Consider the following 40,627-nt stretch of genomic DNA (forward strand, 5'->3'; position numbering starts at 1 on the left):
TTGAATAATTGTTGTTACAGCAGGATTATTTGCAATAGTACTAAAGTTTGTTGTTACATCACCAACAACATCTATGTTTACAGGCGTTCCTGCCTCGTTATTATACGTATAAGAACCTCCTCCATTATTTACAAGCGTGGTTAATGTTTCGTTTGCTGCAATAATGTTTGTTAACTCTGTTGTGAAAGTAGGATCGTTAAGAATCGTAGAAGCATTACTAATTACATCACCTACAACATCTATTGTTGTGGCTGTAGTATTCTCACTTGTGTAAACATATTTACCATCATTAGCAGCATCTTTTGTTAATGTGGTTAATGTTTCGTTTGCTTTTACAATTGTACTAATGTCTACTACTTGCGGATTACCTGCGGCATCGGTATAACTAAATTGATTTGTTGTAGAATCAAAAGTTACTGCGCCTTCGGTTTTTGTTGAAATTTCCTGAATAATAGTTGTTACAGCAGGATTATTTGCAATGGTACTAAAGTTTGTTGTTACATCACCAACAACATCAATATTTACAGGCGTTCCTGCTTCGTTATTATAAGTATAAGAACCTCCTCCATTATTTACAAGCGTGGTTAATGTTTCGTTTGCTGCAATAATATTGGTTAGTTCTGTTGTAAAAGTAGGATCACTAAGAATCGTAGAAGCATTTGTAATTACATCGCCTACAACATCTATTGTCGTTCCTGTAGCATTCTCACTCGTATAGAGATATTTACCATTGTTAGCAGGATCTTTATCAAGTGTGGTTAATGTTTCGTTCGCTTTTACAATAGTACTTATATCTACTACTTGAGGATTACCTGCGGCATCGGTATAACTAAACTGATTTGTTGTAGAATCAAAAGTTACTGCACCTACTGTTTTTGTTGCAATATTTTCTATAATCGTAGTTACTGCAGGATTATTTGCAATCGTACTAAAGTTTGTTGTTACATCACCAACAACATCAATATTTACAGGCGTTCCTGCTTCGTTATTATAGGTATAAGAACCTCCTCCGTTATTAACAAGCGTGGTAATTGTTTCCTCGTCTTTAATAACATTGGTTATTTCGGTTTTAAAAGCAGGGTTGTTTAAAATTGTTGAAGAATTTGTAATTACATCACCTACAACATCTATTGTAGTTCCTGTAGCATTTTCACTCGTATAAAGGTATTTACCATCATTAGCAGCATCTTTTGTTAATGTGGTTAATGTTTCATCTGTCTTGATAACATTTGCGAGTTCGGTCGTAAAAATTGGATTGTTTACAATACTTGAAGCATTATTAATTACATCACCTACAACATCTATTGTAGTGGTTGTAGCGTCTTCACTCTTATAAACATATTTACCATCATTAGCAGCATCTTTTGTAAGTGTGGTTAATGTTTCACTTGATTTTACTACTTGAGTAAAGTCAACTGTTTGTGTTACTCCAGACGCATCAACATAAGTAAATTGCTGAGTTGTTGGGTTATAAATAACAGTTCCTGTACTTGGCGCAACTTCATTAGAAATAACTATTCTATTCCATTTATTATCATACCAATAGTAGTATCCGGCTTTAATGTCTGCAACATTCGCTGTATTAAATACTAATAAACTGTTTTGATTACCATTTGTAATTGTGGTAGCATCCGTAGAACTTGTTAAATTAATTCTTGGGATTAAAATACCTTTGTCACTAGCAACAACTTCTAACTGTGAAGAAGCATTTGGCAATGGTGTTCCGATACCTACCTGTGAGTAAGCCGAATAACTACCTAAGACAAAAAGCAAGGGGAGTAATTTATTCTTCATAAGATTCATTATTGGGGGTTAATAATCTATTTTGAATTTAAACTAGAAATAGAGAGACTATCTCTAAAAATATAAGAACTTGAAATTTTAGATAAAGTAATAGGTGGTATTCTTCAAAAAAATATAATATTCAGAATATGTAGGTTCTCTAAATTCTAAATACAGATTGTCTACAGATATCCCATAGGGAATCCATTTTGGCGTTTAATTAATCTAAGTATTAATTTTGGGTGATGACTAAAGACAATATAAATTACAACACTTTACTTGTCTGAGTATCAACTTTGAGTGATGATTAAAGACAATGTAAATTACAACACTTTACTTGTCTAAATATTAATCAACAATATATATTTTAGGCTTTTATGTTTTTTCAATATATTTTATAAAATCATTATAAATTGGTGAAGTGATGTTTAAACCATTTATACTACTTTAATACTATTGATAAACAAAAGCTTTTTTAATGTTAAAGAACCTTAAAGTGGTATTTTAGTTTTCTTTAACGAAATCTTATTAAAGTTTCTTTTTAACAACAACTCACGCTAAAAATGTAAGTTATTGAAAATAAGAATATTAAAAGTAATAAAAAAATTATACAAAATAAAATAATGCTTGAATTTTTTTTCACCTTAATGTTTTCTTAATATTATAATTGACTCTATATCTATAAAAAATTCTCAAAAAAAAGCTAAAGCCCCGAATACACTGGGTATTCGGGGCTTTTAAGTTTTTAATTTTTGATTTGAAAACAATTAAAAAAAAAACAATTACAACACATTTACAATCAGACAATTGTGTTTTTATAGTATTTTTTAAGCTAATTAAATCGGATAAACGGCTAAAAACATCGCCAAAGCGTTTTATGAAATACATTTTACAAATAAAAATCTTATAAAAAAAAATAAAACGCTATTCATTAATAATCAAAAAAAAATGCTGCTATAATTAATCTTTTTCTGTTACCTCAAGAAATCCTCCTTTTTTATCAAATACTAAATCAAGGAATTTTCTATCTTTTACAATTCCTACTTCATAAGTTATAACATTATTGCCATCGATAAGTCTTGCTGCTTCTCTAATGGTTTGGCCTGGGTAGTTTTTTTGTATGTAGCTTAAAGCTGCTTTAGGAAGTTCTGTTCTGGCAATTGCCAGTTCATATGCTTTTAACATCCCATTATTATCATAAACTGCTAATCCTACAGATGTACCTGTATTAAATTTAGCCAGATAACGAATGTGATCTGAATCTTCGCCTTCATAATCCTTTGTCCAGGTAGGAACTTTGCCTGTAAACTCTTTTTGAAAAGCAATTGTTACTGCCACAGGAGGAACAACTTCTTTATCTGATTTAACTTCTGTTTGACCAATCATACTTGCTCCATATAAAATGGTTAACGCTAGAAATAGTTTTTTCATAATCTCTAATATTTAAGAATTAATAATGGGGGTTAATTTGAATTTAAAATTACTACTGCTAAATGAAAAACAGATTAACTTTTAATAATTTAACACGTATATTTATCATAATTAAAAACTATATCATATTCAAAAAATATTATAATACATTTATACTAAGATAATTAATTAAAACAACATTGAAAACATCATCTAAAATTGATTATTGCATAAATTTTTTCAAAGAAAGAAGTGTGCCATTATTATCCCGAAACGGGAAAGTGGTTACGCAATTTATTATAACTCTTTTCTTTCTTGGCGTTGCGATTTGGTTTCTCAAACAGGAACAAACAGAATTGCTTCAGGTAAGGAATAGTTTTACAACTGCAAAACCGCAATGGATTATTGTTGGGATTTGTACAACTGTGCTTTACATCTTACTTCAGGGAGCAATGTATATAAAAGCATTTTCGGCAATTGGGGTTAGAATTAAATTAAAACAAGCTCTTCCTTTATTCTTAAAACGAAATTTTGTTAGTGTATTTATTCCTGCTGGCGGGGTTACTTCGCTATACTTTTTTACAGAATCTCTAACTAAAAAGGGGATTGAAAAAGTACAAATTCATTTAGCGTCTGCCATATATGGTTTTATAGGGATCTTATCTGTTATAATTATCGGAATCCCATTATTTATTTACGCTTTATTAAAAGGGTCAATAGCATCGGGTGAATGGATTGGAATGCTGGTAATTATTCTCTTAATTCTTGGATTGTTCTTATTATTTAATTCGATATTAAACAAAGGAACTGCTCATAAATTGCTCCTTAAATGGTTTCCTAAAACTGAGATTTTCTTAACTGATTTACAAAACCATACTATAAATCGAAGCAAATTTTTTTATACAATTCTAATTTCTATTTTTATCGACTTAGTGGGAATTACTCATTTATATATTGCAATGATGGCTTTACAATTTGAACCTTCATTAATTGCAGCATCAATGGGATATACAATCTCTGTTATTTTTCTTATCATATCACCTTTTCTTCGTGGTCTTGGCCCTGTAGAAGTCTCAATGAGTTTTATATTAATACGTTATGGATTTACCAATCCCGAAGCAATTTCGATTACGTTACTATATCGGGTGTTCGAATTTTGGATTCCGTTATTTGCAGGAATACTTACTTTTTTATCCAAAATAAATAAACTCTTAATGAGAATCGTTCCGGCATTATTATTATTTTGTCTCGGAATAATTAATATAATTTCAGTTTTAACACCTGCAATTAGTGGCCGATTAATGCGTTTAAAAAACTTCTTACCTCTAGAAGCAATTCATTTATCTAATTATCTGGTTTTTACCTCGGGATTGTTCCTATTAGTCACCTCATCATTTATGCTAAAGGGTTTAAAAATGGCTTGGTGGTTTGGCTTAGGATTATCTGTAATTTCGATTATAGGAAATCTTACCAAAGCAATAGATTTTGAAGAATCTATAATTGCATTAATAGTATCTATAAGTTTAATTGCAACTCGCAAAGAATACTATATTAAAACCAATCCCAGGCTTCGTCTTTTGGGTTTACAAACCGCAATTTTAAGCGTAATAGCTGTATTAATTTACGGGGTAATTGGCTTTTATTTTTTAGATAAAAAACATTTCAATATTGATTTTAGTATTGGTCAGTCAATTCGATATACTTTGCAAAATTATTTTCTGCTTGGCAGTTATGATTTAAATCCTCTGGATAATTTTTCGAGACACTTTCTAGCATCAATTAAAATTAGCGGATTTGTTTCTTTTACCTTTTTAATTTATACGTTGATAAAACCTTATATTTTTAAAGATCCTGTAACTACTGCTGAAAAAGAAATTGCGAATGGACTTTTAGAAAAATACGGAAATTCGCCTTTGGATTATTTCAAAACTTACTTTGATAAACTGCTTTATATTTCACAAAACAATGAGGCTTTCCTAGCTTATCGCGTTTCGGGTAATTTTGCAGTAGTACTCGAAAATCCTGTTGCTAAAAACAATGATGAAAGAAAACAATGCATCATCGAGTTTGATAATTTTTGCTATGAAGCAGGTTTAAAAAGTATCTATTATCGTATTCCCGAAGAAAATCTGGAGTTGTATAAATCTCTTGGTAAAAAATATTTTTTTATAGGGCAAGAAGGTGTTGTAGACTTAACGACTTTTAGCCTCGAAGGCGGAAGTAGAAAATCGTTGCGCAATGGATTAAAAAAGATTAGCGATTTAGGATTAAAAGCAACCATAAATTTACCTCCTATAAAAGATGGTTTATTACAAAAAATACAATCAGTTAGTGACGAATGGCTGGAGGAAACGGGACGGAATGAAATCCTTTTTTCTCAAGGTATTTTTTTATGGGACGAATTAAAAAAACAAACTATAATTACAGTCGAAAATAGCGAAGAAAAAATTATTGCTTTCCTTAATATAATTCCAGATTATACTAAAGGCGAAGGAACGTATGATCTAATCAGGAAAACTACCGATGCTCCAAACGGAATTATTGATTTTATTATGATTGCACTTTTTGACTACTTAAAATCTCAAAATCTTACTGCTGTAAATATCGGTCTTGCGCCAATGAGCGGTATCGAAAACCCAAATACGATTCAGGAAAAGTCGATGAAATATGTGTATGAAAAAGTAAAATCATTTTCTCATTACAAAGGCCTAAGGGATTATAAAGAGAAATTTTCGCCTTCATGGCATAATCAATATATTGTCTTTTCTGATGATTATGATTTAATACAAATCCCACAAATACTATCCAAAGTAATTAAACCGTAACTTTCTTTAGCTTTTCACTAAGATTCACTAAACAAGAGCACTGATGATACGGATTTACTAAAGCAAAGATTCGGATAAATAAAGATTTTTTATATCATTATCTTTTTTAAACAATAGACTGTTCAGGTTTGGTTATGCTACCTGTATGATTCAGAATACATCAGAATAAATCAACTTTATTAAGTCACAGTAAAATATGGGCAAAACCGTCCTTTATAAAAAATAGATTTAACCACATAGAATCAAACATTTCTTTCAATTCACATATTTTTTGTTTAAATTCGTTTCTTATCAACAACAAACAACACACTATAAATTAAACACTTACATATAACCCTTATGAAAAATATTTTAAAGCAAGCCTCAGTAATAATGTTATTTCTTACCGTTATAAGCTGTCAGAAAAAATCAGTATCAGATGAGTTAAACGGAAGTTGGGAACTCCGCCATATCGAGGGTATTCAAGTAGCTCGAGTCGATCCTAACTTTAAACCAGGAAACGGTACATTACTTAAATTTGAAGGGCAAAAATATGAGCGCTATTATGAAGGTAAAAAAGAAGAAGACGGCATCTTTGCCATTACCCCAGAAGACACAGTAATAAACAATAGTAAAGCCAATTACAGTTTTATATTTAATAACAATAAAGAAAAAATATATGTATTATTGGAAGGGAATAAACTAGTAATTTTTAATGGAATTATAGCTGCCGATGGAACAGAATCGACTTATGAAAAACTGTAATTTAAACTATGAGACGATAGCCTTATAGAAACAAGACTAAATCCTCATTATCTGTATTCTTTTTTAAACAAAAAGCAAAACGCCTGCAAAGAAAATCCTTGCAGGCGTATTTTATATAATTCATAGTTTTAAACTATCTTTTTGTTGTTTTTGTCACAGATTAAAAGATTTAAAACTTTGCATTCTTTGCGTAAACCATTGTGCCCTTTGCGGTTATTTTTTAACACGCCCTTCATCAAAGATTATGGAGTTTCTCAAGAAGATTTTCAACTCTTCTCAGAATGACAATATTGCGCAAAACTTTGAACCTTTGTCCCTCAGAACCTCAGCATCTCAAAACCTTTAAAAAAAACTTTGAGCCTTTGTCCCTCTAAAAAACCTTTGAACCTCAACAAAAACCTATCCACATTTAGATGATCCACAATCATTACAAGTAAGGCAACCTTCTTGATATATAAGATTCTCAGAGTTACAATTACTACATTTTTGACCATGAGCTTCTGTACCATCTACGATATAACGTTTAAGGGCACGCGCAACACCATTTTTCCAGGTATTTATAGATTCACCGTCAAGCTGAAGACTGCTAACTAACTCAACAGCTTTATCTATAGGCATACCATGTCGTAAAGTACTCGATATTAGTTTAGCATAATTCCAGTATTCAGGATTAAATTTATGCGAAAGTCCTTCGATGGTTGTTTTATAACCTCTGGTGTTTTTATATTGAAAGTCATAACGAGTAGTTCCGTCTTCTTTTTTATTTTTGATAATGAGTCCTTCCGAAACCCAACGCGGAATTAAAATTCCATCTTCATCATCTACCAGACCTGTGAAAATTTCATAAGGTCTGCCATCAATTAATCCGATAAAAGCAATCCACTTATCTTTACTATTCTGAAAACGAACCACATCAGCTTCTAATACCTGAGGGCGTTTTGTCGAAAAAATACTTGGTACAGTCGGAGCAGCTTCTTCTTTCTTTTCAGTATTAGCAATAAGTACTCCCGAACGTGAACCATCACGATATACAGTAACACCTTTGCATCCTGCCTCCCAAGCTTCCATATACAATTTATCTACCATTTCTTCGGGTGTTTCGTTAGGCACATTTATGGTAACAGATATAGAATGGTCTACCCATTTCTGAATCTTTCCTTGCATACGAACTTTACTTAACCAGTCGATATCATTACTTGTCGCTTTATAATAAGGAGATTTTTTTACTAATTCATCTATTTCTTCCTGACTGTAATTTTTAGTAATATCATATCCATTAATAAGCATCCATTCTTTAAACCTATGATGAAACACAACATATTCTTCCCAGCTATCTCCTACCTCATCAACAAAATCTACACGAGCATCTTTATCATTTGGATTTACCTTTCTTCTGCGTTTGTAAACAGGCAAGAAAACAGGCTCAATTCCCGATGATGTTTGTGTCATTAAACTTGTTGTTCCTGTAGGTGCTATAGTAAGTAAAGCAATATTACGACGACCATGTTCTTTCATTTCATAATACAACTCTTCATCGGCTTCTTTTAATCGAAGTAAGAACGGATTATTCTTTTCTCTTTCAGAATCATAAATAGTAAACATACCACGTTCTTTGGCTAAGTTTACCGATCCACGATACGCCTCGACAGCAAGTGTTTTATGTATCTTTTCAGAGAATACAACTCCTTCATCACTTCCGTAACGTAATCCAAGCGCAGCAAGCATATCACCTTCAGCAGTAATTCCAATTCCGGTACGACGACCTTCTTTGGCTTTATTTCGGATATTAAGCCATAAATTTCTCTCTACTAATTTTACCTCATCACTTTCTGGATCAGCATCTATTTTTCCTAATATAGCATCAATCTTTTCTAATTCAAGATCAATAATATCATCCATTATTCTTTGAGCTGCAGCTACATGTTTTTTGAAAAGTTCAAAATCAAAAGAAGCGTCTTTAGTAAAAGGATTATTTACATAAGACAATAAATTGATAGCCAACAAACGGCAAGAATCATACGCGCAAAGCGGAATTTCTCCGCATGGGTTTGTAGAAAGTGTTTTGTATCCTAAATCGGCATAACAATCAGGCAAAGATTCATTAATGATAGTGTCCCAAAACAAAATTCCTGGTTCTGCAGATTTCCATGCATTATGAATAATTTTATTCCAAAGTTCTTTGGCTTTAATCTCTTTAGAATACAAAGGATTATCGCTAAATATTGGATATTTCTGAACATATATTCCATCAGCCTTAACAGCTTTCATAAACTCATCATCAATACGCACAGAAACATTTGCCCCAGTAACTTTTCCCTGTTCCATTTTGGCATCAATAAAATCGGCTGCATCAGGATGATTAATAGATACCGAAAGCATTAATGCACCACGACGACCATCTTGTGCAACTTCGCGAGTCGAATTAGAATAACGTTCCATAAATGGCACTAATCCTGTAGATGTCAATGCCGAATTTCTTACTGGCGAACCTTTTGGACGAACATGAGATAAATCGTGACCAACTCCTCCTCTACGTTTCATAAGCTGAACTTGCTCCTGATCCGTTTTCATGATTCCGCCATACGAGTCTGAATTATCATTACCAATTACAAAACAATTTGATAATGATGCAACCTGAAATGGGTTTCCAATTCCTGTCATCGGACTACCTTGAGGAACTAAATATTTAAAATCTTTTATCAAATCAAAAACTTCAACTTCAGATAGCGGATTAACATACTTTTTTTCAATACGAGCAATTTCACTTGCAATACGTTGATGCATATCATTAGGAGATAACTCAAAAATATTCCCTTCAGAATCTTTAAGTGCATACTTACTTACCCAAACAGTTGCAGCAAGACTATCCCCTTTAAAATATTCTAAAGATGCTTGTACAACCTCTTCTTGAGTGTACATAATCGCATTGTTTTTTGTAGCTAATAATTTGTCCATGATATTGATAATTTTTAATATTAAATTCTGATGTAAATTTAAAAATAATTAAACTACTAAAAAAATAAAAATAAAAAAGCTTACAAATAAATCAATTTAAAAAACTAAAAATCAATACATTAAAAATTTACTAACATCATAAAGTTAACAAATTTTTATTTTTAATGTAATACCGAATTAATTTTTAATCACAATTAAACTTCTTTAATAAAACAATTTTTATGCTGTTAAAAACCATCAATAATTCATAAAAATTTTGACTTTTTTTACAGAATACTTTCCTTATTAAGAGTTTTAACAAATAATAATTTTTGACGTTTAAAACGTAACGTTGTGCTCCTCCCATAATACATTTCAGCGTTACGTTAATTTTGGTTCACGCAGATTTTGCAGATTTTTTTTGTTTTGATTTTAGAATTCGGCTTGTGGAATATATTACGGGAGACGCACTGCGGTGCGCCTCTACAGAAACCTTAGAACCTCAGTATATTTGTGTCTCTGTATTTCTAAAAAAAGAGTAAATACCCTCAATATTCTAGACACACTGTTATGCGTCCCTACAAAAACCTTAGTACCTCAGCACCTTTGAACCTTTGAATAAAAAAAAGAGTGAATACTCTCAATATTTTAGACACGCTGCTATACGCCCCTACAAAACACCTTATAGCCTCAGTATCTTTGTATCTTTGTACTTCTAAAAATAAGAGTAAATACCCTCAATATTCTAGACACACTGCTATGCGCCCCTACAAAAACCTTAGTACCTCAGCACCTCTGAACCTCTGAACTAAACCCTCAACATTTAAGACGCACTGCTATGTACCTCCCATAATGCATTTCAGTGTTACGTTAATTTTGGTTCACGCAGATTTTGCGGATTTTTTTGTTTTGGTTTTAGGATTCGGCTTGTGGAATATATTACGGGAGACGCACTGCGGTGCGCCTCTACAAAAAAACCATTGAACCTCAGCATCTTTGAACCTTTGAATAAAAAAGAGTAAATACTCTCAATGTTTTAAACACCCTGCTATACATCCCTACAAAAGACCCTATAACCCCAGTATATTTGTATCTTTGCACTTCTAAAAATAAGAGTAAATACCCTCAATATTCTAGACACACTGCTATGCGTCCCTACAAAAACCTTTGAACCTTTGAACCTTTGAATAAAAAAAGAGTAAATACCTTCAAACTTTTAGACGCACTGCGGTGCGCCTCTACAAAAACCTCAGAACCTTTGAACCTTTGCTCCTTTGAACCTTTGCTCCTTTGAACCTTTGCTCCTTTGAACCTTTGCTCCTTTGCCACTTTGCTCCTTTGAACCTTTACTCCTTTGCCCCTTTGAACCTCTGCCACTTAGAACCTCTAAAGAAAAAAACATAATATAAAGAAAAAATAAATACATATTACATTGATTTTAAACAACATACAAATACAACTTAAAATATTTTAACCGAACTTTACTGTAATAAACAACTACATTACAATTAATAAAAATACCCGCTGGGTGTAAATTAATTTAAAAACTGAGCAACAGAGCTTGGTATAAGCAAACAAAACTATTTCTTTCGGCTAATAAGCTATATCTGTTTTAAATAAAGAAAGCGTCTTTTTTTTGAAAGTTAAAAATCATTTCCCCTTTACCTGTTAGATAAAACTTTCATGACGGTAGCGAAGCAAACAGACGGAGTAATTACAGCCTACGAGTTAATAAAATATATTTTATTATGGCAAAAAAAATAAATCAAATAGCATCCGTAATCGTAATATTATTTACTATCCACTCCTGTGCTAACGATACAAGCATTAGCAACGAACCAGAACCTATCCCCATAGTTGTTGTAGAATACAATTACACCCCTATAGAACTAGAAACAATGGACTTAATAAACAAGTACAGAGTTAGCAAAGGCTTAAATACGCTAGGGACGATAAACTATCTTTCGCTTAAAGCCGAAGAACACACTAATTACATGATGACCAATAATGCTGTAAGTCATGATAACTTCGCAGTTCGATTAAAAGACATTGTCAGAACTTTAGGTGTTATTAAAGTCAGTGAGAACATTGCTTATAATTATAATACTCCGCAAGAAGCCTTAGATGCTTGGTTAAATAGCCCCGAACATAAAAAAAACATTATGGCCGATTATACTAACTTTGGTATTTCGGTAAGACAACATCCTATTAATGGAAGAAAATATTACACAAACATCTTTGTAAAATATTAATCTATTAGCTTACACTCTCTACATTAACTCTTCTACTCTAGAATAGAAATTTCAAATCTTATTTCAGTCAACCCTGCTCTAAAAGTTCCTGCTGTACAAGCAATACTTATTAATTCCTGCGAAGATTTCTTTTTCACAGAAAAAACAAAATTACGATTACTTCAAGCATAAACTAAGCCTTTATCTCTCAGAATCTTTACATTACAAAACTTAAAAAAAACCTTATTCTATTGATTTTAAACCCTATACAGATATACATTAAAATAAATTGACCAGACCTTTGCCGTATCAAATAAATCTAACTGAATCAGTAAATTATTTTTTATTATGGCAAAAAACATAAGTCTAATTATATCATTAATCACAATAATATTTACGCTACATTCATGCTCTAATGATAGTAGTAATAGCAATGAAACAACAAAACCTATTCCTGAAATTGTAGTAGACTATAATTATACTCCAGCAGAATTAGAAGTAATGGATTTAATAAACGAATATAGAACTAGTATCGGTTTAAACACATTAGAAAAAATAAACTACGTTTCTGTTAAATCCGAAGAACATAATAATTACATGATTACTAATAATATTGTAAGCCATGATGATTTTGTAACTCGTTCTGAAGACATCATTAAAGCTCTTGGTGTTATAAAAGTAAGCGAGAATATTGCCTATAATTACAACACCCCAAAAGCTGCTCTCGATGCTTGGTTAGCTAGTCCTGAACACAAAAAAAACATTACAGGAGATTATAGCAATTTTGGTATTTCGGTTACTGAAAATCCTATTAATGGCAGAAAATACTACACCAATATCTTTGTAAAATATTAATACCACAAATACCACATCTTAGATTATTTTAATGTCCAAAAGCAGAAAAACACTCTCAAAAGGAGTGTTTTTTTTGTTTATTATTCAATAAAAAAAATAAATATAAGATTACTTAAGCATTAACTCTTCTATTTTAGAATAGGAAATCTCAGGATTTGCTCCTGCCGATCCTGCTACTAAAGCTCCAACTGCACAAGCAAGATTTATTGATTCCTGCGGAGATTTACCCGTAAGTAATGAAGTAATTAATGTTGCAAGAAAGGAATCTCCTGCTCCTACTGTATCTACAACTTTTATAGAGTAACCGCTATTATGATACAATTTTCCTTCCCATAATAATGATGCTCCCTCTTTACCCTTGGTTACACACATGGCTTTAGCATTTGTTTTTTTAGCAATAAATGCTATGTTTTCCTCTAAACCAACATAAGGAGACCCCATAGCCGAGGCAATTTCCAGCAACTCTTCGTCATTAAACTTTATAAAACTAGCCGATTGCATTAGCTTCTCGATTATATCATACGAGTAATGTGGTTTCCTTAAGTTTACATCAAAAACCTTGTAAAGATCATTTTGAAGCAATTCTTCTAATGCTAAACGAGAAACAGAATCCCTACAAACCAAACTCCCGTAAATAAGTACATCGGCTTGAGTAACCAACTTTTTTGCCGTTTCATTTAAAACAATTTTATCCCATGCCGATGGATAATTAATTTCATAACTAGCCGATCCATTTTCATTTAAAGAAACCTGAACTAAACCAGTCGGAAATTCTTCCGATGTGATAATAGCATCGGTTTCAAGACCAAGACTTTTAACTTGATTTATTATCGCTATTCCGTCTGTATCATTACCTACACAACTTATCATCGCAACATTACAACCCAATGCCTTCATACGTAAAGCAACATTAAGCGGAGCACCTCCTATTTTCTTTTCGTTTCCAAAAACATCCCAAAGTACTTCTCCGTAAGAAACAGCATTAAGTTTTTTCTCTTTATTCATTCTAAAATCAATTTAAGTATTGCTATCAAAACCTACATCTGTAAAGTAAAAATAATCTTTTATTTCATGTAACCAAATGAGCAAAAGCTATATCTATAAACAAAAAGACAAGCCTATTTGACTTGTCTTTTATAAATATATTCATTTTTAAACTCTTTGTAATTGCATCACGTATTTTTTTCTTTGTATAAATATAAAGGTAAAAAGTATTCCCAAAAATGACATCCCTACTCCTATTAAATTAGGCGAAGCATAACTGTAACCAGCTATTAGAGGCAATCCTCCTAAAAAGGCTCCTAATGCATTTCCTATATTAAAACTTGCCTGAATTGCTGCCGAAGCAATCATTTCTGCACCCGTTGCTGTCTGAATCATTAACATCTGGATTGGTGCTACAATCGAAAACGAAACACAACCTGTTAAGAAGGTCAAAAATAAAGACGCATACTGATTATATGAAAAGAAATAAACCAAAAGCAAATCGATAGCCATTACAAAAAGCAACATTATAACAGTAGTTGATGCCGAAAATTTATCAGCTAATTTACCTCCTATAAAATTCCCGATTACCATTCCTAATCCTGCTAAAATTAAGATATACGGAACATTCTCTGGCGAGAAACCAGATACATTTGTTAACAAAGGTGCGATATAACTAATCCAGGAAAACAATCCTCCAAAACCTATTGCAGTAATTGCAATTATTAACCAAGCCTCAGTTTTCTTAAAAAACTGCAATTGAGTTTTCATGCTTTCGCTTTTATTAGATTCCAGATTTGGCATCCATAAATAAATAAAAAGAAATGTAAGTAATCCGATTACTGCAATAAGTACAAATGTATAACGCCATAAAAAATGATGCCCAATATAAGTTCCGATAGGAACACCTATTAAATTTGCCAATGTTAATCCCGAAAACATAATAGAAACAGCCTGCGCTTCTTTTCCTTTATCGGCAAGTCGGCTCGCTACAACAGCTCCCACCCCAAAAAAGGCTCCGTGAGGTAAGCCCGATAATAATCTCGATGCAAATAATATTTCGTAAGTAGGCGCAATAATCGAAAGAGCATTAAATACAGCCAACATCATTGCCAGAATTAAAAGCATTTTCTTTGGCGGATAATTTCTTCCTATAATAACTAATAATGGTGCACCAATTACAACACCTAATGCATAAGCAGAAATTAAATATCCTGCTACAGGAATAGAAACATTCATATTCTGAGCAATATCAGGCAATAAACCCATCATCACAAACTCTGTGATCCCAATAGTTAAACCGCCCAATGAGAGCGCAATAAGACTTTTTTTCATTTGATTTTTTATAGAAAAGGAATAGATTTTCTATGCAGCAAATTTACATCCGGCAATGTTAAAATAAGTTGTATATTTACGACATTAACTTGTACATATCGAGCATGCCGAAATTAAATCAATTTGAAACACTTGTTATAGATGAATTTGAAGAAGAAAAATTTCACCTTCCTTTTCATGGCCATACCTATTATGAAATTATTTATATCGTAAAAGGCAATGGAATTCATCATCTTAATCAAAACTTACTTCCGTACAAAACGGGTGACCTATTTGTAATTTCGCCCGAAGATGAACATTGTTTTGATATCAAGAAATGCACTCGGTTTGTATATATAAAATTCACAGATAATTATTTCAATTCAAATAAAAGTCTTTTCTGCGATGATTTATTACTCAATACTCCAGAGTGTTTTATGCGGGATAAACTCCTAAAAGAAACTGTTCTGAAATTAGATGAGCCTTGTAAAACAATCCTAAAAAACACAATAGAAAACATTACAGCTTACAACAGCCGAATAGATGTAACAACTTCTCCAATTGTATTCTATCAGATCCTTTCAATCTTTGGATTAATCAAAGAAACCATGCGTGGTATGAATCCTAAAGCACAAGGAAATCATTTTGATAGCGAGCAAATCACATCTTATGTCCATCAGAATATTTATTACCCAAAACTGGTTCAGATAAAAGCAATTTCTGCTCATTTTAATATAGCCGAAACCTATTTTAGTGCCTATTTTAAAAGAACATTCGCCATTAGTTATCGCGATTATATAAACAATCTAAGAACGATATTAATCGAAAAAAGAATTACTAACAACCAAATGCCTATCAAGCAAATTGCCTACGAATTTGGCTTTACAGACGAAAGTCATTTATCAAATTACTTCAAAAAAAGAAAAAACATGAATCCTAGCGATTTCAAGAAATTGTAGATTCTAAGACGTGTGTATATTTATTGATTGCCTATAGAGGGAACACGGATAAAACAGATTCGCTAAAGCGAAAACGCGATCCCGAAGCGTCGGGACGGATTTCTTTCTATTGTTTTTTATTTACGTAAAAGTCACAAACTAAGCAACCTTTGCCTCTTAGTACCTTAGAGCCTTAAAAAAGAAGTCATAAATCACAACGATTATTTTAAACACAAACTAAGCAACCTCAGCACCTCAGAGCCTGTACCTCTGTACCTTTCCTAAAAAACCTTTGAACCTTTGCTTCTTAGTGCCTTAGAGCCTTAAAAAAAAGTCATAAATCACAACGATTATTTCAAACAAAAACTAAGCAACCTTAGCACCTCAGAGCCTTAGTACCTCTGTACCTTTCCTAAACTAAAAATGTCTTATTCAGCTGTTTTTATAGCTTATTGCGGCAATAAACCCACCCTTTCTGAGCTTACTTTGCAAAAATCCAGGTGTTTATTATATCGTGAAAACAAGTGTATTTCAGTATAATACCCTATTACAGTTTAATAAATACCATTTACGGCTTTGATATATACTAAAATTAGATTTTCAGTACTTTTATTATTTATATTTTCCTTTTCTTATTCTCAAGAAGGAATTCCTATATACTCCGATTATTTATCAGACAACTATTACCTGATACATCCATCAATGGCAGGAGCTTCTGATTGTACTAAATTAAGAGTAACATCACGCAGCCAATGGTCTGGACAAGACGATGCGCCTTCGCTTCAAACATTAAGTCTTAGCAGCCGAATTGGAGATAGAACCGGTGCAGGTATTATACTCTTTAATGATAAAAATGGATATCATTCTCAAAAAGGGATAAAACTTACTTATGCCTATCATATTCTTTTTTCAAGAGATGAAATGGACTTAAATCAACTTTCATTTGGTATGAATGCTGGAGTTATTCAAAGTCAGTTAGACGAAACTTCATTCATTGGTTTTGATCCAATTGTAAACGGAGGTGTCTTAAAAGATTCTTACTTTAATGTTGATTTTGGAGCGTCTTATAATTATCTAAATTTTTATACCCACGCAACAGTTCAAGGTGCTCTCGAAACAAGACGTCAGTTATATACTGAATATGAAAATAAAAATATCCGAAAATATCTTTTGAGTGCAGGATATACTTTTGGGAGCAAAAAAAGAATATGGATAGAACCTTCATTCCTTTTTCAGCTAGTTGATAAAACCAAAGAAAAAATAATCGATATTAACTTAAAAGCTTATAAAAAAATTGGAGAAGGTAATATATGGGCAGCCTTGTCATACCGAAGAAATTTTAACGGTACCGAATATTATAATGGTATTGATGTTTCTAAACAAAACCTACAATACGTAACTCCTATTTTAGGAGCTAAGTACAAAAATTTTATGTTTGCTTACACATATTCTAAAGTTATAGGCGATATACAATTTGATAGCGGGGCATATCATCAAGTTACATTAGGAATAAATTTATTCTGCAAAAAAGAACGATATGAATGTGAATGTCCTGCGATAAATTTATAATTCTGATTTAAACAAAAACAACCGATTATAACAAATAAAAAAGCGAATATCCATTTTTAGGCTATTCGCTTTTTAAGTAACTTGGCATTGATATTTTTTTTGCTAATATATTGAATCCTAAAAAACATAAAATTACAGACATACTGAAGTAGCAATTAATGATGCTATAAAATATTTTGAAAGCAAAACTAAATTTAATAAAACCGTTCATCATAAGTAGTAAATAAATCTGTTTATGAAAGACGCACTGCGGTGCGTCTCTACAGAAAACCTTTGAACCTCTGCATCTTTGAACCTTTGAACCTTTAAAAAAAATTTATTCCTTAATTTTGTTTCAAAACGAAACCACCATGCAAAAGCATTATTCAGTAGCTATATATCCTCCAGAGGCGACTATCGCTTTGATTAAATCAATGAAAGAACAATTGGCTGATGAAATAAAATGGTTTAACAGCAAAAATTCAGTTGCGCATATCACCATTTGCGAATTTAAAGCTACGGATAAAGAACTTGAAATAGTTAAAGCTAAATTAAGTCGTTTATGCGATTCTTTTGAGCCATTTGAGGTACAACTCGATAAATTTGATTCTTATTCTAATGGAGCATTTGTAATAACTCCAAACGAGGTTTCCAGAAACAAATTAAAACCAATTATGAAACGGGTTCATCAATCACTTGTTATTCCGAATATGAAAAAAAGCGATAATCCGCATCTATCTATTGCAAGAAGATTAACTCCTGAAAATATCGAAATTGCAAACCGACTATTTACTACAATTAATACCAACTTTATATGCGATAGTATTGTACTAAGACAATTTAACGAAGTGGTAAAACAATTTTCAGTAATCGATACATTTCAATTCAACGGTAATACACAACCAGAATTAATACAAGGAACACTTTTTTAGTATAAATGCAACCAACAACTTTAAACTATCAACAATCAACTATAAACCAACAACAATAAACAAATAACCAAATTTCGTATATTTGAATTTCACAAATCATTTGGTATGAAAACAACATCTATAGACGAGTTTTATAAAAATCTCACTGAAGGTTCGGATATTGAACCAAGTTCGTTATTACCGAATGATATTAAAAAAGAAATCGGTCACTTTAATGTTTTCAATACAAAAGAACTTTGGGAAAAACTCCGAGAAAAACCTTTTATGCCTTATGACCGAAGAGCATACTACAAAATAAGTTTAATAAGAGGTAAAAACAGAGCCGAATACGCCGATAAAGTAATTGATATTGAGAAAAATGCTATTTTGTTTGCTACCCCAAAAATTCCTTATCATTATGTTCCACAAGACATATATCAATCAGGGCATTTTTGCGTTTTTACATCTGAATTTATAACAGGTAATAAAAACGGAATAGAACTCGATGAACTTCCTATTTTTAAATCTGATGGTTACCCAGTTTTTCTATTAACGGATGAAGAATCTACAGAAATTGAATTCATATTCCAAAAAATACACAAAGAAATCAATTCTGACTACCTTTACAAGTACGATTTAATTCGTAATTATGTATCTGAATTAATTCATTTTGGGCAAAAATTACAACCCATAACAGCTTTATATTCCAAACATAATTCCGCAGCCAGAGTTTCTTCATTATTTATAGAATTACTTGAGAGACAATTCCCTATAGAATCTCCACACCAAAGATTGGAATTAAAAACTGCTAAAGATTTTGCAGCACGATTATCTATTCATGTAAATCATCTTAATAAAGTACTTAAAGAAAATACAGGTAAAACTACTACCGAATTAATAAGTAGCCGACTAACACAGGAAGCCAAAATTCTATTAAAAGAAACGGATTGGAATGTATCTGAAATTGCATATTCACTTGGTTTTGAAGAACTAGCACACTTTTCTAATTTTTTCAAAAAACAAACTACACTTACACCATTATCATTTCGCACATAATTAGTCTGATTTGAATTTCGCAAACATCAGATTGATATTTGCAACTCTCCAGTTTTACTTCGTTCCTACCTTTGTCTTATCAATTTAAAAATAAATAGAGGAATGGAATTACTGAACAATAAAATACTAATTACTGGTGGCGCAAGCGGTATTGGCTTGGGACTTACCGAAAGATTTATTAAAGAAAATAATACTGTGATTGTTTGTGGAAGACGTAAATCTGTCTTAAAAGAACTTACCGATAAATTCCCAACAGTAATTACTAGAATATGTGATTTATCGATTGAAGAGGAACGAATAAATCTTTATAAATGGATATCCGAAAATCACAGCGATCTAAATGTTCTTGTAAATAATGCAGGGATTCAGCAATGGATGAATGTTTCTGACGAAGATTTCTTTGAACGTGCAAAAACTGAAATAGCAACCAATATTGAAGCTCCTCTACATTTAATCTCTCTTTTTATTAATTTAAAATCGCTTAAAACGGTTATGAATGTAACGTCGGGACTTTCTTTTTCTCCTTATGCCAAAGTCCCTGTTTATTCGGCTACAAAGGCCTTTTTTCGTTCATTTACTTTGTCTCTTCGTCATTTGCTAAAAGCAAAAAACATTGAGGTAATCGAAATAATTCCGCCTGCATTAAATACTGACCTTGGAGGTATCGGTTTGCATAATGCTGCGCCAAGTGTAGAAAGTTTTATCGAATCTATTTTTGAACAATTAAAAGAAGGAAAAGACCAACTTACATTTGGATCTAGCGAAACAAGAGCTAATGTAAGTGCAGCCGATTTAAAAACAGCATTCAACCAAATGAATGCCAATTAATAACAATAAAAGAATCAAAATGACAACAAACACAAAAATAGCCTTGGTAACTGGTGGTAGCAGAGGATTAGGAAGAAATATGGCAATAAGCATCGCTAAAAAAGGAATTAATGTAATACTTACTTATAATAGTAACGAAGATGAAGCTAAAGCTGTTGTAGCCGAAATTGAAAAACTAGGACAAAAAGCAGTTGCATTACAACTTAATACTGGCGGAAATATAAAGAGTTTTGATACTTTTTACAACCAAATTACAACTGTATTAAAAGAGACTTTTAATACAGAACGCTTTGATTTTTTAATCAATAATGCCGGTATCGGAATAAATGCTCCCTTCGCTGAAACTACCGAAGAACAATTTGACCAGTTAATGAATATCAATTATAAAGGTGTTTATTTCTTAACCCAAAAAGCATTGCCTTTTTTACAAGATGGCGGCCGAATAATTAATATCTCAACAGGATTAGCACGCTTTACTGGACCTGGTTATTCTGCTTATGCTTCGATGAAAGGTGCGATAGAAACATTTACAAAATACCTTGCAAAGGAACTTGGTAACCGAAAAATCACTGCCAATGTTGTAGCTCCTGGAGCAATAGAAACCGATTTTGGTGGTGGAGCCGTTAGAGACATCCAGCAATATAATGATTACGTAAAATCTGTAACCGCATTAGGTCGTGCCGGATTACCAGATGACATTGGTGGTGTTGTAGCTTTTTTATGTACCGAAGATGCCCGATGGATTAATGCGCAACGTATTGAGGTTTCGGGAGGAATGAATTTGTAAAAAACATTTCACCATTAAGGAATTAAGTTTCATTAAGGATAAACACTTCCCTTTTCTTAATTTCTTAATGGTGAAAAAATCTTTAGACAGTTAGCTACTTTTATAAAATTATTTTAAAAGTCTTGTCTGTCCATAACAGTAATACGGAGAGAATACACATTATAAGAGAATTATAAAAATGATTGTATTCCTGATGAGCCATATGAGCTGTAAATGCACCTATTGCAAAAGGAAACAACAATAGAATCCCAATTGTTTTTATAGGCGGATTAAATAACCCTATAACAATTAACAAGACACCGATAAGTTCTCCGATGCCAATATAAATTGTCCAAATCTTGTTAAAGCCTAAAGATTCCATGCTTTTCATCATAGATTCTTTTTGAAAAACTTTGAAAAGTGAGGCATACCCAAATACATAGAGATAATACAAATAACTCACCCAATAAATGATTGTTTTAATAGTTTCCATTTTTTACAAATTTTAATTTTTACGCTGTAAATGTATTTACTAACTTGCATTTATTAAAGTACATACAAAATTGTAGGGTACTGATAAAAAAGTAAGTACACGCTATGAGAAAAGAAAACTCTACCAATAGTATTAATGAAAATTACTTAAACGAGAATTGTGGTATCGCCTATACGCTATCGATAATTGGAGGGAGATGGAAAATAAACATATTAAGCTATCTTATAAATGAGAATAAACTCCGATACAGTGAATTAAAATTAAGACTTACAGGAATTTCAGAGCGTATGCTTATCTCTAAACTTAAAGAATTAGAAAATGATGGTTTAATAAATCGGATTGTCCACGCGCAAGTTCCTCCTAAAGTAGAATATGAATTAACGGAACTTGGTAAATCTTTTAAAGAAATTTTAGATTTAATGTCCAACTGGGGAGAGAAAAATAACAAGGTACTAAGGCACTGAGTTGTAAAAGTTATTCCGCTTGAACACAAAACATTCATCATCTTGTCATTATGAGCGGAGTCGAAGAATCTCCATAAGTGAGTCTATAACCTATTAAGAGTCACTTATGGAAATTGTTTTTTCAACTCACTATAAATTCTTATCTTCTTACGTCAGGATAATATTTCGAGTACTATTTTGTTTGTTTTATGTTCAAACTGAGCAACCTCAGAACCTTTGCAACTTAGTGCCTTAGTATCTCAAAAAGACTAATTCATATATCTATTAAAAGATTGCCAGTATTTGTCTTTGTAAATTTCATATTCAATCTCAACTTGAGAGGCAAATTTATTCTTAATCTCTTCCAGTACTTTTGAAGGTTTTCTAAAATCTTTACAAGCAAAATAAATTTCTCTTAAATTTTCCGCAGTTTCACGCCCTAGATTAAGATATCCTTCGGAATCTTTAAGTTCTTTCATTAAAAAATCATCTTCGATTTCATTTAATAACTGAAAGGTTTCATTATCAGGAAATCCGTTATTATCCTCTCCATTATAACCTATTTTTACGGTTACAATCCATGGATGTGATGGTTTAGCATCCCATTCAAACAATGTAGAATTAATAACCGCAATTAGAGGTAAACCACTACTAAGTGTAGCTTCAAGACTAGAATAACCATCATTCTCAGTATTATGCCTTACTCCTTCATACTTCTCTACAAATTCCTTTTGTCTCCAAATCAGGAAATCTTGTAGTTTCTCGATAGGTACTAATTCTTTATTTGCTTCATCTTTACCAATTACATCAATTATATCTATGTTTTCGGTAAAGTGTAATTCTCCCAGATAATTATCTAAAAAGATATAAGTTCCGTTAGTTATAATTGGCTTATTCTCTTCATTACAATCTAAATGTACTACTGTAATATCTATTTTATCTGGATATTCCTTATCATCATTTGAGTAAAAAAACAGATTATCACTACCAAAAGTATAATCTCCCATTTTTATACAAACATTTTTAATATCTGTCGCTGGTTTTAAGGCAGTAAATTTCCAGTTCGGAAGTTTAGGAGCTGCATTAACTAATTCTTCTACAAAAACAATATTCTTTATGTTTCCATCGGCAGTAAGAACCAATTCAGCAGTTTGTTCATTAAGCATTCCAGTCAAAAAGAAATACCCCTCTTTTAAACTTTCTAGTTGGGGAGATAATTTATCAAAAAAATCTTTCTCGATATTTGTACCTCTATTCACAGCGTTGTAAAAATCCTTTTCATTTTTTTCAAACCAATTCCAAAAATCAGCATTTGACTTTATAGCTTCACTCTTTTTTCCAAAAATATTTTTAAGCATACTCATTATATTATTTTCTAATTATTCTTTTAATTTCAATTTATATTCAAATATAACAAAGTGAAAAATTATAAAGAAATTAAAGACATAAAAGGTAACAAAATTATAAAGATTATTTACCTCTCTCATTTATATAAAAAAACACCTATTTCTTCCTCACTGCATCTATTTTCAATTTCTTGATCTAAATAAAATTTAAAAAAAATGTCGTTTTTTTATTAAAAATATTATGCTTTTAAGTTAATCAAAAAAGCAATTACTAAATAGCCCTGAAAAGTTATAATAATAGCAGAATAAGTCACATTACAACAGTCTATTTAGTTCATTTTTAAATAGTTAAAAGAAAATCAGAATTCCTAGTTTCAATTAGGAAATTTATTTAACTTTGATTAGTTTTATAAATTTTTTAACCTTTTTCCTACAAAAAAGCAATGATTAATAGTGCCCCAGAAGAAAAACTAAAAGAAAGAATTAAAGAATTATTATGTCTTTATCAGATTTCAAAAATAATTTCAAAATCTAATAATGTTAATAAAGTTGCTCTGGAAGAAATCATTTTTTCTGTGGTAAAAGCATGGAGATTTTGTGATGATTCTATAGTCGAAATTCAGATAAATGATTATACACTAGCTACAGCATTAATTCCAAAAAACAATGTTTCCCAACATAGTGAAATAATAGTATCAAATAAAGTCTCAGGATTTATCAAAGTATATTATCCTCAGCCAAAATATAATCTTAATCATTTTCTAAAAGAAGAACAAGAACTTTTAGATACTGTTTCTTTTGAAATTGGCAATTACATAGAAAAATATCAAAATTTAGACAAAAAAGCTACTCTAAGGAAAACTTTAGAGAGAAAAGACAGACTATCTATTCTTGGAGAAATGACTGCAGGAATTGCACACGAACTTAATACTCCCCTTGCTAACATATTAGGGTTTGCAGAGCTTATTAAAGATGAAACTAAGGATCAAATAATTATTGATGATATCGCCAAAATCATAAATTCAGCAATCTATTCACGCGAAATAGTCAAAAAATTAATGTTTTTTTCTTGTGGTATGCCTCAACAATTACAATTGCTGAAAATAAAGCCAATAGTAACTGATGCTCTCACCTTTCTTAAGCAGAATTTTCAGAAAAAGAGTGTACAATATCAACTTGATTTTCAAGACGATGATATTATTGCAAAAGTAGATTCCATTCAACTTACTCAAGTTTTATTTAATCTACTTATAAATGCAATATACGTAGCCCCAAAGAATAGTATCATCTATATAGGAGTGAATAGTGATGAAGAAAATATGATACTAAAAATAGCAGACAATGGCCCTGGAGTTCCTCATGAAATTAAACAAAAAATATTTGACCCATTTTTTACTACAAAACCTGTAGGCGAAAGCTGTGGCCTTGGACTTAGTGTAGTACATGGAATAATTAAAAATCATAATGGAGATATAGAGATGATTGATAATACCCCAAGTGGAACGATTTTTTTAATAAAGTTACCATTACAATAATTAAAATGAACTTAAAGAAAGAAAACATACTAATTGTAGATGATAATTATGACATGCTAGATTTGCTTCAGCGCAATCTAAAAGCATTAAATTATCATATCTATAAAGCATCATCAGTAAATGAAGCTTTAGGTATTTTAAAATATACCAGTATAGACCTCCTTATTACCGACCTTAATATGCCGGAAATAAATGGTATTGAATTAATAAAGTTTACTGAAGAACATTATCCATTAATGCCTAAATTGGTAATAACAGGTTTACCATCAATTAATAGTGCCGTAATTTCGATACAAGCTGGTGCATTCGATTATTTGGTTAAACCATTCACAAATGAAGAACTTAAAAAAGCGGTTGAGAATTCCTTTATAAAAACAAGAAATAAAGCAAAAACTCTACTACCGAAAAAAAACTCTATACCAATAGATAATAATTATTCTGGTATTGTAGGTAACTCTGATCAATTAAGAGATTTAATTGAGATAATAAAAAGAGTTAAAAACAACATGGCAACAGTACTTATACAAGGAGATAGTGGTACTGGAAAAGAACTTATCGCTAAAGCAATACATTATAATGGTGTTCTAGCGAAAATGCCTTTTATTACTGTAAACTGCGGTGGAATTCCAGAAGGACTAATGGAATCTGAACTTTTTGGCTATGTAAAAGGAGCATTTACTGGAGCTAATGAATCAAGAATCGGATTGTTTCAAGCAGCTTCTGGAGGAACAATTTTTCTAGATGAAATTGGTACAGCTTCATTATCTGTACAAACAAGACTTCTTAGAGTACTTCAGGAAAAAGAGATTACAAGAGTAGGATCACAAATTCCCGAGAAACTTAATGTTAGAATAATTGCTGCATCTAATACCGATTTATTTCAAATGGTACAAAAAAATGCTTTTAGAGAAGATTTATATTATAGACTAAATGTTGTTAATATCAAGACAACACCTTTAAGAGAAAGAAAAGAGGATATCATTCCTATAATAGATACTTTTTTAAAAAAATACAGTATTGAATATGATAAACCAAACATCTCAATCACCGAAAAAGCGATCGAAATATTACTACGCTACTCTTGGCCTGGTAATGTTCGTGAACTCGAAAACATTATACAGCGTATGATAATAATGAGCGATGATATTATAGATATTCAACAAATTCCAGAGCATCTTAAATATCACATCTCAAGTGGAGAAATAAACATTCTTAAATCACTAAAAGAATATGAAAAAGAACAGATTTTAAAAGTTCTTGCAGCTGTTGATAATAATAAAACTCATGCTGCAAAAATATTACAAATTGACCGTAAAACACTTAATCAGAAAATTATATGAGTCTGAATTGGGTAATTATTCCTCGAATGACACCAAATTCCCATGGCTCAAAAACAAATGATTTTATAAGCTTCTATATCATTAAATTGATTAGCAACTTGTTAACTTTTATATGAGTTTAAGGCATACATTTTGCCTTAATTCATACATAAATACATACAAAAGCAATATTTATATTGTTATACAAAACGAATTAAAATAACCTCAATAAAGCAGAAAAAATGGAAAAGATGATGAAAACGAAAATGGATACGATAATGGAAGTGAAAGCTGAAATAAAAACAGGAACAATAAAAAATACATTACCGAAAATTACCAAAAAAGAAATTTTAGAAGCAAAAGAAAATACTTGGGATTTTTTCTTTCTATTACTTTCTAAATATTATGAATTAATGGATGGGCAATATGATGAAACTGAAAATGAATTTAATACTGCCCAGCATACATTAATGGCATATAATATACTATATGGTGAAGTTACTAATGGAGGTTATTTATCCCTAATACAAAATGGATACGGTGGTTATATATTTGAAACTCTTTTCTCTGAAACAATGAAGGTATGGGGAATAAAAGAAATGGCAATAAATATAGATAAAGCCAAAGAAATTTATTTAGCACATAAACCTTTTTTAGAAATGGAAAGGACAGAGGAACAATTTTCAAGAATGTATCAAGAGTTTCCACATTTTAATTCTATCGATAAAGATTTTTTCAAGATTATGGACGATGAAAGCGAAAAAATTAAAATACATATTCAAGAAAACATGAGTGATTTCGCAACTGCAATATAATCATCATCTATAAAAAACTGTAAACATCATCATCCTAATCAGGATAAATACGGCATGCCTTAAGATTAAACAATAATATCATTGTTACTCTTAAAGATTTGTCATATAGTTTCTAACTGCAACTTACTTAAGAATGCTGAATGTTTATAATTAAAATAACTAAAAAAAATAAACTGCTATAAAGCATACGTTTATTAAGTAAAATCAAATTACAATGGAAAATAATAAGATAATAATAGAAGCAAAAGAACTTGAATTATTAAAAGAAATTATATCAACAATACAAAACAATAGCGATAGAATATACAATCTCTCCATTAAAAGATTATCGAGAGAACTTGAGACAGCGACAGTTATGGCTCATAATCAGATGCCTGAAAAAATCGTAAGAATAAATTCAAAAGTAACCGTGCAAATAGCAACCAACATTATTAAAAACTTTCAGATTGTTGTTCCTGAAAAAAGCAATTTAAATCAGAATAAACTATCAGTAATGTCTCCAATGGGATTAGCTCTATATGGATATTCTATTAATGATGAAATCTCATGGCAGTTTCCTTCAGGAATAAATAAATTAAAAATATTAAATGTCGAATAAGCAGCTTTTCAAATATGAATACTATTTAAAAACAAGCTGTATAACTTTATTATATCAATATTACTGTGAAAATAATTAAACACTCATATGGAACCAACTTAGATTGGGTAGCTCCACTAGCTGAGCAATTGGGCGCCAAAGTTGATGGTAATTTTATAATTTCATCAGATGGTCTTTTCTCTGGAAATAGATATTTTTTAGATTGTGAAGACGATATTGTTGCCTATTATGTCGATGGAATAAACAATATGGATTTTAACTTAATCCAAAAAAACACTAGCGATGATTTTATCGGAATATATTATAATTTAACAGAAGGAGGAATAAAATATTCGAGTAGCAATTTTGAGCAAGAAATAGGCCGCTGGCACTATAATCTCTTAGTTATTGATAGTTCACTCGAAACAAATTATTTGATTAAATCGGGAACTAAATCATTTGTTTTTTGCATTTTCATCAAGAAAAACATGATGGAATCCTATGCCAAAAAAAATAATATTACACTAAAAGATATAGACAAAATTACAGATCCAACAAAAAATACTATAATACGATTTGATAGAATGAGTAGTGATAGTTATCATATCCTAACCGACTTACAAAAACTAAAAGTTGGCGGTCCTATATTTGACTTAAACCTCAAGGGAACAGTACATTTATTGTTATCTAATTTTTTCAAAAAAATGTCGAGTACAAGAATTATCATCCAAACTGTAAATAAAACAGACTTGGCTAATATTGTAGCTGTGCAGATGTTTTTAATCGATAATATTGAAGACCACTTTCCAACTATCAAATTCATTGCGAATAAAGCAAACATGTCTGAGTCTAAGTTTAAAAATTTGTTCAAAAAAATAACAGGTATGACACCTAATGCATTTTTCATGGACAATAAGCTACTTAGAGCTAAGGAACTATTAGAAAAAAATCAGCTGTCTATATCACAAGTATCCGACAAGCTTAATTTTACTAATAATTCTTATTTCGCATCAAAATTTAAAGAGCATTTTGGTATTTCACCTAAAACATTTATCAAACAATTATAACATAAAACAAAACTACTTTTTTAATCAACTGTAAAACGATAAAACTATATTTTAAAACATAGGACAAGCAAATAAAAAATCCTTAAATGAATGATACAAAACAAAATCACTAGTAAATAACATATAATAAATACTGACAATCAATATTTTAATATAAAAAAACTTAACTTTATAGTGCATAAAAATATATCTCTGTGAAAATAATAGAACATACTTATGGTGCCGACCTGAACTGGGTTGCTCCTTTTGCATTACAAATGGAAGGAAAAACGGATGGTAATTTTATAGTTATACCAGATAGTATCCAAACCGGAACAAGATATGTTCTGGACTGTGGTGATGGCATTATCGCCTATTACATTGATGTAGCTTATAATAAGAGCTTACATTTTATCCAGAAAAACAATACTAATGATTTTGTAGGGATTTATTATAACTTAACCGAAGGAGAAGCTTCATTAAAGAGTAATACCTTTATGCATGATGTTGGTCGCTGGAAATATAATCTGTCAGTTATTGATGGTGGACTGGAATCAAATTATTTTGTTAAGAACGGAAGTAAAACATACAGTCTTTGCATATTTGTCAAGAAAACTACGATAGCTACATTCGCAAAAAAAAACAATATTACTTTTCATAATATTGATAAAATTGCTGATTCTGAAAAAAATACAATTATTAGATTAGACAGAATGAGCAGCGAAAGTTATCACATACTAACCGATTTGCGTAAGCTAAAAGTTGGAGGGCCTGTATTTGATTTAAATCTAATTGGTACTGTTCATCTATTACTTTCTAATTATTTAAGAAAAATAGCAAGTCATAGAATTATTATACAAACAGTAAATGAATCTGATTTGGCAAATATTGTAGCAACACAAATGTTCTTAATTAGCAATATAGAAGATCATTTTCCGACGATAAAATTGATGGCAAGCAAAGCGAACATGTCAGAATCAAAATTTAAGAATTTATTTAAAAAAATTACAGGCGCAACACCAAATGCATTTTTCATGGATAATAAAATGCTATTAGCTAAAGAACTACTGGAAAAAAAACAACTATCAATATCTCAGGTTTCTGACAAACTTAATTTTACCAACAACTCTTATTTCGCTTCGAAATTTAAAGAGCAATTTGGAATAACTCCAAAATCATTTATTAAACAATTATAAAAATACCGGATTAAAAATATCCATAGCAGTGAATAGAAAATAAAAAAGACTAAACAAAAACTTATCTGCAATGAAAAAAATTACACATTTTTATTCTTTAACTCCAGAATGGCAATACAAACTTGCTGAAGAAATGGGTGGAGAACTTATTGATGATAAAATAATTGTTATTCCTGAAACATTAGGACACGGGCAATCCTATTTTACTCAAATAACACCTGGAATTTCTGCATTATTTATGGATTTTGTTTTAACAACTCCTTTAAAAATAAACCGTCTTAAATCTGAAAACGAATTATATATATTCCATTTTGATTTAAGTGACCATACTAATTTAATTAAAATACAAGATATCGATTATGAAATCGGTTCTGCAATAAATGTAGGGCTAGCAATTATAAGTAATGATATAGAGAGCTCCTTTAAACCTGCAGTAGGACATAGAACATTAGCATTACGTCTACTTGTTGATAAAAACTTATTAAACGAATTTGTAGAAAGTCATCCTAGCGAAGAATTTACTAATAGAAGAATAAAAATAAAAAAAACAGTACCTTATTACTACGATAATATGGATAGTAATAGTATATTACTTATCCAATCCCTAAAGAGTAGATCAGTATATGACAGTTCATTTGATCCCTATCTTAAAGGAATTTCTTTAAAATTATTAGGTAATTTTTTAAATAGATATACAGATTCTGAAGCAGTAAAGAATGAAACTACCGAAATTGAAATAGAAGCTATTACCAAGACAAAAAACTACCTTCTAGATCATTTATACAACCCATTCCCTTCTGTACCTTTTTTATCTAAAATGGCTGGAATGTCACCTTCAAAGTATAAAATGTTATTCAAGAAAGAATTTCATAATACCCCAAATAATCTTTTTATAAAAGAAAAAATGCTTCTTGCAAACCGTCTTTTACAAAGTGGAGATTATAGCACTTTAACAGAAATAATTTATGAGTTAAATTACACCAAATTAAGCTATTTCTGCACAAAATATTATGACCTTTTTCATAGAAAACCTTCTGAGGATTTTATTAAAAAAAAGAAACAAAAAAACTTTGCTGTTCTTAGACCAGATACTTATCTGTAATTATACAAGTACTACTCTTTCTTAGATAAACTAAAAAGAGTAGTATTTTATATTATCTCCTTTTCAATACTTATCTAGCAGTTCAATTTAATCTTTTTGTTTATTCTGTGTTTTACAGACATTGCTATTTATTTCATAATCAAGCATTACCATTCTCTCCAAATATCCGAAATCCCTTTCCCGTTTGCATAAATTTCAGGATTAAGACCAGCAACTAAAGTTATTTCATCTACCAGGTCACATAAATCTTCACTTACACCAAAATCGAATAATCCTTTCTCATCATGAAGTCGATTGAGTGAATTAATAATAATTTCAAACAATTCAATTTTATTTAATTCTGATGCTTTTTCTCCAATTAAGTACAATTTGCCTAGTAAATAGTCAAAAATAGCTTTTGTAGCATCACAATTCTCTTGAGTATATTGCTCAATCCCTTTATCATTTTTATCCTCTGTATCTGCCGAAAAATTATCTATCCATTCATCAAATGGATAATTATCCTTGATTTCATTTAATCTTTTCTGATAAGTCATTACACCTTTTTTTTACTCAATTTAAATCCTCTCGATTTATGTATCTCATATGATCAAAACAAAAAAGTGGATATCATTATGATATCCACTTTTTTTAAAACATATTCCTATTCAAATACCTATTCGTGATGAAAAGAAATAATGAACTCTGAACGTCTGTTTAATTGATGTTGTTTCTCAGAACATTTTACACCATCAGCACATTTATTTATCAATTGAGTTTCACCATAACCTTGGCCTGTAACTCTATCAGCTTTGATTCCTTTACTTACAATATAATTAATAGTAGCTTTAGCTCTTCTATCAGAAAGTTTTAAGTTGTAAGCATTATCTCCACGACTATCTGTATGTGACTTAATATCAACTGTTAATCTTGGATAATCTTTTAAGATCTGTACAACTTTATTCAATTCTTTTTCTGAAGATTTTCTAATATTAGCACCATCTAAGTCAAAATAAATTGGTTGTAAATCAAGAGTTTTTGTTAAATCAGAACCATCAGTAATAGTTTTCCCTCCTTCACCTTCTAACTCTTTTACACTAGGATCTGTTACCAAATATTTATCAATCTCAAAACTTTGATTTTCAAATTTCTTAGGAATAAGTAATTCATGCGTTTGTTGATAATAACCAACTTTATCATAAACTAAAGAATAATCTCCTACTGGTACCTTTAACAAATATTCGCCTGCATTATCAGTATAAAACTCATCTACCATTTTCTTATTTGAATCAAGAACAGTAATCTTAACTTTTGGTAACAATTCGTTTTGTTTACTATCATATACTTTTCCGAAAACAACAAGATCATATTTAACTTTAATCGGTTCTAATTCTGTCAAACCATAAATTTGATCATCATTAGTTCTATTAGATGCAAAGAAACCTTTATGTGTTTCTGGATTAATTACAAATCCAAAATCATCTCCAGATGAATTTATTGGTTTCCCAACATTAACAATTTTATAAGTGTTATCAGTATTCTTGAATGCTTCAAAAACATCTAAACCACCAAGTCCTGGATGTCCATCAGATGCAAAATAAAGTTGCCCTGTAGTTGACATAGAAGGAAAAGTCTCTCTTCCTATTGTATTAATAGTTGGTCCCATATTTTTAACCTCACCAAAAGTCCCATCCTCATTGATTGCAACTTCATATAAATCCGTTTGCCCAATAGAACCTGGTCTGTCTGAAGCAAAAATTAAACTTTTACCATCAGGTCTCAAAGCTGGATGAGCATTTGAAAAAGAATCACTATTAAAAGATAAATCTTCAATGTTAGTCCATTTGTCTTTTACAAGTGTAGCTCTGTAAATTCTAAGACGGTTTGTTTTTGTTTCATCAACACCATATTTATTACCCAAAAAGTTACTTCTGGTAAAATACATTTGATTACCATCCGCAGTAACTACAGCTGTTGATTGGTGGAAAACTGAATTTACTTTTCCATTCATTCTTTTAGCATCAACTAAATCTCCATCATCAGTGATTGTCGCTTCATAAAGTTTGAAAAAAGGTTTTTTATTCCATCTGTCTTTCATTCTCTCTACAACATTTGTATCTCTTGCAGAAGTAAAAATAACCTTATTGTCTTTATAAAAAGATACTCCATAATCAGGCATATTAGAGTTAATACTAACAGGTTTAATTGTAAAACGATTTGACTGTTTTTCAATATTCTGTAAATACTCAGTACCAGCTGCAATTGCTTGCTGTCCTGATTTACTATTAAGCTCTTTTATGATTTTTGATGCCTCTTCAAATTGTCCATTAGATTTTAGACACTGCGAATATCTAAATAACTGGTCATTTGTGAAAACGTAATTATCTTTTAATTTTGCTATCTGATTATAAGACTTTAGAGCATTCTTGTAATCACCATTAAAAAAGTACGAATCCCCTAATTTTGCATAAATTCCAGAAGAGCCAAATTCTTTTTGAACTAGTTTGTCATATAAATCACTTGAACTAACGTATGCATATGCTTGTTTATCGTAATTTTTTTCTGCTCTATTAACTAATCTGTCTTGCGAATAAGAATTATGCAGACCAAATAATACTATCCAAAGTAAAAAGTATTTTTTCATATGTATTTTTGTAATCATTATTAAAAGAATCTCGGATTAATCATTCGTTTATTTGACTTATTGAAAAGATCAAATCTTAAGAAAAATTCATGTGAACCTGAATTATAATTTCCTAGGTTTGTAGTTTCATAATCATACGCATATCCAACCTGTATACCATCTGTTACCTGGAAACCAGCCAATCCACTTACACTAGCATCTACACGGTATGCAGCTCCAATTGTAAATTTATTATTAATTAAGAAGTTTGCAGATACATCAACAGCTATAGGTGCTCCCGATACAAATTTTGCTAAAACTGCTGGTTTGAATCTTAAGTACGGATTAATATCAAATACATATCCTGCAATACCATAAAAATGCGATTTTGTAGTATAGACAGATGATGAAACATCATCAAAAAAATCTGTTTTTAATAATTTTGGAACCGATACTCCAACATACCAATTATAGGTATGTACATATATTCCCGCTCCAACATTAGGTGAAAACTGAGATTCTTTACCCATTAAATACGGATCCTCTGCATTTTTGATATTTAATTTAGAATAATCTACTACAAAATTGTCAAATCCTCCAGAGATACCAAAAGAAACTTTTAAGTCACCATTATTACCCATAATTGTATAGGCATAATTAAGCATAACTCCAGTATTTTTTGTTGGTCCTATCTCATCACTTACTACGTTTAAACCAATACCGTTAGCATGATACCCCAATGGACTTTGTATAGAAAAATTCATTGTTTTTGGAGCTCCATCAAGACCAACCCACTGTGTTCTGTATAACCCCATTGCACTTACCAAATCTCTTGAACCCGTATATCCTGGATTAAAAGTCATTGTATTGTACATGTATTGTGTATACTGGGACTCTTGTTGTGCCGAAGCATCAAAAATCCCTAACAATACAATTGTTACTATGTAAAAAATCTTTTTCATTAGTTGTAATTATTTTTAATTTAATGATTTTTAATTTTATTGATTATTGATGTATAGGTATCCAGATTTCTCTTTTCCTTCTTCTCCCTTGGTATATCTCAATATGTAGAAATAAGTTCCTGTAGGAAGTTTTTCACCTCTATTTACGGTTACACGACCATCAGAGTATCCTCTAAACATCACATCACTCTCATTATATGATTTTGCATCATATACTTTTACTCCCCAACGGTTGTAAATCTCAACTGAATTATCAGGGTAATCTTTAATACCTTCAATAAGGAAAGTATCATTAACTCCATCCCCATTTGGAGATACAGCATTATAAACAATTACATCATCTAATGGCTTATTATCCTTAACAAGTGCCATTGTAAAAATTCCATATCCACTAACCTGAGCAGTTAATAATTGAGAATACCCAGCATCTTTACTTGTATTAGGAATAGGTTCACTTACTTCTCCTTTTTCCTCAATCCATTTGGACGAAGCTGTATCCCAACGCACAATAACTACTTTCATTCCTGAAGCAACATCAAGAAACTCATTTGGTGTTGTTTGTGAATCTAACGTAAGAGTTAGTACAATTTTATCAGCTCCTTCATCTTGTGTTACATTCCAATATTCCTTATCATTAATCAATAATATAGAATCCTCTTTACTTGCATGCTTATATTGATTATCAGAATTTTGATGAAAATACTGAGCTGTATAGATATTACCATCACCAGTGCCTTCTTTAGCATGAAAAGCAGGTCTAAAAAAAAGATCATTCCCTACTGGAAATTCAAACATACTATTTCCTATTTTCTCTACTTTACCATCAACAAAACTTAAGTCACTAGCATCAGAATGTATGGCATTTTCATTAAAAATCACCCTACTTTCACTCTCCTTATTCTTATCCTCATTAGACACTATTATTCCTGTTAGAAATTCTGCCTTTCTGTTAACTGAAATAATTTGATTCAGACGAAAAGAAACCAATGTATCTGATTGGCTATCAAAAATCACATCTTGAAAATTAGTAATTTTACGCCCTTCAAGCTTCTGAACTTTTTTGCCATTGAAAATAGTTTGTCCATCACTTTTATCACTAAACAACACATCTCCATCATTGTTCCAGTTATCAAAAATGTAAACGATTCCATCATTTGTAAAACCTCCCGAAGGCTTGTTTATATATGGTTCATAAACCGATAATATAGTCTTATCATCTACCTTTATGATACCGTCATTAATAAACTGCGCTTGCCCACTTTGAGAAGCCAACAAAACCAGTACAAAACTTAAGATACCACCAGGGTAGCTAACAATTGATTGTTTTGTTTCTTTATATAAGTCATTTTTTTTCATATATAATATTATAATTTATTACACAAATCGCACTTTCTATTATGATACAAAGCTAAATCAATCACAAAATCAACTTAACCCGTAAAAGTTATTGCTATATCAAAATAAGACGAATTAATTTCAGCTATATCTAGCTTATATCTCCCTTAAATCTATCCTTAGTATTCACTATCTCATCATTTTATTTCAAGTCATTTCCTTAATACTTAAACCAAATCCAATTAAATAGTTTTTTATAAATTTCAAATAAATATGAGCTTATAAATTCTCTGAAAAAGAACAAAAAAGAGAACCGAAGTTCTCTTTTCATACAAAAATCTAATCATCAAAAACCATAATATTCAAAATCAAAAGTTGTCCTTCTTTTCACTTAAACACTCTGTTATCAACATTACAAATTTCTTATTAACCCATCATTATTTTTACCTCTAAAAGCTTTTAAACTTATAGATTTGGGTATAAAAAAAGAGAGAGCTAAAGCCCTCTCTTCATAAAAAAAATAAAAAACTATGTTACAAATTGATTGTAGATTAATTCTATTAAAAACTTAATACTAGTTTCTTTTTTAAACACCTCTTTTATAATATTAATACAAGAGGTGTTCATACTTTTAAACTTAAATAACCTTACTATTATTGAACCATATAAGTTTTAATTGTATTATTTTGTGCGTAATCTACAGCCCATGCAAAAAGATTCGCATAGAAAATACTGTTATATATAGTAACATTGTGACTACCAGCACCATAATTAGGTTTTGCTACAGGAACACCTCCTGAAAGCATACTCGCTGGGTAGTTTCCGTATTGGTTGTTACCTACCACACCCGCATTATAACCCGCATCTCCAATAAAAACAAACCCGTATGTATTGTCTCTAAAAGAGAAAACTTTAGATGACCCTTTTTCTGTTGCTAACACGGTACTATTCGTAGGTGCTGTAGTAAGAAATATTGAGTTATCAACATCACCTCCTAAGCTTAATCCTGCAGTATTACCAAAAGGACCGTTTAGAATAGGATCTGCTATATTTGCTATATCACTTAGGTTCAAACCAACAGAATTATTTGCCGCTACTGTGGAAACATTAGTTCCAAGGATACCATTTATAACATTTGGTATGTTACCATCTCTCTCTGAAGCGAAGATAACTACTCCTTTTTTGTTTTTAACAAAATCTGATAAAACCGCAATTACATCTGCATTAGGCTGGTAATTATATGCAATATGAATAATATCAGCATTATTTGTATTAATACTATTCCTAAGAGTAGTAGCACTTGTACTACCACCTAAATTAAAGAATTTAAATGTTCCTAACATCTGAACTTTACCATTCGGACCAAAATTATTTGTATTAGCTAATATTGCTGAAGAAGCCTGACTACTACTGCTACTAGCAGGATTGTAAAGACCATCCCCAATACCAATTACATTCATTGTACGGTATGTAAATAAAATAGACTTAGAACACGTTACACTACTTGAAGTACTATTAGTACTAACTGTGTAAGCATATGAACCTCCTGCTGTAGGAGTTCCTGAAGCTTTTAGTGTTATTGTTTGCGCTCCTGTACTCGTGAAAGTTCCCGTAGCAGAAAAAGAAACTCCATTAAGTGTATTAGTGGTAATACTATAATCTCCTACATAAGTCACGTTTACCGGAACTGCCATTGAATTCTCACTTGTCATAGCTACATTAGGAACATAACTTCCTGAAGTTGTAATACTATTACATGTCATTGTAAAAGCAATAGGTTGTTTTGCAATAACTAAATTAAAATAACAAGTTGCTGGATCTGTCTGAGTTCCTGTTACTGTTAATTCTGCTGTAGCTCCACTCGTAGGTGTCCCTGTTCCTCTAAGCACCACTGTATCTGCACCAAGTTTTGTCAATACGATTGCACCTGAAGAGAAAGATACTCCGTTAACAGTGTTCGTCGAAATTGTTGTTGCCCCTGTAGCTGTAACATTTATAGGTAACGTAATTGTATTATTAGTTGAGTTAAGCGCAACATTTTGCATATATGCTCCACTTTGTGTAGCTCCAGCACAATCCATAGTAAATGCTACTGGTGCAACTATTACTGAAATACCATTACAAGATCCTCCTGCAACAGTACTTGCATTAGAAGTAATATCAAAAAGATTAGTCCCTGAAGCAATTGGAGTACCAGTTCCTGATAATACAACCTTTTGAAGTCCTGTTGTAGTAAAAGTACCTTGTCCCATGAATGAATATCCGTTTACAGTATTCGTTTTCATACTCCAAAAACCTGTATTAGATACATTAACGTCAAGCGTTAACTTATTATCAGCTGTTAAAGGTATTCCAATATTATAAGATCCAAATCTGTCAAGACTTCCACAAGAAATAGCAAAATCAACATTAGCTTTTTCTATATAGATATGTGGTGTACAATCACAAACTACACCATTTAAAATCACTGTTACTACGTCACCCGGATCTCCAGTAGCGTAACCTGTGTTAGGTCTTCCCGTTCCTTTTAATGTTATATCATAAACTCCAGCAGAAGGAAAATTTCCACTCGCTTCAAAATAATACCCATTGGCAGTTGTAGCTGTCATCGTATATGTACCTGCTTGTGTAACTGTAACAGGAACCGTAAGTGTATTATCTCCTGATAAAGTAACTCCTTGCTTGTACGTACCATTAGCTATAACTAATGAACATTGTGCTGCAGAAACATCAAATACTGCTGGTGGAGGTGTACCACACATACTTAACCATTGTACTCTTAAAGAATCCCAATAGTCAAAGCAATTTGAATTTGTATTAAATATCAATAGACCATTTGATAAATTGGCCGTAGGAATAGCATTACGTTGAGCTGTACTCAAACGTGAAATCAACATTCCTTTGTTATTACTCTCTAATTCGAAAATAGCACCATCTTTAGCTTTGGTTGCACCACCGCTAATAGTTCCGTCTTTGATTTTTGCTGTTTCTACCTGAGCAAAAACAGAACCAAAACTTAATAAACATAGGATAACCGCTAAGGTCATCTTCTGCATTTGATTTATATAATTTTTCATATTCTTAAATTTTAATCAGTCTCAAAGCACTTAAAAAGTGCTTTGATCTGATTAATTATTAATTGATTTACTATTTATTTGACATTAATTTTTCCAATTTTTCTAAACGTGCATTCATTTCATCAGTTGCAGCTTTTAATGATTTAGATTCAACTTTTAGTTTTTCAATTTCATTATTTTTAGCTTCTAATTCTTTGTCCTGCTCAATAATATGTAAATACAACTCTTCCGTTTTTTCAAGTAATTGTATAGATAACTCAGAAACATTGAACGAATATCCTTCTTTTGTTTTCATCAATTCGTTGATTGGTGTTATACCTGGCAAGTGATTGTTCTTTTTGATATAAGCATCTATTTCTGCCAACGTTTTAAATTTATAATCTGCTTTAATATCAGAGAATCCTTTAAAGTAATCCTCAAACACATAATCCGCATAATATGAATTCACAGTTGTTATAGCTCCATTTACTCTCAATTTTTCATTTGGAGCATCAGACGGAGCTGTAAAGCCAATTCCAACCCAACCTTGTGTGTATATATTGTCAGTATTTAAAGTTGCTCCTTTTTTAGAATCAACACCATACCAAGGCTCTTTCACAAGATCTGCTAAATTTAAAGGATGTAAAGCTTTGTTCTCATCAGTATAATCTAATGTACCTTCATCAGAATTTATCACCAACTTAGTTAATGTTTGATTTGCACCAACCATGTCAACCATGTTAAAACTTGTAGTAACACCTGCCTCGTCTTTATAATTTAATTCGCCTAGAGAACCATCATATTCAAGAGACGTTAGTGTTTCTACTCCTTTTACTAATGTTGACATATCGATAGGAGAATCTACTCCTGCTTCATCTGTATATGTCAAAGTATGTTTATCAAATACTTGTCCACGCTCATCTGTAGTCTGTGTAACAACATCTTTTAAAGTAGTAACAGTTTCTTTAATAGCTGCTGGATTTCCTGCTGCATCTGTAAAAGTTGCAATGTCATGTCCAGTAGTTACAGTTGGTACAAATGAAGTAACTCCATCAGCTCCTTTTAATCCAGCAAGTTCCTCTGCAGTAAAATCAGCGTATGTAAATGATTTACCATCGGCTCCATTATTACCACTTACCTTAACCCAATTACCATCGGCATCTTTAATGTAAACAATACCTGTTTTAGTATCAATCCAAGCAGTAGTACCAGCAGGTGGTGTAACACCATCTAATCCAGGAACTCCAGGACCTCCAGCTAAACCAGCTGCGCCATCAACTCCATCTTTTCCATTTACTTTAACCCACTTACCGTCGGCAACTTTAACATAGATATAACCTGTTGTAGTGTCAACCCAAGCAGTAGTTCCAGCAGGTGCTGTAACACCATCTATTCCAGGAATACCAGCACCACCAGCTAAACCAGCTGCACCATCAACTCCATTATTTCCACTTACTTTTATCCATTCTCCTGTATTAGGATCTTTGATAAACACAACTCCTAAATCATTTACTAGGATAGTAGCTTCGGCTGGAATAGTAACTCCAGGATCTCCAGGATTACCCTGAATACCTTTGATACCATCGGCACCGTTGTTTCCACTTACCTTAACCCAATTACCATCAGCATCTTTAATGTAAACAATACCTGTTTTAGTATCAATCCAAGCAGTAG

At 31.3% G+C, this 40,627-nt stretch carries 30 protein-coding genes and 1 pseudogene; 18 read left to right on the forward strand and 13 right to left on the reverse strand.

All coding sequences use genetic code 11. From position 1 onward, the window contains the following. Positions 1–1,794: hypothetical protein (locus tag OA93_RS21855; RefSeq protein ID WP_131474516.1), on the reverse strand; the 1,794-nt coding region annotated here is incomplete at its 3' end. Between the two features lie 948 nt (positions 1,795–2,742). Then, complete coding sequence (locus OA93_RS21860; RefSeq protein ID WP_039116241.1) at positions 2,743–3,213, reverse strand: hypothetical protein; 471 nt, start codon at positions 3,211–3,213, stop codon at positions 2,743–2,745. Positions 3,214–3,392: 179 nt separating this feature from the next. Between OA93_RS21860 and OA93_RS21865 the strand changes: the two genes are divergently transcribed. Then, complete coding sequence (locus tag OA93_RS21865; protein WP_052249968.1) at positions 3,393–6,017, forward strand: phosphatidylglycerol lysyltransferase domain-containing protein; 2,625 nt, start codon at positions 3,393–3,395, stop codon at positions 6,015–6,017. 339 nt (positions 6,018–6,356) lie between these two features. Then, positions 6,357–6,761 carry a hypothetical protein gene (locus tag OA93_RS21870; protein WP_131474517.1) on the forward strand — a complete coding sequence of 135 codons (405 nt, stop codon included), beginning with the start codon at positions 6,357–6,359 and terminating at the stop codon, positions 6,759–6,761. A 399-nt stretch (positions 6,762–7,160) separates the two neighbouring features. Here OA93_RS21870 and OA93_RS21875 read toward each other — a convergent pair whose 3' ends face one another. Beyond that, positions 7,161–9,716, reverse strand: a complete 2,556-nt coding sequence (locus tag OA93_RS21875) for an adenosylcobalamin-dependent ribonucleoside-diphosphate reductase (protein ID WP_039116247.1) — start codon at positions 9,714–9,716, stop codon at positions 7,161–7,163. 1,727 nt (positions 9,717–11,443) lie between these two features. Here OA93_RS21875 and OA93_RS21880 point away from each other — a divergent pair. Further along, positions 11,444–11,947: a CAP domain-containing protein gene (locus tag OA93_RS21880; RefSeq protein ID WP_039116250.1), complete on the forward strand. Its 504-nt coding sequence runs from the start codon at positions 11,444–11,446 to the stop codon at positions 11,945–11,947. A gap of 327 nt (positions 11,948–12,274) precedes the next feature. After that, positions 12,275–12,781: a CAP domain-containing protein gene (locus OA93_RS21885; RefSeq protein WP_039116251.1), complete on the forward strand. Its 507-nt coding sequence runs from the start codon at positions 12,275–12,277 to the stop codon at positions 12,779–12,781. A gap of 108 nt (positions 12,782–12,889) precedes the next feature. On the opposite strand, the gene OA93_RS21890 is transcribed toward OA93_RS21885, so the two are convergent. Further along, positions 12,890–13,786 (reverse strand): carbohydrate kinase, encoded by an 897-nt coding sequence (locus tag OA93_RS21890; protein ID WP_039116253.1) that lies wholly within the window; start codon positions 13,784–13,786, stop codon positions 12,890–12,892. 147 nt (positions 13,787–13,933) lie between these two features. Then, positions 13,934–15,100: an MFS transporter gene (locus OA93_RS21895; protein WP_039116255.1), complete on the reverse strand. Its 1,167-nt coding sequence runs from the start codon at positions 15,098–15,100 to the stop codon at positions 13,934–13,936. Positions 15,101–15,204: 104 nt separating this feature from the next. Here OA93_RS21895 and OA93_RS21900 point away from each other — a divergent pair, with 104 nt between their 5' ends. From OA93_RS21900 to OA93_RS21925, 6 genes are all read left to right on the forward strand, one after another. Beyond that, positions 15,205–16,038, forward strand: a complete 834-nt coding sequence (locus tag OA93_RS21900) for an AraC family transcriptional regulator (protein WP_039116257.1) — start codon at positions 15,205–15,207, stop codon at positions 16,036–16,038. Positions 16,039–16,596: 558 nt separating this feature from the next. Further along, a complete protein-coding gene (locus OA93_RS21905; protein WP_039116280.1) occupies positions 16,597–17,586 on the forward strand; it encodes a type IX secretion system membrane protein PorP/SprF in 990 nt (329 codons plus the stop codon). A 350-nt stretch (positions 17,587–17,936) separates the two neighbouring features. After that, on the forward strand, positions 17,937–18,497 hold the full coding sequence (locus OA93_RS21910; RefSeq protein ID WP_039116258.1) for a 2'-5' RNA ligase family protein: 561 nt from the start codon (positions 17,937–17,939) through the stop codon (positions 18,495–18,497). Positions 18,498–18,602: 105 nt separating this feature from the next. Further along, positions 18,603–19,532, forward strand: a complete 930-nt coding sequence (locus tag OA93_RS21915; protein ID WP_039116259.1) for an AraC family transcriptional regulator — start codon at positions 18,603–18,605, stop codon at positions 19,530–19,532. A 102-nt stretch (positions 19,533–19,634) separates the two neighbouring features. Further along, positions 19,635–20,360: an SDR family NAD(P)-dependent oxidoreductase gene (locus tag OA93_RS21920; protein ID WP_039116260.1), complete on the forward strand. Its 726-nt coding sequence runs from the start codon at positions 19,635–19,637 to the stop codon at positions 20,358–20,360. A gap of 19 nt (positions 20,361–20,379) precedes the next feature. Then, entirely contained in the window at positions 20,380–21,147 is a 768-nt protein-coding gene (locus OA93_RS21925; protein ID WP_039116281.1) for an SDR family oxidoreductase, read from the forward strand. Positions 21,148–21,247: 100 nt separating this feature from the next. On the opposite strand, the gene OA93_RS21930 is transcribed toward OA93_RS21925, so the two are convergent. Continuing rightward, the gene (locus OA93_RS21930) at positions 21,248–21,619 is read right to left on the reverse strand and encodes a DoxX family protein (protein WP_039116262.1); all 372 of its coding nucleotides are present in this window, start codon (positions 21,617–21,619) and stop codon (positions 21,248–21,250) included. Positions 21,620–21,723: 104 nt separating this feature from the next. Here OA93_RS21930 and OA93_RS21935 point away from each other — a divergent pair, with 104 nt between their 5' ends. Beyond that, positions 21,724–22,083 carry a helix-turn-helix domain-containing protein gene (locus OA93_RS21935; protein ID WP_039116263.1) on the forward strand — a complete coding sequence of 120 codons (360 nt, stop codon included), beginning with the start codon at positions 21,724–21,726 and terminating at the stop codon, positions 22,081–22,083. A gap of 248 nt (positions 22,084–22,331) precedes the next feature. Here OA93_RS21935 and OA93_RS21940 read toward each other — a convergent pair whose 3' ends face one another. Beyond that, positions 22,332–23,426, reverse strand: coding sequence for a DUF695 domain-containing protein (locus OA93_RS21940; RefSeq protein WP_039116264.1), 1,095 nt, complete (start codon positions 23,424–23,426; stop codon positions 22,332–22,334). A 425-nt stretch (positions 23,427–23,851) separates the two neighbouring features. Here OA93_RS21940 and OA93_RS21945 point away from each other — a divergent pair, with 425 nt between their 5' ends. The 7 genes from OA93_RS21945 (at position 23,852) to OA93_RS21975 (ending at position 30,998) form a co-directional block, all read left to right on the forward strand. After that, positions 23,852–24,943, forward strand: coding sequence for a HAMP domain-containing sensor histidine kinase (locus OA93_RS21945; protein WP_039116266.1), 1,092 nt, complete (start codon positions 23,852–23,854; stop codon positions 24,941–24,943). A 5-nt stretch (positions 24,944–24,948) separates the two neighbouring features. Then, complete coding sequence (locus OA93_RS21950; RefSeq protein WP_039116267.1) at positions 24,949–26,283, forward strand: sigma-54 dependent transcriptional regulator; 1,335 nt, start codon at positions 24,949–24,951, stop codon at positions 26,281–26,283. Positions 26,284–26,513: 230 nt separating this feature from the next. Next, positions 26,514–27,077 carry a DMP19 family protein gene (locus OA93_RS24305; protein WP_165572131.1) on the forward strand — a complete coding sequence of 188 codons (564 nt, stop codon included), beginning with the start codon at positions 26,514–26,516 and terminating at the stop codon, positions 27,075–27,077. A 214-nt stretch (positions 27,078–27,291) separates the two neighbouring features. After that, on the forward strand, positions 27,292–27,675 hold the full coding sequence (locus OA93_RS21960; RefSeq protein ID WP_039116269.1) for a GreA/GreB family elongation factor: 384 nt from the start codon (positions 27,292–27,294) through the stop codon (positions 27,673–27,675). A 65-nt stretch (positions 27,676–27,740) separates the two neighbouring features. Beyond that, the gene (locus tag OA93_RS21965; protein ID WP_039116270.1) at positions 27,741–28,721 is read left to right on the forward strand and encodes a helix-turn-helix transcriptional regulator; all 981 of its coding nucleotides are present in this window, start codon (positions 27,741–27,743) and stop codon (positions 28,719–28,721) included. Positions 28,722–28,915: 194 nt separating this feature from the next. Next, entirely contained in the window at positions 28,916–29,896 is a 981-nt protein-coding gene (locus OA93_RS21970; RefSeq protein ID WP_039116272.1) for an AraC family transcriptional regulator, read from the forward strand. A 70-nt stretch (positions 29,897–29,966) separates the two neighbouring features. Next, positions 29,967–30,998 carry an AraC family transcriptional regulator gene (locus tag OA93_RS21975; protein ID WP_039116273.1) on the forward strand — a complete coding sequence of 344 codons (1,032 nt, stop codon included), beginning with the start codon at positions 29,967–29,969 and terminating at the stop codon, positions 30,996–30,998. A gap of 146 nt (positions 30,999–31,144) precedes the next feature. Here the strand turns inward: OA93_RS21975 and OA93_RS21980 are convergent, their stop codons facing one another. From OA93_RS21980 to OA93_RS25205, 6 genes and pseudogenes are all read right to left on the reverse strand, one after another. Next, the gene (locus OA93_RS21980; RefSeq protein ID WP_039116275.1) at positions 31,145–31,534 is read right to left on the reverse strand and encodes a hypothetical protein; all 390 of its coding nucleotides are present in this window, start codon (positions 31,532–31,534) and stop codon (positions 31,145–31,147) included. 119 nt (positions 31,535–31,653) lie between these two features. Continuing rightward, positions 31,654–33,621, reverse strand: coding sequence for an OmpA family protein (locus OA93_RS21985; RefSeq protein ID WP_039116283.1), 1,968 nt, complete (start codon positions 33,619–33,621; stop codon positions 31,654–31,656). A gap of 20 nt (positions 33,622–33,641) precedes the next feature. Then, a complete protein-coding gene (locus OA93_RS21990) occupies positions 33,642–34,562 on the reverse strand; it encodes a type IX secretion system membrane protein PorP/SprF (protein WP_039116276.1) in 921 nt (306 codons plus the stop codon). Positions 34,563–34,598: 36 nt separating this feature from the next. After that, positions 34,599–35,918 carry a T9SS C-terminal target domain-containing protein gene (locus OA93_RS21995; protein WP_039116278.1) on the reverse strand — a complete coding sequence of 440 codons (1,320 nt, stop codon included), beginning with the start codon at positions 35,916–35,918 and terminating at the stop codon, positions 34,599–34,601. A gap of 632 nt (positions 35,919–36,550) precedes the next feature. Next, entirely contained in the window at positions 36,551–38,974 is a 2,424-nt protein-coding gene (locus OA93_RS25200) for a DHH family phosphoesterase (protein ID WP_052259570.1), read from the reverse strand. Positions 38,975–39,044: 70 nt separating this feature from the next. Next, positions 39,045–40,627 (reverse strand): annotated as a pseudogene (locus tag OA93_RS25205) (hypothetical protein); the annotation flags it as partial.

It is taken from the genome of Flavobacterium sp. KMS, assembly GCF_000813005.1.
In the GTDB taxonomy this organism is placed as follows: domain Bacteria; phylum Bacteroidota; class Bacteroidia; order Flavobacteriales; family Flavobacteriaceae; genus Flavobacterium.

Coding starts and splice junctions, on each gene's coding strand:
- OA93_RS21860 (WP_039116241.1), bottom strand. CDS start 3,213: ATGAAAAAACTATTTCTAGCGTTAACCATTTTATATGGAGCAAGTATG.
- OA93_RS21870 (WP_131474517.1), top strand. CDS start 6,357: ATGAAAAATATTTTAAAGCAAGCCTCAGTAATAATGTTATTTCTTACC.
- OA93_RS21875 (WP_039116247.1), bottom strand. CDS start 9,716: ATGGACAAATTATTAGCTACAAAAAACAATGCGATTATGTACACTCAA.
- OA93_RS21880 (WP_039116250.1), top strand. CDS start 11,444: ATGGCAAAAAAAATAAATCAAATAGCATCCGTAATCGTAATATTATTT.
- OA93_RS21885 (WP_039116251.1), top strand. CDS start 12,275: ATGGCAAAAAACATAAGTCTAATTATATCATTAATCACAATAATATTT.
- OA93_RS21890 (WP_039116253.1), bottom strand. CDS start 13,786: ATGAATAAAGAGAAAAAACTTAATGCTGTTTCTTACGGAGAAGTACTT.
- OA93_RS21895 (WP_039116255.1), bottom strand. CDS start 15,100: ATGAAAAAAAGTCTTATTGCGCTCTCATTGGGCGGTTTAACTATTGGG.
- OA93_RS21900 (WP_039116257.1), top strand. CDS start 15,205: ATGCCGAAATTAAATCAATTTGAAACACTTGTTATAGATGAATTTGAA.
- OA93_RS21910 (WP_039116258.1), top strand. CDS start 17,937: ATGCAAAAGCATTATTCAGTAGCTATATATCCTCCAGAGGCGACTATC.
- OA93_RS21915 (WP_039116259.1), top strand. CDS start 18,603: ATGAAAACAACATCTATAGACGAGTTTTATAAAAATCTCACTGAAGGT.
- OA93_RS21920 (WP_039116260.1), top strand. CDS start 19,635: ATGGAATTACTGAACAATAAAATACTAATTACTGGTGGCGCAAGCGGT.
- OA93_RS21925 (WP_039116281.1), top strand. CDS start 20,380: ATGACAACAAACACAAAAATAGCCTTGGTAACTGGTGGTAGCAGAGGA.
- OA93_RS21930 (WP_039116262.1), bottom strand. CDS start 21,619: ATGGAAACTATTAAAACAATCATTTATTGGGTGAGTTATTTGTATTAT.
- OA93_RS21935 (WP_039116263.1), top strand. CDS start 21,724: ATGAGAAAAGAAAACTCTACCAATAGTATTAATGAAAATTACTTAAAC.
- OA93_RS21940 (WP_039116264.1), bottom strand. CDS start 23,426: ATGAGTATGCTTAAAAATATTTTTGGAAAAAAGAGTGAAGCTATAAAG.
- OA93_RS21945 (WP_039116266.1), top strand. CDS start 23,852: ATGATTAATAGTGCCCCAGAAGAAAAACTAAAAGAAAGAATTAAAGAA.
- OA93_RS21950 (WP_039116267.1), top strand. CDS start 24,949: ATGAACTTAAAGAAAGAAAACATACTAATTGTAGATGATAATTATGAC.
- OA93_RS24305 (WP_165572131.1), top strand. CDS start 26,514: ATGATGAAAACGAAAATGGATACGATAATGGAAGTGAAAGCTGAAATA.
- OA93_RS21960 (WP_039116269.1), top strand. CDS start 27,292: ATGGAAAATAATAAGATAATAATAGAAGCAAAAGAACTTGAATTATTA.
- OA93_RS21975 (WP_039116273.1), top strand. CDS start 29,967: ATGAAAAAAATTACACATTTTTATTCTTTAACTCCAGAATGGCAATAC.
- OA93_RS21980 (WP_039116275.1), bottom strand. CDS start 31,534: ATGACTTATCAGAAAAGATTAAATGAAATCAAGGATAATTATCCATTT.
- OA93_RS21985 (WP_039116283.1), bottom strand. CDS start 33,621: ATGAAAAAATACTTTTTACTTTGGATAGTATTATTTGGTCTGCATAAT.
- OA93_RS21990 (WP_039116276.1), bottom strand. CDS start 34,562: ATGAAAAAGATTTTTTACATAGTAACAATTGTATTGTTAGGGATTTTT.
- OA93_RS21995 (WP_039116278.1), bottom strand. CDS start 35,918: ATGAAAAAAAATGACTTATATAAAGAAACAAAACAATCAATTGTTAGC.
- OA93_RS25200 (WP_052259570.1), bottom strand. CDS start 38,974: ATGAAAAATTATATAAATCAAATGCAGAAGATGACCTTAGCGGTTATC.